Raw genomic sequence first — 57,671 nt, forward strand, 5'->3', positions numbered from 1 at the left:
TGCCCATATTTCGGGAGACTTGAGGCACGACCGGGACAATACCGGCTTGAAGCTGGTGCTGGCCGCGCTGGACGGCCCGACCGCGGCGACGCGCGACAAGGTCAATGGGCACGAGGTGGTGGTCCGTCAACTGCAATGGGGTGACAGCGTGCTGAAGGAGTTGCTGGCGTTTGGGGTGAAGAGGACGGCGAGCCGCCCCTCGTTGACGCTGTACACACCCGGCGCTCCCGACGGCAAGACGTTCAGGGAAGTGGATGCGCCAAGCGCGCGGGCGTTGGAAATAACCTTGGCGCAAACACTCACCGCCACATCGGAGATGATCCGTTGGCTCATTTCGCACCTGCCGCTGCTCGAACAGGCCAAGCAACTTGCCAGCCTGGTGCCGACTTCGGAGGATCTGACGCGCGAGGAAAAAATCAAGAAAGTCACACAGTCTGTCTTCGCGTGGGCCAAGGACCGGGCACAGGATGATTTCGCGAAGACCATCGCTTCGCCCGTGGTCGAGGGGGATTTGTTCAACGCGTTGCACGAGACGCAAATCGCCCATGGGATCAAGGCGGTGGAAATGTTGACGGTAACCCATGCCGAGCGCGACAGCGCCTCCGCGCAGGAGGGACGCCGCAGCGCCGTCATGCTGCTGACGGGTGCGATGTCGATGTTCCCGGTCGGTCGGCTGGGCGGTCTATTGGGGCGTGCGATCCTGCCGACCATGACCGCGGGCGCCGCGGTATCGGCGATAGACATCGAGGGCGGCAGTCTCCATCAGTGGACCCATGATTTTATCGCTGGGTTGGGGGAGGTCCTGGCCGAGGCCGGGCAGGACTTGATCATGGCCCGCGCCGGCCGCCGTCGGAGCCAGGCACGCCCGGCGCTATCGACCCTGCCCCGCATGCCGGACCCGAACCTGGAACCGTTCGCTCTCAAGCGCTTTGACGGCAAGGGGTTGGTGCCCGAGGGGCGCAACCGCTACAGCGACGCCAGCGGACAGGAGTATCTGAAGTTGGGCAAGGATTACTACAAGACGCAGATGCAGGGCGGCGAAAGAATTATCTACGCGCCAAACAACCGCACGCACCAACGAACGGTGACTTGGGAGAACGGTCAATGGAAAGTTGAAGAACCGCTATGGTTGCGCGGTGGCGGCCCTGTACACAGCCTGTTCGGCTGGACCCCGGAAACCCCACGACAGACAACACTCAACGCGTTGATAGAGGGCGTGCTGGTCAAGAATCGCTATCGCTACGCCGATGCGGCCACTACAGCAGAGCGTATTTTCCATTCGATGCCCGATGAACTGGCCGAACGCATCCTTCGCGAAAGTATGGCGGAGATAGACGCGCCCGATATAGAAACTTATCGCTCGCGGATATCCGACCTGAGTCAGGGATACCTGACTTTTTCGACTCAATATGAAACGGCGTATGGCAACCTGCTGGACAAGATGAAAACCTGGAGCATCGTCACCCTCAGTAGCACTTCCATAGAAAGGAAAGTACGCGGCGTGCAAATTACCGTCACTCAAAAAATAAAAATTTATGACACGGTACTGACCCACAAAAACCAGTTCTTCAGCAGCGACCGGATTCAGGTCAATACAACAGTCATCACCGATTACATTACCGGTGCCGTATTCCTGGCCTACACCCCCAGACAAGGAAAAAAAAGCTAGCCATAGAAAAAATAGCGAGAGACACCGTGCAGATGATAAAAGCCGCCGATGCGCAAATGAAAGCCAAAGCAACGAGCTTATTTCCAGGGGATGAGCCGGATGCCGTCGCCGCCAGAAGGGAATACACGACCTCAGTCGAATACTATAACGAGTTGATTGACGTCCTCAGGGAAGAGAAAGTACGCCGGCATAAACCCGGATTGCTGACAGAAATAAGGAATCATCGAATACCCTACCTGATCGCCAACAGAGGCAAGACACAACGAAACATGACGTTGGTCTCTGGGGAGGATATTAAAAAGTTTACGAATACCCTCTCTCACTATGAACCCTTCGATATCGAAATCGTAACCCAGGCACGCACACATAAAGTGACCGGCACCCAACCTGCCACCACCGCTCCTGCCTTACCCGAGCCAACACCCGCGCCGGACAAGTTCAGGGTAGACATCGGCCCACTGGCTGAAGCACAGATGTCATACGCCAACTTTCCCGAGACAGCCCAGGCGAAGATGCTGGAAATCATGGATGACATCCGCGCCGGCAGGGTGACGACCAAGCGAATCAATCGGTATTACTGGTACGACATGGCCCGTCTGGCACCCGGCGGCGGCCGAGGCGCATGGCGCGCCGCGTTTGAACGCCAGGGCGATACCTGGACGCTGCAAGGGTTTTATGACTATCACGTCAACGGGCCTGCGACAGTCTGGGGGGATTGAGATAAAAGACCATTACTCTCTGAAAAACGCCGGGACATCTCAGCCGCATCGATGCTAGCTGAGATTGCAGTGCGAACACTGGAAACCAAAATGTGGGAGCGAGCTTGCTCGCGATGGCAGCCTCTCAGCCGATTAAGTATTGACTGATCCAACGCCATCGCGAGCAAGCTCGCTCCCACAGGACTTTCTTCGTCCCCGGCAATTTCTATTCAGGCTGAAGCCGGCGTTGCGGGTCAGGCAAGTATCCTCCGCGCCGACACTAACCACTGGATAACTCCACCCCATCGGTCAACAACGCCACAAACGCCGCCGCCATCGGCGAACGCTGATCCTTGCGCTGTACCAGCCACACCGCCGACACCGCCGCCGGGTCGAGCAGCGGTCGATAGACCACCCCGTCGATACGCATGCGCTGGTAGGACGCCGGCAGTACCGAGACGCCCAGCCCCGCCGCGACCAAGCCAATGATGGTCATGGCTTCGCCGGCCTCCTGGGCGAAATGCGGGCTGAAGCCGGCGTCACGGGCCAGGCTCAGGAGTTGGGCGTAGAGGCCGCTGCCGTAGCTGCGGGGGAAAAACACGAACGGTTCCTGGGCCAAGGCCGAGAGAAAAAGGCCGTCTTCATTGCCCTGGGCCAGGGGATGCTTGGCGCTGAGCACGGCCACCAGCGGTTCGCGGCTGAGTTCGATTTCCGTCAAGGTGTCGGGCAGCGGCAAGGGTCGCATGATGCCCACCTCGATCACTTCGTCGAGCAGTGCGTCGGCCACTTGGGTGCTGCTCATTTCCCGCAGGTTCAGGTGCACCGCCGGGAAGCGTTGCCGGAATGAAAAAATCGCCTGGGGAATGGTGGAATTGAACGGTGCCGAGGAGGTGAAGCCGATTTTCAGCTCGCCCAGTTCCCCCAGTTGCGCACGGCGGGCCACGTCGGCGGCCTTGTCGACCTGGACCAACACCCGTCGCGCTTCTTCAAGGAACAACCGCCCGGCTTCGCTCAATTCGACCCGACGATTGGTCCGCTCGAACAACCGTGCGCCAATCTCCTGTTCCAGTGCCTGGATCTGCTGGCTCAACGGCGGCTGGGAGATGCCCAGGGCCAGCGCGGCGCGGCCGAAATGCAGTTCTTCGGCAACGGCGATGAAGTAACGCAAGTGACGCAGTTCCATGGGCCATCCAATAGGTCGTTAAACGTCTTAAACAGGTCGAATAATATATTGGATAGAAACATTAGCGGGCTATATGCTTTTTTCATTGCCTGCCTGATCGTGCCCTTGCGAGGTCCACCGTGAAAACTGCCGTCGCTCCCCTGGCCCATGAAATCCCACCTCCTGCCGATAATGTCGGCGCCGAACGGAACGACATCTACATCGAAAAAGGCACCCCGCTGTTCATGCGTACGGTGATGGCGCTGTTCTGCGGTGGCTTTGCGACCTTCGCCCTGTTGTATTGCGTGCAACCGATGATGCCGCTGCTATCCAGGGAGTTTTCCATCAACGCGGCGCAGAGCAGCCTGATCCTGTCGGTGGCGACCGGCCTGCTCGCCATCGGTCTGTTGATCACGGGCCCGATTTCCGACCGCATCGGCCGCAAATCGGTGATGGTCACGGCGCTGTTCGCCGCCTCGATGTGCACGATTGCCAGCGCGATGATGCCGACCTGGGAAGGCGTCCTGCTGCTGCGCGCCTTGGTGGGGCTGTCGTTGAGCGGGTTGGCAGCGGTGGCGATGACGTACCTGAGCGAAGAGATTCACCCCAAGCACATCGGCCTGGCGATGGGGTTGTATATCGCTGGCAACGCCATTGGCGGCATGTGCGGACGCCTGATCACCGGCGTCTTGATCGACTTCGTCAGCTGGCACACCGCGATGCTGGTGATTGGCGGCCTGGCACTGATCGCGGCGGCGGTGTTCTGGCGGATCCTTCCCGAGTCACGCAACTTCCGTCCCCGTTCGCTGCACCCACGCAGCCTGCTGGATGGTTTCACCCTGCACTTTCGCGATGCCGGGTTGCCGCTGCTGTTTCTCGAAGCCTTCGTGCTGATGGGCGCGTTCGTGACGCTGTTCAACTACATCGGCTACCGCCTGCTGGCCGAGCCCTATCACCTGGACCAGGCCTTCGTCGGGTTGCTGTCGGTGGTGTACCTGTCGGGCATCTACAGCTCGGCCAAAGTCGGCGCACTGGCGGACAAACTCGGTCGTCGCAAAATGCTCTGGGCAACCATCGCGCTGATGCTGGCCGGCCTCGTGCTGACCATGGCCACGCCGCTGTGGCTGGTAATCCTGGGCATGCTGGTGTTCACCTTCGGCTTCTTCGGCGCCCACTCGGTCGCCAGCAGTTGGATCGGCCGCCGCGCCCTCAAGGCCAAGGGCCAGGCCTCGTCGCTTTATCTGTTCAGCTACTACGCCGGATCCAGCGTGGCAGGTACGGCGGGCGGCGTGGCGTGGCACCTGGGCGGCTGGAACGGGATCGGCCTGTTCATCGGTGGCTTGTTGGTGATTGCGTTGTGGGTGGCGGTGAAGCTGGCGAAATTGCCGTTGTTGCCGGGGAATGTGCAGGTCTAGTCATCGTGCAAGCCCGGTCCAAACTTGAGCCTGACCACGTACTTTGTGGCGAGGGAGCTTGCTCCCGCTGGGTGGCGCAGCCGCCCCAAAACCAGACACCGCGATGCAACAGGTGAACCCTGCAAACCGATTTACGACTGCTGCGCAGCCGAGCGGGAGCAAGCTCCCTCGCCACAGAGGCCTGTGCACCCCAAGACCCTGTGTGCCCTCTGGGGAAGCATGTCGCTGACACACTCCCACCATCCCACAAAGGCCTCTCATTCCCTGGTCAAAACCGCTGCGTGTCATTGACGCAAAACCGCCCGCGCGCCCAACACACCATTCTCCACTTCCAGCGTCAGCGACCGCAGCACCGCGCCCTCTCGCTCTTGTTGATCCAACCAACGAAGCAACGCACTCGCATCACCACTGACGGCGAGTCGCAACGAGTCGCCGTCGACCTCCATTTCAGCCATGTCCAACCCCGCCGCTGTCGCACTTTCATTGACGCGCACCGACAAGGGCCCTGTGGCGGCAGTCATATCCCGGGTAGGTTCCGCGCGCTGGATCCGGGCACTCAGTTCAACCTGCTGACGATGCTGTCGTTCGGCAACCTCCAACCGCTGCCGGGTTGGTTGCCAAATCACCGTGTAGGCCAGCGCCACCGACAACGCCCCGGCAAGCCCCAGCAACATCCCTTGTTCTCGGCGCGACAGGCTTCCCCAAGTCTGTTTCAAGACCCGCCATCCACTAACGTTCATCAACTGTTCTCCAGTGTGAGGATGGCCTGCACGCGGTTGCTCTGCTTACTGGCGCTGCCCAGGGTGACGGGCAATCCGTTTTGCTGCCCGCGCTCACGCAACTGTTCAAGCTCGACGAAACTGTTCGCCGTCAGCTGGATTTTCCAACCTTCGCCTTCGCGAAAATCGATGCGCTGCACCTCGACATTGCTGGCACCAATGACCTGCTCGGTCAGACGGGTCAGACGCGCGACCTGGGTGTCGTGGCTTTGCCCGCGCCGACTCTGCAATGCCTGGAACTGCGCCGCCAGGTCGACGATCCGCTCCTGCCCGGGATACAGCGACCTGAACCGCTGCTCACTCTGGGCATACAAACGCCGGGTTTCGCTTTCAAGAAAACGCACACGGGCTTCGCTGAAGACCCAGGTGAGCAGCAACATGCCCAGTGCCACCGCCGAAACGCCACGCCATGGCAACGGTCGGCGGCGTCGCCGGAACTCCCCTTGCAACAGGTCGATGGGACGCCCATCCGCGTTCAGCAGCCATTCATCGATACCCAGGCAATCGCGCTCTTCGTCCAGCCAGTGAATGTCCTCGGGCAAACCGGGCTTCAGCGCCGTCAAGGCCCGCGCCGACAACGCCACCCGCGCAGGCAACCCTCCACCCAACAACCAACGCCCGAACCAGCGCACGCCCAATGCCTGGTCCTCAGCAAGCAGGTCGGCATCGACATGCACCGCCCGCGTATCGATGCCATGCTCGGCCAGCAACGCCAACAGTGCCTGGAACCGCGCCCGCTCCGTCACCATCAGCGGATAGCGGTGCTGACGGTCCCGCGGGCCGATGCCGATGTGCAGCGCCTCCAGGTTTTCACTCAGTTGTTCTTCGATGGCGAATGCCAGGGCCTGGGGCCGGGGCTGGCGTCGAGAGGGCCACGGATCGCTGCGCAACCAACTGCACATTTCCATCGGCAACAGCACATCGACGGGCCGTCCGCTCAACTCGCCGGCCGCCTCATGCAACGGCAAGCGACGACGCTCGCCGGTGGGCGACCACACGCAGCATGGCCAGTTGGCGCAAGACGCGGCCAGGCCCTCGGCTGTCAGGTAAAGCCAGGTTTTCATCAAGGAAGCTCACTGGGGCTGAAGGGTAAGAAACGTCGCTGACGAACCGTCCAGCGTCCACTGACAGAATCACGCTCGATATCCGAGGCCAGGCGCAGACGGCTGTCGGCATGAATCACGCTCACGGTGATGCGAAACCAGCGACTGCCCACCCCCAGCCCATGGCTGTTGAGGCCCACGCCGGACAGCAACGGGTCGTTGGTAAACGCCTGCGCGCTGGCATAGGGCGCGTGGCGACGCTGGTTGACCAACGCCTGGGCAGGCCCGGCTTCCATGCCATCGAGGGTCATCAGCACGCGCTGTGGAGCGGTATTGACGTTCAGCCGCGCATCCTTGGGCAGCAACACCACCCAAGGCTCCAGGCGCCGCAACGTCTGGCCGTCGATGCCCGGTAACAGGCGCAGCTGACTCAACTCCTGCACCGGCCCCACCTGGGGCAACACCATCGGCGGCAGATCCAGCAGGGCCAGCAGGCGGGTCCAGCGACCGAGGGTAACCTGGTCGATTTGACCCAGGGCCAGCAGCCCGTTGAGATTCAGGCGCCCGGACAAATCCTCGATACCGATGTGCAGCTCGGCACCATCCACTTCCAACACGGGTTCGAGCCGGGCCCAATCCTGGCTCAGGTCAACGGGCCCGGACGGCGTTATCCCACTGTTTTCCAACACCACCCGCGCCCAGTCTTCCCCAGCCAATCCCAATTGCCGCAACTGGACCTGTTGCAGTTGCTGCGCGCTGCTGTGCAACAACAGGCGATGACTGCGCAACAGGCCACCGACCAGCAGCAAGGCCAGGCTCAGCACCAGCAGCACGCTGATCAACGCCACGCCGCGTTGGCGCTTCATGGCAACGCCTCCGGCAACAGCAGCACTCGACGGATTTGTTCGAAACGCCCCGCCGACACGATCAACTCCAACGCCAGCGGCGCGGTGCCGCTCGCGGTTTCGCGGTGCCAGCCCCGTTGCCGGTCGAACACGCGCCAGCTCAGGGAATGGACGTCGTCGAGCAATTTCTGCCGCTGCACAAGCGTCATGCCTTCGCCGACACTCTCGCGCCATAACACGCCGGCCTTGAGTCGATAGCTCACCGTTTGCCGTTCGCTGCGAGGCTGGTCCAGCGGGTTGCGCCAATGACTGCGCTGCAACTGCAAATGCCCGGGGGCGAGCACGACCGAGTCGACAACCGCCTGCCACACATCTCGTTCGATCACGCCGACAGCACGCTGCAAGGCCCTGATGTCGCGTTCATGCTGACCGGCTCCCTGCTGGGTCCGCACGACCCCATCGAACAACCGCCAACTGGCCAGGCCGAGCAAGGCAAAAATGGCGATGGCGATGACCAGCTCCAACAAAGTGAAACCCGATTGCTTATTCATGGCGGTTGCGGATCCACCCGATGGTGCGGTGCGCGGCGGTCGCGCTGTCGACGCGGCTGACCTGGATCTCGACTTGCAAGAGGCGCCCATCACGGGCCGGGGCGATGCGCTGTTGCAAGACCCAATCGCGGCGATCCAGGTGTCGGCTCAGTCGCTGTTGCCCGGGCGGCGTGAGGGCTTGCAGGCGCAGTTCGCTCAGTTGATTGTCCGCCAGCCAGGCGCCGAACAGACGATCCTCAAGCCCCGCGCTTTGCTTGAGCACGAACTGGCTGGCCGAAAGCACGGCCGCCGCCAGCGTCGCGAAAATCGCCAGGGCAATCATGACTTCCAACAGCGTGAAACCCCGGCAACCAGCGGCCTGCCTGCGCGCGTTACTCATCGATCAGCGGCTCCGCCAGACCATCGCTCGACACCCGGGCAATCGTCTGCCCAGCGACGTTGATGAGCAGCCTGAACGGGCTAGTCTCGTCACTGCTGAGTATCAGCAACTGGGGGGGGCCTTGAACGTGGTCGAGGCGCAGGACATGACCGTCCTGCTCCAAGCCAAGCGTCAACCCCTTGGGCAATCGATGCGACGCCGACACCGCCGTCCAGTCCTGGGCTTCGAGCCGCAACGCCTGATAACCGTCAGGCTGCACGCGCACACCGTATTCCTGCCCGTCCAACACCGCCCGTTCGCGCAACTGCTGCACCACCGCGACGAAGTCCCGGGCCTGCTGTCGCGCCTCACGCGCCGGGCTCGGCCCCGTGGCGAAGCGGACCATGCCCGCCAGGACGCCGATCAAGACGATGACGACCATCAGCTCCAGCAAAGTGAAGCCCCGGCAACGACGCTGCATGTTCACTCGGCCCAATTGCCGATGTCGGCCGCCATCCCTTCACCACCCAACACGCCGTCGGCGCCCAGGGAGTAGAGGTCATAGCTGCCATCGACGGATTTGTGCCCGGGATTGAGATACTGGTAGGGCGTGCCCCAAGGGTCGACTGGCAAGCTTTTCAGATAACCCTGGGGGTTCCAGTTCCTGGCTGCGGGGGTACCGGACGGGCGCTTACTCAACGCCTCCAGGCCTTGTTGGGTCGAGGGGTACTGGAAGTTGTCGAGGCGGTACATTTCCAGGGCCGTGGCGATCGCCTGGAGATCGGTGCGGGCGGCCGTGACCTTGGCCTGGTCGGGTCGGCTCATGAACTGCGGCACCACGATGGCGCCCAGCACGCCAATGATGACCACCACCACCATGATTTCAATCAGAGTAAAGCCGCGTTGTTGATGGCGTGCAGGTCGGTTGCTTTGGAGTTTCATCGGTCAATTCACCAATTGGTTGAGGCTCAAGATCGGTAGGAGGATGGCCATGACGATCAGCAGCACGACGCCGCCCATCAGCACCAACATGGCCGGTTCGAAAAGGCTCACCACCAGCGCGATGCGCGCCGCGAGGCTGGTTTCTTGTTGTTCGGCGGCCCGGGCCAACATGTTTTCGAGTTCGCCGACCCGTTCGCCGCTGGCGATCATGTGCAGCATCAGCGGCGGGATATCACCGCCCTGCTCCAGGCCACGGGTCAGGGTTCCGCCCTCGCGGACCGAACGGGCGACGTCGGCCATGCGGGCGCGGATCGTCAGGTTGCCGATCACCTGCGCGGCGATGTGCAGGGCGTCCACCAGGGGCACCGCGCTTTTGCTCAGGATCGCCAAGGTGCTGGCGAATCGCGCCGCTTCCATCGCCCGCAGCACTTCGCCCAGCAGCGGCAGCCGCAGCAGCAAACGGTGCCAGCGCAGGCGCCAGGCCGGTTGGCGCAGGCTCCAGCGCCACAGCCCGAACAGCCCGGCCAGGGCACCGAGCAGCAGCAGGCCATGGCGGCGCAAGCCATCGCTCACAGCGATCAGCGCCTGGGTCAGCCAGGGCAACGGCTGACCGCTGTCGATGAAAATCTTCACCACGTCCGGCACCACGTAGCCCAGCAGGAAGGCGACAATCGCGACGCAGGCCAGCATCAGGATCAGTGGGTACACCAACGCCAATTGAATGCGCTGGCGCGAGGCCTGGCGCGCCTGGGTGTAGCTCGCCAGCTGTTCCAACACCTGCCCCAGGTGACCGGATTGCTCACCCGCCGCGACCGTGGCGCAGAACAGCTCGGGGAACGCCTGGGGAAAGTCCTTCAGTGCCGTCGCCAGCGCGTGGCCCTCCATCACCCGGCTGCGCACCGCCGCCAGCAGGTGGGCAACACGGCGCTTCTGGCTCTGTTGCGCCACCGCCCCCAGCGATTCCTCAAGGGGCAGGCCGGCCTGGATCAGGGTGGACAGTTGCAACGTCAGCAATGCCAGATCCGCCGGGCTCAAACGCCCCCCAGCCTGGCGCCCACCCAGGGTTCGCGGTTCCCTGGCTTCAGCCAGTTCGCTGGGCAGCAAGCCGCGCTCGCGCAGCAATTGCCGAGCATGGCGGGGGCTATCGGCCTCCACGCGGCCCTTGCAGCGTCGACCCTGGAGGTCTTCGGCCCGATAGTCGAAGGTCGGCATGGCGCTAATCCTCCTGGGTGATGCGCAGCAGTTCATCGACACTGGTCAGGCCTTCCAGCACTCGTTGACGACCGTCCTGGAACAGGCTGCGGGAGGTTTTGCGCGCCTCCGCGGCCAGCGCCTGCTCGGTGGCGCCCTGGTGAATCAGCTGCGACAGGGCAGCGCTGACACTCACCAGCTCATAGATGCCGAAGCGTCCGCGATAGCCTTTCTGGCATTGTTCGCAGCCCTGGGCCTTGAACAACCGGGGGGCGGCCGCGGCGTCGAGGCCCAAGCGCCGGCAGGTGGCGGCGTCGGCCACATACGGCGTCTTGCAGGACGGGCACAAACGGCGCAACAAACGCTGGGCGACGATGCCGGCCAGGGATGACGCCAGCAGATAGGCATCCACGCCCATGTCCACCAGCCGCGTGACCGCGCCGACGGCGGTGTTGGTGTGCAGGGTCGACAGCACCAAGTGCCCGGTCAGCGACGCCTGGACGGCGATTTCGGCGGTTTCGCGGTCGCGTATTTCGCCGACCATCACCACGTCCGGGTCCTGGCGCAAAATGGCCCGCAAACCGCGGGCGAAGGTCATGTCGACTTTCGGGTTGACCGGCATCTGGCCGATGCCCGGCAAGTGATATTCGATGGGGTCTTCGACAGTGAGGATGTTGCGGCTCTGGTCATTGATACTGCTCAACGCCGCGTACAGGCTGGTGGTTTTCCCCGACCCCGTGGGCCCTGTCACCAACACGATGCCGTGGGGCTTGCCGAGCAACTGGCGCAGGCTCGCCAGGGTGTCGTCGGGCAGGCCCAGGCGTTGCAGATCCAGGCGCCCGGCCTGCTTGTCGAGCAGGCGCAACACCACCCGCTCGCCATGGGCCGACGGCAGGGTCGAGACCCGCACATCGACCTCGTGGCCGGCCAGGCGCAACGCCATCCGGCCGTCCTGGGGCACGCGTTTTTCGGCGATGTCCAGGCGCGCCATGACCTTGATCCGCGACACCAGCAGGTTCGCCAATTCCCGGCGCGGACGGAGCATTTCCTGCAACTGACCGTCGATGCGCATGCGCACCGACAGGTATTGCTCGAACGTTTCCAGGTGCACGTCCGAGGCATGTTCGCGGACCGCCTCGCTGAGCAGGGCATTGATCAGACGAATGATCGGCGCATCGCCCTGCTGTTCCAGCAGGTCGGTGGTCTGCGGCATCTGGTCGGCCAGGCTGAGCAGGTCCAACTCCTCGTCCAAGCCTTGGGCCACCTGTTCGGCGGCGCTCTGGCCCTGGCGATAGACACTGGCCAGGCGCGCAGCGAACGGCGCTGGTTCCAACACCTGGATCGGCAAGTCCCGCCCACACAGGCGCCGCACTTCGGCCACGGCCGTCAGCGGCGTATCGCGCCGTATGACCAGACTCAAGGTTGGCCCAACACCTTCCAGAAGCACGCCCAGGCGCCTGGCGAAACCAAACGGCAATGGGGTCTGCGGGTCAGTCACAGGGCACCCGAACGCTGCTGCGGATCGGTCGTCGATGCATCCGTGGATGACTCGAACAACTGGCGGGCATCCCGGGGCAACAGCAGCGAATTGTTTTTCCGCGAGCCGGGTTTGCTCAGCTCCCGGAGCGCGTCGTAGCGCTGGCGGCTGACCTCGGCCAGGTCTTCATTGCTGCGCACGATGGTCGGACGCAGGAACACCATCAGGTTGCTTTTGGTCTGGATATCGCGGTTCCAACGAAACAACGCGCCCAGGTACGGAATGCTGCGCAGCAGCGGCACGCCGCTTTGCTGGGTGCGGACACTGTCGCGGATCAGGCCGCCGATCACGATGATTTCGCCATCGTCTGCCAGGATCGTGCTCTTCAAGGCGCGCTTGTTGGTGATCAGGTCGGAGGAATCCACACCGGAGACCGACGGCGCGATGTCCGAAACCTCTTGCTCGACTTCCAGGCGCAAGGTCGAGCCTTCGTTGATGTAGGGCTTGACCTTGAGGCTGATGCCGACGTCCTTGCGCTCCACGGTGGTGAACGGATTATCCGCGCCGTTGCCGCTGGTGGCGTAGGAACCCGTCTTGAACGGGACGTTCTGGCCCACGATGATTTCCGCTTCCTGGTTATCCAGGGTCAGCAGGCTGGGGGTGGACAGCAGGTTGCTGTGGGTATCGCTCGCCAGCGCGGAGACCAGCGCACTGAAGCGATCGCCGCCCAGCCGCAGGAAGGCGCCTTCGGTCTTTTTATCCAGCTTGTCGAGGTCCAACCCGATGATCGGGAAGTCGGTTCCCGGAAAGTTGACGGCCCCTGTCGCGCTGCCACTCTTGAGCCCCCACTGCACCCCCAGCGCTTCGGAGATGTCCCCGGTGACCTCGACGATGGCCGCATGAATGAGCACCTGGGCCCGGGGCTGGTCCAGTTCGCGGACGATGTTTTCAATGGTGCGGACCTGGGCCGGTTCGGCGATCAAGACCAAGGCGTTCTGACTTTCATCGGCCTTGATCATGAATGGGCTGGCGCTGGCACTTTCCCGCAGGCCAGCCAGGGCCGGCGTGGTTTTCTTGTCCTGCCCGACTGCCTCCAGCACCTCCGCCAGTTGCTTGGCATCGCTATGGCGCAGGCGGATGACCCGGGCGTTGTCCTGGGAGGCGGCGGCCGGGACATCCAGGCTCCGTGCCAGATCGACCAGGCGCTGGCGTACCGCCGGGGCGCCAATGATCACCAGCCGATTGCTGCGGGCATCGGCGATCACCACACCCGCCGTATCCCCCTCGCGCTTACCGCCGGAGGCTTCCATCAGCGGCGCGATGTCCCCGGCCAAGGCGTGCTGCAAGCGCACTACCACATGATTGCGGTTACGCACTGAGTCCAGCTGCTGCACCACCCCGGCGATGCGCTGGACATTGGCGGCGGTGTCGGTAACCACCAAGGCATTGGACGATACCGAAGGGCCGACGTAACCATTGGCCGACACCAGGGGCCGGACCAACCCGGCGACATCGGCCGCGATACTCGATTGCAGGTCGAGCACCCGGGTGACGAACTGCGACGGGGTGGCGCTGTGTTCGTCGGCGATACCGGCGCGCGTCTTCGCATCGCTGACCGGCGTGATCAAGATCCGCTCGCCCTCGTCGATCACGGTGAAGTTATGCGCATCGAGTACCGAATAGAACAACCGCCGCACGCCTTCGCGGTCCAGCGCCTCACGGGACATGACGGTGATGCGCCCCGACACCCGGGGATCGAGCACCACGGTCTTGCCCAGGATCGCGGAGAACTCCTCGACCACGTCGCGCAGTTCCGCGTTGTTCATCGCCAGTTGCCATTGGGTCTCCTCGGCTTGCAGCGAACCGGAGAGCATCAGCGGGCACGACGCGGCGAGGCAGAACAGGACGCGCGAAACACGGCCCCGGATAAAGCTGTTCATGAATTCGATCACTCTGATTGCCCGGCCACCGGGCGTAGGTATTGCGAGGAATGAAGCGCGGCATGGCGCCCGTCTTCGAGGCCCAACCGGCGCAACAACGGCTTGGCTGCGGGTTGCAGGGCCAACCGCTCCTCACGTCCATTGCGCCACAACGTCACATGGCTGGCCTCGACCCGGCGTAGCACGCTGCCACCGGGCAAGCGCTCGCCCACCTGGTAAATGCGCGGGCCGGCGGCGTCCGCCAGCAAGGCCCGCGACAGACCTTGGTCGGCGACAAAACTGGCTTGCAACGTAATGGGTTCGGCGCTCGGTGCCTGGGCTCCTGCGGGCGTCAGACCGAGCACGGTCGCCACCGCTTGGACATTGGGCACGTCGCGAGCCGGCGCCACCGGTGAGTCGGCCACCACCGGCACGTCACGGCCCAATGCCTGGCGAAAACGCCACTCTTGCCCGGCCAGGAATACTCCGTAGAGCAGCGGAACGAGCGCCAAGACCAGCGTCGGCAAACGGCTGCCGACCCGAAACGAGCGGCTCACCTTTGCGCTCTCTGACGCATGCTTGCAGGCTTGGCGAAGGACATCCGCCGCACCACCCGGCGTCCTGAAAACTCATGCCAGAGCACCGCGCACAGATGCAGCGCGACCAGCATCGCAAGCACCACGCAAGACAAGGTGTGGACGGTGTTGGCCAGTTCGATCAACACCGGTTCAGCCAAGGGCTGGGGGAATCGAACGAGGCCGAAGACACTGATGGCGCTTTTCATCATCAGCACGCCGCTCACCAGCACGACGCCGATGACTAGGTAGATCAGCGTATGCACCGCCAAGGCCAGCCTTTTGTTCAATGTAAGCGCCGCCCCACGGGGCTCCAGCTCGCAAACGAACAGCCAGGCCCGCCATACGAAAAACGGAATGAACAGCGTGGTCAGCGACACATTGAGTGAGCCGACCCACTGTTCGGTCGAAGCTGACACCGGGTTGAACGCCACATAAAAACCGGACGCCAACGCCCATAAAATAATGACCGCCGACACCCAGTGCAGCAGCACCCGTCGCCTGGAGTAATGAATAGACATCACTGCGTTCTCGTCTGAAGGCCCCAGGCAAGCCAATGGATCGCCTGGGGCCATGCCTGTCAGGACTTACAGCTTGTTCCAAGCTTCAGTCCAGGAGGCACCGACACCCGGCTCGAAACCGTTCGACGTCGGGCTGTACTGCTTGCAGTAGCCAGACGCAGGGAACGGCTTGCATTCGAAGACTTCGTCAGTCTTGGGCTGCAGCACTTTCGTGCCGGCGGTGTAGTCGCTGACGCCTTCAGGGAACACGAAGTCGTACTCGATGCCGACGCCCTCACCGGTCAGGGTGACCGTCTGGGTCTGCTGGCGCGTGGTGCGGCCGTCTTCGGTGGTGCCTACCAGCGTCAGGGTGTGCGCGCCAGGGGCGGCGCCGCGCACGTCCAGGCTCAGGCCGGTATTGCCTTCACCTACGGTCTGCACGATACCCACCTGCTTGTTCTTCTCATCGAACAACGTGGCTTCGAGGTTCATCCTGCGGTTTGTCTGCGCGGTAAACGCCATGCTGACCCGGCCTTTGTCGAGTACATACTCTGGCTGCAGGGAGGACAGTTCCATGCTGGCGTTGGCGTCTTCGCGCATGTCCAGTTGCACTTCATAGCGGGTCACACCGCTTTCTTTCTGGGCATACAGGCTGTTGGCGCCCTTGACTGGCGTGATGTTGTCATTTTCGTCACGAATACCGGCACGAATGAGCGGATAGGCGCTGTTGAGGGCCTCGGCCAGTTTGAACGACCAGTTTTCAGCCTTGCCTTCCTCAGCGTTGTCGATGCTGATTTCCACGCTGTACTCGGCATTTTCGCCGGTGGCGGAGAATGCCCGGGCCTTGACCTTGTCGCCCACCAGCAATGGGGTCGATGGCGCAATGCTGCCCACCGGGGACCAGCCGCCCGGCAATGCGGATTCGGCGAGGATGTTTACGTCGACTGGGTTGTAAAAGGCGTTATCGGTGTCGGCAACCGTCCAGACCGCGAGGACGACGTGATGGCCCGTCTTGCTGTCGGGAATGACGCAGTTGTGCGGGGCACCTGCTACCGGGACTTGACTACCGCCATCCACCGTGCAGAACGGCGTGCTGTCGAACGAGGCACGCTTGAGCACTTCGTTTGGATTCCAACCATCGCGGGTAATGAAGTATTCGTGTTTTGTCGCTGGGTGCGCCGCGGAGTATTTCCATTGAAAGGTGATGTTGCGGTCATTGATTTCAGTCAGATGCCAGCGCGTGGCCGACTGTGCATCAAGCGCAGAAAAGTTGGCTTTACCGCCGCTGGGGATTTTACCGTCGATAGGACCTTGCAGCGGCGCACCGCCGGCTCCATTCGGAAAGCCCTTGAAGGTTTCGCCGGTACTCTGCGGTTCGTATTGCGCGCCGCCGCAGTTCAGGTTGACACCTTTCTGACACAACAGTGCACGAGAAGGTGGCACTTCGACGAAGCCATGGGCCAGCACACTTTGCGATGCCGCCATGGCCGACAACAGAACTAATGAGGACGCACACCCCGTTAATACATTGCTCTTGTTGAAGTTATTTTTCATATAAGTTCCAGACTAGTCATCAAAAATGAAAGACGGATCACCGCCCTCTTGAAAGGTGCGCCAGACCGCTCAACGCTTGCCCTTTCAAGTGCCAGGAACCTTATAGAAAGTCGAACATTCTCTATGTAGGATAAATCTCTCAACATAGAAGGAATGATCTCTGAATCGATTTCCCCTACATAACTAGAGAAACATCTTACGAACAGAAATAACTAATCAACCAAAGACAAACAAACACATCCGAAAGAAACAATCGGCTGTTTTAGATCGGATCATTAAACGAGCGGACATTAAAAAGCCCGTCCGGCACAGGTCCGGACAGGCTGGGTGGCAAGGGCCGCAATCAGACGTGATATTGCGCCGACAGCTCATGCACCGCCCGCAGGAAGGCGCCGGCGTGTTCCGGGTCGACTTCCGGGGTGATCCCATGGCCGAGGTTGAACACGTGGCCGCTGCCACTGCCGTAGCTGGCCAGGATGCGCCCGACTTCAGCGCGGATGGCTTCGGGCTTGGCGTAAAGCACGGTCGGGTCCATGTTGCCTTGCAGGGCGACCTTCTGGCCGACACGCTGGCGGGCGTTACCAATGTCGCAGGTCCAGTCCAGGCCCAAGGCGTCGGCACCGGCCTCGGCGATGCTTTCCAGCCACAGGCCGCCGTTCTTGGTGAACAGGATCACCGGGACCTTGCGCCCCTCGTGTTCGCGGATCAGGCCGCTGACGATCTTGCGCATGTAGGCCAGGGAAAATTCCTGGTATGCCGCCGCCGACAGGTTGCCGCCCCAGGTATCGAAGATCTGCACCGCTTGCGCACCAGCCAGGATCTGGCCGTTGAGGTAGGACGTGACCGACTGGGCCAACTTGTCCAGCAACAGGTGCATGGCTTGCGGGTTGTCGTAGAGCATCGCCTTGGTCTTGCGGAAGTCCTTCGACGAGCCGCCTTCGACCATGTAGGTCGCGAGCGTCCACGGGCTGCCGGAGAAACCGATCAGTGGCACGCGGCCGTTGAGCTCACGGCGAATGGTACTGACCGCGTCCATGACGTAGCCCAGATCCTTCTGCGGATCGGGAATCGGCAGGGCCTCGATGTCGGCCAGGGTGCTGACGACTTTCTTGAAGCGCGGGCCTTCGCCGGTCTCGAAGTACAAGCCTTGGCCCATGGCGTCGGGGATGGTGAGGATGTCGGAGAACAGGATCGCCGCGTCCAACTGCGGATAACGGTCCAACGGCTGCATCGTGACTTCGCAAGCGAACTGCGGGTTCATGCACAGGCTCATGAAGTCACCGGCCTTGGCGCGGCTGGCGCGGTACTCCGGCAGATAGCGACCGGCCTGGCGCATCATCCATACGGGGGTGACGTCCACGGGTTGCTTGAGCAGGGCGCGAAGGAAACGGTCGTTCTTCAGGGCAGTCATGTCGGCATCCGGAAAAAAAGTGCGGGCATTTTCTCAGAGCGCGACGCAAAAGGCACGGCAAGAGCCGTGCCTTTTATCTATCGGGGCAATTTGTCGCGGTATCAGGCAACACCAAAAACCACTGTGGGAGCAGTTTTGTGGGAGCAAGGCTTGCCCGCGATGAAAACACTGCGGTCTCTTGGGTACCGAAGCGCTGAATCGCGAGCAAGCTTTGCTCCCACAAAGCTCGCTCCCACAGGGGTATTGCATTGCAACTCTGGATCGAGGTCAGACTTGCAGGTAATCCAGAATCCCTTCCGCCGCATTACGGCCTTCGAAGATCGCCGTCACCACCAGGTCGGAACCCCGGACCATGTCGCCACCGGCGAAGATCTTCGGGTTGCTGGTCTGGTGCTTGTACTGGCCCTGCTCCGGGGCCACGACGCGGCCCTGGCTGTCGGTCTGGATGCTGAACTGCTCGAACCACGGGGCCGGGCTCGGGCGGAAGCCGAAGGCGATGACCACGGCGTCGGCCGGGATGATCTCTTCGGAACCCGGGATCGGCTCGGGGCTACGACGGCCGCGGGCGTCCGGTTCGCCGAGACGGGTCTCGACCACCTTCACGCCTTCGACCTTGTCTTCACCGACAATGGCGATCGGCTGGCGGTTGTAGAGGAACTTCACGCCTTCTTCCTTGGCGTTCTTCACCTCTTTGCGCGAGCCGGGCATGTTCGCTTCGTCGCGACGGTAGGCGCAGGTCACCGACTTGGCGCCCTGGCGAATCGACGTGCGGTTGCAGTCCATCGCCGTGTCGCCACCGCCGAGCACCACGACCTTCTTGCCTTTCATGTCGACGAAATCTTCCGGCGACTTTTCAAAGCCCAGGTTGCGGTTGACGTTGGCGATCAGGAAGTCGAGTGCGTCGTACACACCCGGCAGGTCCTCACCGGCAAAGCCGCCCTTCATGTAGGTGTAGGTGCCCATGCCCATGAAGACCGCATCGTATTCTTCGAGCAGTTGCTCCATGGTCACGTCCTTGCCCACCTCGGTGTTCAGGCGGAACTCGATGCCCATGCCGGTGAAGACTTCGCGACGATTGCTCAGCACGGTCTTTTCCAGCTTGAACTCGGGGATGCCGAAGGTCAGCAAGCCGCCGATTTCCGGGTTCTTGTCGAACACCACCGGAGTCACGCCACCCCGCACCAGCACGTCGGCACAGCCCAGGCCCGCCGGGCCGGCACCGATGATCGCCACGCGCTTGCCGGTCGGCTTGACCTTGGACATGTCCGGGCGCCAGCCCATGGCGAACGCAGTGTCGGTGATGTACTTCTCCACCGAACCGATGGTCACCGCGCCAAAACCGTCGTTGAGGGTGCAAGCACCTTCACACAGGCGATCCTGCGGGCACACCCGGCCGCAGACTTCCGGCAGGGTGTTGGTCTGGTGGGACAGCTCGGCGGCCTGGAGGATGTTGCCCTCGGCCACCAGCTTCAGCCAGTTGGGAATGAAGTTGTGCACCGGGCACTTCCATTCGCAGTACGGGTTACCACAACCCAGGCAGCGGTGGGCCTGGTCGGCCGACTGCTGGGGTTTGAACGGCTCGTAGATTTCCACGAACTCTTTCTTGCGTTGACGCAACAGTTTCTTCTTCGGATCCTTGCGCCCGACATCGATGAACTGGAAGTCATTATTCAGACGTTCAGCCATTGTTAAAACCTCATCAAACTCTTCAGGCGCATATCACTGCGGGTTGGCACGAGTGCTGGAAAGCAACGACTTCAGGTTGGCAGCCTTGGGCTTGACCAGCCAGAAACGGCGCAAGTAGTCATCGAGGTTCTCGGCGAGTTCACGACCCCACTCGCTGTCGGTTTCCGCGACGTACTCATTCAGCACGTTTTGCAGGTGGCTGCGATAGGCTTCCATCGCCTCGCCGCTGATCCGCTGGATTTCCACCAGTTCGTGGTTGACCCGGTCAACGAAGGTGTTGTCCTGGTCTAGCACGTAGGCGAAACCGCCGGTCATGCCAGAGCCGAAGTTATAACCGGTCTTGCCCAGCACGCAGACAAAACCACCGGTCATGTACTCGCAGCAGTGATCGCCGGTGCCTTCCACCACAGTGTGGGCCCCGGAGTTACGCACGGCAAAACGCTCGCCCGCAGTGCCGGCGGCGAACAGCTTGCCGCCCGTGGCGCCGTAGAGGCAGGTGTTGCCGATGATGGCACTGTCCTGGGTCTTGTAGACGCTGCCCTTGGGCGGAACGATGACCAGCTTGCCGCCGGTCATGCCCTTGCCCACGTAGTCGTTGGCATCGCCTTCCAGGTACATGTTCAGGCCACCGGCGTTCCAGACGCCGAAGCTCTGGCCCGCGGTGCCCTTGAAGCGGAAGGTCACCGGCGCCTTGGCCATGCCCTGGTTGCCGTGCTTGCGGGCGATTTCGCCGGAGATCCGCGCGCCGATGGAACGGTCGCAGTTGCAGATGTCCAGCTCGAACTCGGCACCGCTCAGGTCGTTGATCGCCGCAGCGGCCATGTCGACCATTTTCTCGGCCAGCTCACCCTTGTCGAAGGGCGGGTTGCGGTCGACCTGGCAGAACTGAGGTTTGTCCGCCGGGATGAGGTCGCTGCCCAGCAACGGGGTCAGGTCCAGGTGCTGCTGCTTGGCGGTCTGGCCCTCGATCACGTCCAGCAGATCGGTACGGCCGATCAGCTCTTCAAGGGAGCGCACGCCCAGCTTCGCCAGCCACTCACGGGTCTCTTCGGCCACGTAGGTGAAGAAATTCACCACCATGTCGACGGTACCGATGTAGTGGTCCTTGCGCAGCTTGTCGTTCTGGGTCGCCACGCCGGTGGCGCAGTTGTTCAGGTGGCAGATGCGCAGGTATTTGCAACCCAGGGCGATCATCGGCGCGGTGCCGAAGCCGAAGCTCTCGGCGCCGAGGATGGCGGCCTTGATCACGTCCAGGCCGGTTTTCAGGCCGCCGTCGGTCTGTACCCGGACCTTGCCGCGCAAGTCGTTGCCGCGCAGGGTCTGGTGGGTTTCGGCCAGGCCCAGCTCCCACGGCGCGCCCGCGTACTTGATCGACGTCAGCGGCGATGCACCGGTGCCGCCGTCGTAGCCGGAAATGGTGATCAGGTCGGCATAGGCTTTGGCCACGCCGGCCGCAATGGTGCCGACGCCAGCTTCCGCCACCAGCTTCACCGAGACCAGCGCCTTGGGGTTCACCTGCTTGAGGTCGAAGATCAGTTGCGACAAGTCTTCGATCGAGTAGATGTCGTGATGCGGCGGCGGCGAGATCAGGGTCACGCCAGGGACCGCGTAACGCAGCTTGGCGATCAGGCCGTTGACCTTGCCACCGGGCAACTGGCCGCCTTCGCCGGGCTTGGCGCCCTGGGCGACCTTGATCTGCAGCACTTCAGCGTTGACCAGGTATTCCGGCGTCACACCGAAGCGGCCGGTGGCCACCTGCTTGATTTTCGAACTCTTGATGGTGCCGTAGCGCGCCGGGTCTTCACCGCCTTCGCCGGAGTTGGAACGCGCACCGAGGCGGTTCATGGCTTCGGCCAGGGCTTCGTGGGCTTCCGGGGACAGTGCGCCCAGGGAAATACCGGCCGAATCGAAGCGCTTGAGCACCGATTCCAGCGGCTCCACTTCACTGATGTCCAGCGGTGTGTCGAGAGTCTTGACCTTGAGCAGGTCGCGGATCATCGACACCGGACGGTTGTCCACCAGCGAGGTGTATTCCTTGAACTTGCTGTAGTCGCCCTGCTGCACGGCCGCTTGCAAGGTGTTGACCACGTCCGGGTTGTAGGCGTGGTATTCACCGCCATGGACGAACTTCAGCAGGCCGCCCTGCTGGATCGGCTTGCGCGGGCTCCAGGCTTCGGCGGCCAGGGCTTTCTGCTCGGCTTCGATGTCGACGAAGCGCGCACCCTTGATGCGGCTCGGCACGCCACGGAAGCTCAGCTCGCAGACTTCTTCGGACAGGCCGATGGCCTCGAACAGTTGCGCGCCACGGTACGAGGCGATGGTCGAGATGCCCATCTTCGACAGGATCTTGAGCAGCCCCTTGGTGATGCCCTTGCGGTAGTTCTTGAACACCTCATAGAGGTCGCCCAGCACTTCACCGGTGCGGATCAGGTCGCCCAGCACTTCATAGGCCAGGAACGGATACACCGCCGAGGCACCGAAACCGATCAGCACCGCGAAGTGGTGCGGATCGCGGGCGGTGGCGGTTTCCACCAGGATGTTGGAGTCGCAGCGCAGGCCTTTTTCGGTCAGGCGATGGTGCACCGCGCCGGTGGCCAGCGAGGCGTGGATCGGCAGCTTGCCCGGAGCGATGTGGCGGTCGCTGAGGACGATCTGGGTACGCCCGGCGCGCGCGGCTTCTTCAGCCTGATCGGCCACGTTGCGGATCGCCGCTTCCAGGCCGACGCTTTCGTCGTAGTTCAGGTCGATGACCTGACGCGCGAAGCCCGGACGGTCGAGGTTGGTCAACGAACGCCACTTGGCCGGGGAAATGACCGGCGAGCTGAGGATCACCCGCGAGGCGTGTTCCGGCGACTCCTGGAAAATGTTGCGCTCGGCACCGAGGCAGATTTCCAGGGACATCACGATCGCTTCGCGCAACGGATCGATCGGCGGGTTGGTCACCTGAGCGAACTGCTGGCGGAAATAGTCGTACGGCGTGCGCACACGCTGCGACAGCACGGCCATCGGCGTGTCGTCACCCATGGAACCGACCGCTTCATAGCCCTGCTCGCCCAGCGGACGCAGCACCTGGTCACGCTCTTCGAACGTCACCTGGTACATCTTCATGTATTGCTTGAGCTGGTCGACGTCATAGAAAGCCGAGCCGTGGTCGTTGTCTTCCATGGTCGCCTGGATGCGCAGGGCATTCTTGCGCAGCCATTGCTTGTACGGATGACGGGACTTGAGGCGGTTGTCGATCGCGTCGGTGTCGAGGATCTGGCCGGTCTCGGTGTCCACGGCAAAGATCTGGCCCGGACCTACACGGCCCTTGGCGATGACGTCTTCGGGCTGGTAGTTCCAGACGCCGATTTCCGACGCCAAGGTGATGAAACCGTTGGTGGTGGTGACCCAGCGCGCCGGACGCAGACCGTTACGGTCCAGCAGGCACACAGCATAGCGACCGTCGGTCATGACGATACCGGCCGGGCCATCCCACGGTTCCATGTGCATGGAGTTGTATTCGTAGAAGGCCCGCAGGTCCGGGTCCATGGTCTCGACGTTCTGCCACGCCGGCGGCACCAGCATGCGCACGCCACGGAACAGATCGATGCCACCGGTCACCATCAGCTCCAGCATGTTGTCCATGCTCGAGGAGTCCGAGCCCACGCGGTTGACCAGCGGGCCGAGCTCTTCGAGGTCCGGCATCAGGTCGTTGGCGAACTTGGTGCGACGGGCCACGGCCCAGTTGCGGTTGCCGGTGATGGTGTTGATCTCGCCGTTGTGGGCGAGGAAGCGGAATGGCTGGGCCAGCGGCCATTTCGGCAGGGTGTTGGTGGAGAAGCGCTGGTGGAACACGCAGATCGCGGTTTTCAGGCGCTCGTCGCTCAGGTCCGGATAGAAGGCGGTGAGGTCCGCCGGCATCATCAGGCCTTTGTAGATGATGGTCTTGTGGGAAAAGCTGCAGATGTAGTGGTCGGTGTCGGCGGCATTGGCCACGGACGAACGACGACGGGAGCTGAACAGCTTGATCGACATGACCTGGTCGCTCAGGCCTTCGCCGGCGATGAACACCTGTTCGATCTGCGGCAGGCGCTCGAGCGCCAGGCGGCCGAGGACGCTGGTGTCGATCGGCACTTTGCGCCAACCAACCAGTTGCAGGCCGGCGGCCAGGATCTCGCGATTCATGTTTTCGCGAGCCGCCTGGGCCTTCACCGGGTCCTGGTTGAAGAACACCATGCCCACGGCGTACTGCTTGGGCAGGGTCACGCCAAACGTTTCCTGGGCTACGGCACGCAGGAACTCGTCGGGTTTTTGAATCAGCAAGCCACAACCGTCACCGGTCTTGCCGTCGGCGTTGATCCCACCGCGGTGGGTCATGCAGGTCAGGGCCTCAATGGCCGTTTGCAAAAGGGTATGACTGGGCTCGCCCTGCATATGGGCTATCAGGCCGAAACCGCAGTTATCCTTGAATTCATCTGGTTGGTACAGACCTGCTTTCATAGACACTTTCTCACCAGGCTGCCTCTAATCGAGGCAAATTTCTTTTCAATTCAACCAGTTGCATGCCGCGCCGAACGTACGCCAGCTTTGCGGGGGCAAAAGGGAGGTCATTGTACACACCGACACAGGGGCTCACAAATTTGACGACGAACTGTCGCAAATCCATGTCGCATTTGTGAAAGGTTTAAAGCTATATGCTGTGCTAGTCAAAACTTTTTTGGGTTTGACCGCTACGACTCAAACGCTACTGTGACGCAGACACCACAAGGCGCGCGGCCTGAAAGGTCGCCCGCCCTTGCGGAAATTTTGAGGTTGCCGGGAGAGGCGGCCTGGGTAAGGCCGCCGAATCTTCAGCGAGTTGCTGCCAGTTCCTGTTGGACGCTGGCGACAGTGCGAGGCCAAGGTTTACCAGCCTGAACCTTCGCTGGCAAGGCCTTGATGGCGGAAACGGCCGCATCACGGTTGGCAAAGCTGCCGTAGGTGATGACATACAGCGGCTTGCCGTTGAGCACTTTCTTGAAATAACGGTACTCGCCGCCCTGCTCCTTGACGAAGTTCTGCGCCGCGGTTTCGGAACTGGTGCCGAGGATCTGCACCACGTAGTTGCCCGGTGCCTGGCCGGCGTACCAGCTACCGCCCGCGGCCTTGGCCGGGGCAGCAGGCTTAGCCGCAGGTGCTGGCGCCGCTGGCTTGGCCGCTGGCGCTGGAGTCGGTGCAGGCTTGGCGGTGGCCACCTGGGTCGGCGCCGGGGTCGGCTTGGCAGTCGGAGCAGGCGTTGGCGTTGGCGTTGGTGCAGGACCCGCCGGCACGCCCGCAGGCGGTGCGGTAGTGGTCACGGTCGGCGGCACGTCACTGCTGTCGTCGATCGGTGGCGCTGCGCCGTCGTCGCCTTCGGTGATGCCTCCGGCCGCTTCGGCCAGCGGGCCACGCATGACCGGCTGCGACTGGCCGACCAGCGGCAGCGGCATCGGCTGGGTGTTACCGGCGAATTCCACGGCCGGCGCGCCACCGTTGGGTTGCGGCGTACCTTGGCCGAGGGGCAGTTGCGCCTGTTCGTTGGCTGGGGCACCCGTGGTGGGTGCCTTGGTGCGACCCGGCATCAGCCAGGCGGCGGCAACCGCGACCACGACCACGGCGGAAATTGCCAATACGTGTTTCTTCGGCATGTTGAACCCCATACTTGGACGCTTCACCGCTGAGCGGCTGGCAATCATGACTTCGATCAGAGCATCGCGGGCAACCTGGTTGATGTTGCCAGGCCAGCCATCGGAGCTTTCGTGAATCTCAGAGATCTGATCGGCAGTGAAAAGTTCGATACCCCGGCCCGCGCCTTCAAGGCGCTGGGCCAAATATTCACGCGTCTCTTCCTCGGTGTAGGGCGCCAGTTCGATGACATGGAAGCGCTCTTCCTCGAGGTTCAACTGGTCCAGGTCGGCGATCAGCGAGGACTCGCCAAACAGGAACACATGAGGGCGTCCTTCCGGCGCACCGGCCGCCAAGGCCAGCAGGGCTTCGAGGGCCGACTCGTCGAGTTGCTCGGCATCGTCCACGAGCAGATAGACTTCCTGCCCGGTCAGCGCCAGTTGCACGATCTGCTCGAGAATTGCACCAACTTCGGCCTGGGCGACGTTCAGCGCCTGGGCCACCTGGCGCAACACACCGGCGGCATCGCCGGCGCCACGGGCCGACACCACCACGCTTTGCACGGACTGTTTGTTGGTGCTGGCCACCAGGGCCTGGCGCAGCAAGGTCTTGCCGCTGCCCTGGGGACCGGTGACTACCAGAAGCAACTGGCTGTAGCGCGCCAGGTGATGCAACTGACCCAGCACCGGCTTGCGCTGGGCGGGGAAGAACTTGAAGCCCGGGACCCGTGGGGCAAAAGGGTCATGACTCAATTGGAAATGGCCGAGGAAAGCCTCGTCGGCATGCAAACTAGTCATCGGAGTCTTATTAACCTTTAAGCTGAGCCAGGGCGCGGTAGTCCGCTCCCAGCGTGGCCTGTAGAACTTCTTTCGGATAATCGTCGGTCACCACCGCTTCGCCCATGTGGCGCAGCAGCACCAGGCGCAGACGACCGTCGATCACTTTTTTGTCGATTGCCATGTGTTCAAGAAAATCCGCCTCGCTCATTTCCTCGGGCGGAACCACCGGCAGCCCGGCGCGCTGGAACAGACGAATACCGCGATCGCGCTCCTGTTCGCTGATCCAGCCCAGGCGCGCGGACATCTCCAGGGCCATGACCGTACCGGCCGCAACCGCTTCACCGTGCAGCCAGACACCATAGCCCATGTGGGTTTCGATGGCATGGCCGAAGGTGTGTCCCAGATTAAGGGTGGCGCGCACCCCGGATTCACGCTCATCGGCACCGACCACGGCAGCCTTGGCGGCGCAGGAGCGCTCGATGGCGTAGGTCAGGGCCGCTTGATCCAGCGCACGCAGGCGGACGACGTTCTCTTCGAGCCAACCCAGGAACGGTTCGTCGCAGATCAGCCCGTACTTGATGACTTCCGCCAGCCCCGCAGACAGCTCGCGGGCCGGCAAAGTATTGAGGGTGGCGGTGTCGATCAGCACCACGTTGGGCTGATAGAACGCGCCGACCATGTTCTTGCCCAGCGGATGGTTGATCCCGGTCTTGCCGCCCACCGACGAGTCGACCTGCGACAGCAGCGTAGTAGGGATCTGGATGAAATCAACGCCGCGCTGATAACAAGCGGCGGCAAAACCAGCCATGTCGCCGATCACGCCACCGCCCAGGGCAATCACCGTGGTGCGGCGATCGTGCCGTGCGGTCAGCAGGCCGTCGAAAATAAGTTGCAGGGTTTCCCAGTTCTTGAAGGCTTCGCCGTCGGGCAATACCACCGAAATGACCGAAAAGGCCGACAGGCTGCGGGTCAGACGTTCCAGATACAGAGGCGCGACGGTTTCATTGGAAATGATCGCCACTTGCCGCCCGGCGATATGCGGCGCCAGCAGTTCGGGCTGGTCCAGCAAGCCTTCGCCAATATGAATCGGGTAGCTGCGCTCGCCCAGGTCGACCTTAAGTGTCTGCATGTGTCCCCACAGAGAAGATGGAATCAGGCGTCCTGCCTGCAATTAACGAAAGTCCACGGTGCTTGTTCCCACGCCAGTTAATGGCCATCCGCCACGCCCCAGCCGGGCCATGACGGGACGTCGAGGATAGCGCATTTCGCCAGGCGCATTAACGGGGCGGTAGTTGTTGAAGGCGCTCGAGGATGTCCAGCACCACCATCCGCGGCGGCCGCTCGTCGGTTTCCACCACCAGGTCGGCGATCTCCCGATACAGCGGGTCGCGCAGCGCCAGCAGGTCGCGCAGGGTCTTGGCCGGGTCGGCGGTGCGCAACAGCGGCCGGTTGCGATCCCGGGCGGTGCGGCCGACCTGCTGCTCGACAGAGGCGTGCAGATAGACCACTCGTCCGCCGGCATGCAGCGCCCGACGATTGGCTTCGCGCATCACTGCGCCGCCGCCGGTGGCCAACACCACGCCCTCGAACGCGCACAATTCGGCGATCATCGCCTGCTCACGGTCACGAAAGCCCGGCTCGCCTTCCTTATCGAAGATCCATGGGATATTGGCACCCGTGCGCAATTCAATTTCCTTGTCGGAATCTTTGAACGGCAGGCGCAGCTCTTTGGCCAGCAAACGGCCGATGGTGCTTTTTCCAGCGCCCATCGGCCCAACAAGAATCAAATTTCGCACAGAATCAACGACTCACAGCAATCGCCTGGTTATTCATGATACGCGGAGTGAGGAACACCAGCAGCTCGGATTTTTTCTCCGAAACCACATCACGCCGGAAAAGGCGGCCAAGATACGGCACATCGCCAAGAAATGGCACCTTATCTACGACCTTGCTCTGAGTATTTGAGAAAACCCCGCCAATCACAATGGTCTCGCCATCATTGACCAGGACCTTGGCGTTGACTTCGTTTTTCTTGATCGGTGGCACTTCCTGCACCTTGTTCAGGTAATCAGGCTCATCCTTGGTGACCTTGACCTCCATGATGATGCGGTTGTCCGGGGTGATTTGCGGGGTCACCTCCAGCGATAGCGAGGCCTCCTTGAACGACACCGAGGTGGCGCCGCTGGAACTGGCTTCCTGATAAGGGATCTCCGTGCCCTTGAGGATCTTTGCCGTCTCCTTGTCAGATGTCACCACCTTGGGCTGGGAGACAATTTCGCCGTTGCCGGTTTTTTCCATGGCAGTCAGCTCAAGGTCCAGCAACACGTTGTCGGTGATGAACGCAATGCCGATCCCCGAGGTATTACCCGAGGCACCCAGGTCGACGAACGGCTGGTTGGTGCCGGTACTGCCCGGCGTGCCGATGGTCGTGGAGGTGCCAGTGGTCACCCCCGAGGAGTTCCAGTTGCCCTTGTTCTGTATCGACCCGCCCCAGCGCACGCCCAGGCTTTTGTCGTAGTCGACATTGGCCTCGACAATCCGCGCCTCGATCATCACCTGGCGCACCGGAATATCCAGCTGTGCCACGATCCGGCGCAGTTCGTCGAGCCGGTCCTGGGTCTGGTAGGCAATGATGTTGTTGGTTCGCTCATCGACCGTGATCGTGCCGCGCTCGTCGGCTTTCGCCTCGGCACTGGTCACCGACTGGAACAACTTGGCGATGTCCGCCGCCTTCGCATAGTTGACCTGCAACAGCTCACGCCGCAGCGGCGCCAGGTCGGCAATCTGCTTCTGCGACTCCAGTTCCTGGCGCTCGCGCGCCGCGATTTCATCGGCCGGGGCCACCAGCAGCACGTTGCCGACCTTGCGCTTGTCCAGGCCCTTGGTCTTGAGCACCAGGTCCAGCGCCTGGTCCCAAGGCACGTTCTGCAACCGCAGGGTGATGCCACCCTGCACTGTGTCGCTGGCCACCAGGTTCAGGTTGGTGAAATCGGCAATCAGTTGCAGGACCGAACGCACTTCGATGTCCTGGAAGTTGAGCGAGAGCTTCTCGCCGCTGTAGGCGGCGCGGTCGGCATTGCGTTTTTGCAAGTCGTCCACGGTCATGGGCCGGACGCTGACGGTGAGCTTGTTGTCGGTCTGGTAGGTCGAGTAGTCGAAGGTGCCGCTGGGCTCGATGCTGATGGTCGCCCGGTCGCTGCCAGCGCTGGCATTGACGAATTGCACCGGGGTGGCGAAGTCCTTGACGTCCAGGCGCACCCGCAGTGGCTCGGGCAATTGGGTCCTGGCGAAATTGAGGATGATCTTGCCTTCGCGCTCCTGGATGTCCGGGGCGATGGATGGATCGGACAAATCGATCACCACGTTGCCTTCGCCCTGGGTCCCGCGCTGGAAATCCACCCCACGAATCGCCTTGCCCGCCGGCGCACTGGCCCGCGCGGGCGCAGCGCTGGCAACCGCCGGGCGCGGGGCCTGGGCAGAGGGCTTCGAAGCAGTATTCTTCGGGGTCTGGCCCTTGCCAACCACCACGAACAGGTTATTGCCTTCGACCCGGGTGTCATACGGCGCCAGTTGGGTCAGGCCGATGATCAACCGGGTGCGATCCCCCGCCTCGACCACGGTGGCGCTGCGCGCATTGCCCCCGCCCAGGTCGTGACGCCTGTTGGTCAGTTGATTGGTCACGCCTGGCAGGTCCAGGGCAATCCGGGCCGGCTGTTCGGTGGTGTAGCCCCGGGGTGTTGGCGGCGGCCCGTCGAAGGTGAGCTTCAACTCGACACGGCCCCCCGGCAACGCCGCCACATCCAGCGTCTTCAGACTGGCCCCAAGAACCATCGGCGACAACAGCGCTATCCATAGCGAAATACCGAGGGCTGAAAAAATCCTGTTCATTGTTCGAGTTCCACTATGAATGCTCTTTCAAAGGAATGGTCCGTGGTCGCTCCAGCCAGGCACCCTCGCCATCGGGAACGATTTCGACCACATCGACCTGGGTGGCGCTGATGGCGACGATCCGCCCGTCATTGCGCCCCAGATAGTCACCGACCTTGAGCCGATGCACCCCGCCCGCGCCCCGCAGGAGCGCGAAGGAGCCACCGGCGTTGGAGATCGTACCGACCATTTCAAACTGCTCGATGTTGAAGCCTTCCAGGTATTGCTTGACCCGGTTGGGGTCGGGCCGGACGTTGCGCGAGCCGCGCTGCCGGTCGGCCTGGTCGACGCGGACCTGCCGGGAAAACGGGCTGCGCAGGTTCGCGGCGCTGTAGGTAAAGGTCTCGTAGGGCCTGAACGTCGGCGTCGGCTCGATCTTGCCGGGCGGACGCAGACGCACTTCGTTCATGTAGGCGTCCAGGTCGCTGAACCCGTTGTCATTGTTGCAGCCCGCCAGCGCGACCAGGCCTGCCAGCAGGCAGAGGCGACACACCAGCGGCCTCATGGCTGAGCCTCCTGCTCGTTGTAGCGGTAGGTCTTGGCCTGGATGCTCATGCGCAGCTTCGTGCCTGCCTCGGGCTCCATCGGCGCAATTTCGAAATCGTGCAGCGTGACAATCCGGGGCAGCCCGGCCACCCCACTGACGAATGTCGCCAGGTCGTGATAGCCGCCGGTCACGGTGATCTGGATCGGCAGCTCGATGTAGAACGGTTGGGTGACTTCCGGCAGCAGCTTGATTTCCTCGAACTCCAGGCCGCTGCCCAGGCCGGTGCGAGTAATGTCTTCCAGCAGGCCCGGCACTTCGGTATCGCTGGGCAATTGCCGCAACAGCACACCAAAAGACGCTTCCATCTGCTTCATCTGCTCGGTGTAGCGTTCCAGGTTTGCGGCCATGTGCGCCTTGCCCGCGAATTGCGCCTTGAGGGTGTTTTCTTCCTCGCGCACCTGCTGCAGCTGGTTTTCCAGATCACTCAAGGCAAAGTTATAGCCCAGCCCCAGCACCAGGACCACCAGCAGGACGCCGGCCAGCCATTTGATCGGTGCCGGCCAGGAACCGATGTTGTTGGTGTCCAGGTCACTGATGTCGATCTTGCGCAGCGCGTCGAACCACTCCCCAGGCTTCATTGAGCGTCCTCCACTTCGACCGGGCGGGTCTGACGAACCGTCAACTGGAAAACGTTGGCCTGGTCGAGCTGACCGGCGGTGGTGGCCTTGACCTCCGTCAAACTGGGCGCATCGAACAGGTCCGACGAGTCCAGGTTGCGCATCAGGTCCGAGACCCGGTTGTTCGATTCTGCGGCCCCCTTGATGAAGAGCGTCCGATCTTCCATCTTCACTTCGGTGAAATACACCCCGTCCGGCAAGGTTCTCACCAACTGGTCGAAGATGCGCCCGCTGACCGGTCGGTTCCCTTGCAAGTCCTGGATGATGCGCATGCGCTCCAGCAATTGCTGACGGCGGGCTTTCAACTCGCTGATCTGCTTGATGCGCTCGTCCAGCACGGCGATCTGCTCGGAGAGGTGACTATTGCGGGCGACCTGGTGGTCGATGGCGCTGTCGAAGTAGCGCACGGCGACCAGGACCACGCCGACCGCCCCGACCAGCGCCCCGACCAAGGCCAGCAGAAAGCGCTTGCGCCGCTCTTCGCGCAGCTCTTCACGCCAGGGAAGCAGGTTGATCCGCGCCATCAGTCGAAACTCCTGAGGGCCAGCCCACAGGCAATCATCAGCGCCGGCGCATCACTGGCCAGGGCACCGGCATTGACCTTGCTGCTCAGGGCCATGTTGGTAAACGGGTTGGCCACCTGGGTCGGCGTGCCCAGGCGCTGCTCGATCAGCCGATCCAGGCCGGCGACCGACGCCGTGCCCCCGGCCAGCAGAATGTGGTCCACCGCGCTGTACTGGCCCGAGGCGAAGAAAAATTGCAGGGACCGCGAGACCTGCTGCACCAGGGCCTCGCGAAAAGGTTGCAGCACTTCGCTGAGATAATCGTCCGGCAACCCACCCTGCTTCTTTGCCAGGCCGGCCTGTTCGGGTGTCAGGCCGTAGCGGCGCTGAATTTCATCGGTCAACTGGCGCCCGCCGAACAATTGTTCGCGGGTATAGATGATGCGCCCGTTGTGCAGCACGCTGAGGGTGGTCATGGTGGCGCCGATGTCGATGACCGCCACCGTCAGCCGCTCCTGGGACGCGGCCAGTTGCGTGGCGAGCAGGCCAAAGGCTCGCTCCAGCGCATAAGCCTCCACATCGACCACCCGGGCCGTCAGCCCGGCGAGCGCCAACGCGGCCTCGCGAACCTCGACGTTTTCCTTGCGACAGGCCGCCAGCAGCACTTCGACGCGCTCGGCGCTGCGCGGCGAAACGCCCACCACTTCGAAATCGATGGCCACCTCATCCAGCGGATAGGGAATGTATTGATCGGCCTCGATCTTGAGCTGGTTCTCCATGTCGTCGTCGGAGAGGCCCGCGTCCATCTCGATGATCTTGGTGATCACCGCCGAGCCCGCCACGGCCACCGCCACGCTACGCAAGGGCGTCTTGGCCTTGGCCAGCAGCCGCGACAACGCCTGGCCCACCCCTTCGAGTTCGGCGATGTTCTTCTCGATCACTGCATTGGCCGGCAACGGTTCGACCGCGTAGGACTCGACGCGGTATCGCTCGCCCTGGCGACTCAACTCGAGCAGCTTCACCGACGTCGAACTGATGTCGATCCCCAGAAGTGCATGGGCTTTTTTATTGAAGAGTCGTAGCACTACCAATTCCCTATGACTATCCGTGAGTTACGGACTCTCTAATATGCATTGCGTTCAATCACCGCCGTCCGACGGACGTCCGGATGGCGTTCCCGACGAAAAAAAATGCTTATAATGCCCAGCGTTTTTTTTCGCTTTGTTGCAAGCACGGGTCCATCCCTGCACCTGGCGCCTTTTTCATTCTTTGCCTGGATATCCAAAAGCCTTGATTCGTCTGCTGAAATTTTTCGGATGGTCCATCGTCGCCGTTTTCTGCGGACTGCTCTTGGGCCTGAGCGGTGCTTTTCTTTACCTTAGTCCGGGATTGCCGTCCGTGGAGGCGCTGAGAAGTATTCAGTTGCAGATTCCTTTGCGGGTGTACAGCAGCGACAACAAGTTGATCGCCGAATTTGGCGAAATGCGCCGTACACCGATCCGTTTCGCCGACATTCCCCCCAATTTCATCAATGCGTTACTAAGTGCTGAAGACGATAACTTCGCCAACCACTATGGCGTCGATCCCGGCAGCCTGATGCGCGCTGCCAGCCAGTTGATCAAGAGCGGGCACATCCAGTCCGGCGGCAGCACCATCACCATGCAGGTGGCCAAGAACTTCTTCCTGACCAGCGAGCGCAGCTTCTCGCGCAAGACCACCGAAATTCTCCTGGCCCTGCAGATCGAGCGACAGCTGACCAAGGATGAAATCCTCGAGCTGTACGTGAACAAGATTTACCTGGGCAACCGCGCCTACGGCATCGAGGCGGCGGCACAGGTGTATTACGGCAAATCGATCCGCGATGTGAGCCTGGCGCAGATGGCGATGATCGCCGGCCTGCCCAAGGCACCGTCGCGCTTCAACCCGCTGGCCAACCCGGCGCGTAGCAAGGAACGTCGCGACTGGATCCTTGGGCGCATGTACAAGCTCGGCAAGATCAGCGAGGCCGACTACACCGCCGCGATCAATGAGCCGCTGAACGCCAGCTATCACGTGCCGACTCCGGAAGTGAACGCCCCGTACATCGCCGAGATGGCCCGTGCCGAGATGGTCGGGCGCTATGGCAGCGACGCCTACACCGAAGGTTTCCGCGTGACCACCACGGTGCCAAGCAACTTGCAGGAAATGGCCAACACTGCATTGCACGAGGGCCTGATGACCTACGACCAGCGCCACGGCTACCGTGGCCCTGAATCGCGCCTGCCGGGCAAGACCAAGGAGGCCTGGGCCCTGGAGCTGACCAAGCAGCGCACCATCAGCAGCCTGGAGCCGGCGATCGTCACCTCGGTGGACAAGGACGGCATCAAGGTGCTGACCCGCAACGGCGAGCTGGAAGAACACGTGGCCTGGGACACCATGAAATGGGCCCGTCCGTTCCTCAATACCAACAGCATGGGCGCCAACCCACGGCAGCCGTCGGACGTTGCCCAGGTCGGCGACCTGATCCGCGTCCAGCGCCAGGCGGACAACACGCTCAAGTTCAGCCAGATCCCGGCCGCCCAGGGCGCGCTGGTGTCCCTCGACCCGCAGAACGGCGCCATTCTTTCGCTGGTGGGTGGCTTCGCCTTCGAGCAAAGCAATTACAACCGGGCGCTGCAGGCCAAGCGCCAGCCGGGCTCGAGCTTCAAGCCATTCGTCTACAGCGCCGCGCTGGATAACGGCTACACCGCCGCCAGCCTGGTGAACGATGCGCCGATCGTGTTCGTCGATGAGTACCTGGACAAGGTCTGGCGCCCGAAGAACGACACCAATACGTTCCTCGGCCCGATTCGCCTGCGCGAGGCGCTGTACAAATCCCGCAACCTGGTATCGATCCGTCTGCTGCAGGCGCTGGGTGTGGACCGCACCATCGACTACATCAGCAAGTTCGGCTTCAACAAGCAGGACCTGCCGCGCAACCTGTCCCTGGCCTTGGGCACCGCGACCTTGACGCCGATGGAAATCGCCACGGGCTGGAGCACGTTCGCCAACGGCGGCTACAAGATCACCCCGTACATCATCGACAAGATCGAAAGCCGCAACGGCGAGACGTTGTTCGTCGCCAACCCGCCACGGGTTCCCACGGGCGAGCAGGTCAGCGATGGTGTCGCCGCACCGTCCACCGACACGTTCACGGTCAATGCGACGCCAGGCGAAGCCACCACGCCCCCGGGCCTGCCGCAAGCGCCCGCCGTGGCGGAACGCATTGTCGATGGCCGCACCACCTTCATTCTCAATAGCATGCTGCAGGACGTGATCAAGCTCGGCACCGGCCGTCGCGCGCTGGCCCTGGGCCGCACCGACCTGGCGGGCAAGACCGGTACCACCAACGAATCCAAGGACGCCTGGTTCTCCGGCTACAACGCCGATTACGTGACCACGGTCTGGACCGGTTTCGACCAGCCCGAAAGCCTGGGTCGCCGTGAGTTCGGCGGTACCGTGGCGCTGCCGATCTGGATGACCTACATGGGCGCCGCCCTCAAGGACAAGCCGCCGCACACCCAGCCGGAACCGGAAGGCATCCTCAGCCTGCGGGTCGACCCAGTCAGCGGCCGCGCGGCCACGCCGGGCACCCCAGGGGCGTACTTTGAACTGTTCAAGAGCGAAGACACGCCGCCGTCGGTCAACGAGCTGGGCAACGGCGTCGCACCGGGTAGCCCGCTGCCGGCGGACGAAGCGGCACCGATCGATCTGTTCTGACCGCCCCCAACCCAAAAGCCCTGCCTTCGCGAGAAGTGCGGGGCTTTTTTTGGCCGCACCATTCCTGATGTGGGAGCAAGCCACAGGGGCTGGATTGACGTTCAAGCGTTGGGCTGAAAGGCCTGGGGTGAATTGAAGAATGTCATCGCGAGCAAGCTCGCTCCCACAGGGGACTTTTGGCGGTCGCACAATCAATGTCTATCGCCGGACCAATGTGGGAGCGAGCTTGCTCGCGATGGCGGCAGCCCAGGCAACCCAAACCCCGTGGCGAGGGAGCTTGCTACCGCTGACCTGCGCAGCAGGCCCCTGCATGCCTATAGACAGACCGAATTGCCCGGTTTGCGGCCGCTGCGCAGCCGAGCGGGGGCAAGCTCCCTCGCCACAGGGATTGGATTGAGGCTCAAGCGTTGGGCTGAAAGGCCTGGGGTGAATTGAAGAATGTCATCGCAAGCAAGCTCGCTCCCACAGGGGACTTTTGGCGGCCATAAAAAGTGGCGGCCAATAAAAAGCCCCGGCTCACAGGAGCCGGGGCTTTTTATTGAAGCGCTACAACGGCTTAGCCGTTGAACACGTCATCCACGCTCTTGAGCGGGTAGTTCTTCGGATACGGCAGGGTGGCCACGCCCGTCTCGATGGCGGCCTTGGCCACGGCGTCGGAGATCAGGGTGATCAGGCGGGCGTCCATGGGTTTCGGAATGATGTACTCACGACCGAATTCCAGCTTGATGCCGCCGTAGGCGTCGCACACTTCCTGAGGCACCGGCAGCTTGGCCAGTTCACGCAGGGCGTTGGCGGCCGCGACTTTCATCTCTTCGTTGATGCGCTTGGCGCGAACGTCCAGGGCACCACGGAAGATGAACGGGAAGCCCAGCACGTTGTTGACCTGGTTCGGGTAATCCGAACGGCCAGTGGCCATGATCACGTCGTTGCGAGTCGCGTGAGCCAGCTCCGGGGAGATTTCCGGGTCCGGGTTCGAGCAAGCGAACACGATCGGGTTCGGCGCCATGCGCAGCAGGTTTTCCGGGCTCAGCAGGTTCGGACCCGACAGGCCAACGAACACGTCGGCACCGTCCAGCGCGTCCGCCAGGGAGCGCTTGTCGGTCGCGTGGGCGAAGACGGCCTTGTACTGGTTCAGGTCGTCACGGCCGGAGTGGATCACGCCGGTACGGTCAACCATGAAAATGTTTTCGATCTTGGCGCCCATGCTCACCAGCAACTTCATGCAGGAGATGGCCGCAGCGCCGGCGCCCAGGCAGACGATCTTGGCTTCCGGCAGAGTCTTGCCGGCGATTTCCAGGGCGTTGATCATGCCAGCTGCGGTGACGATGGCGGTGCCATGCTGGTCATCGTGGAATACTGGAATGTCGCACTGTTCGATCAGGGCGCGCTCGATCTCGAAGCACTCAGGTGCCTTGATGTCTTCCAGGTTGATGCCACCGAAGGTGATGGAGATACGCTTGACGGTGTCGATGAAGGCTTGCGGGCTCTCGGAGTCGACTTCGATGTCGAATACGTCGATACCGGCGAAGCGCTTGAACAGCACGCCCTTGCCTTCCATGACTGGCTTGGAAGCCAATGGGCCGAGGTTACCCAGGCCGAGAATCGCGGTGCCATCGGAAATGACTGCAACCAGGTTGCCTTTACCGGTGTATTTGTAGGCCAGTTCAGGGTCGCGAGCAATTTCGCGGACTGGTTCGGCTACGCCGGGGCTGTAGGCCAGCGACAAGTCGCGAGCAGTAGCGGTGGCCTTGGTGAGCTCGACACTCAGCTTTCCTGGACGAGGATGCGCGTGATATTCGAGAGCGGCAGTTTTCAGATCAGACATGTGGGCATTCCGCTTTTTACTGTGTTGGACAGACGGACCGCCGAGGATACGCGCCTCGCAAAGTCCCTACAAGACTGACCAGTCACTGCTGTCAAGCGCCCTGCCCTACGACTTTGGGCCAAGAGCCGCGAAACACAAGGGCTAGATGCATACAATTCGAAAGAATAATGTCTACAATTTTTTCTTACAGAACCGCTTCCAGCATGGCCGGATCGGTCAGCGGCAACATCCATCGCGCCTGTCCGGCCTTGTTGCCGCCACGCCGGGCGCGGTCGACGACCCAGCCACGGGCCTCGATTTTGCGGCCCTTGAGCCGCTCCAGGGCCGAGGCGTCGAAGCGCCTCTGCATACCGGGCGCAACGTGCAGGACAACCGGCCCCTGCAATTCAATCCAGATACCACCGCGATTGCGTCGCACGCCTTCTACACGCCCACTCGTCAGCACGAAACCGGGCGCATTGATCTGCTCCGCTCGCACGACGGGGGATTTTTTCCAGAGACCGGATCCGGTTTGCCGCGCATGACGTTCGGCCATTTGCTGGCAACTGACCAGGTCGACGTTCGGCGCGACCGCCACCAGAAACCCCAGCCCCTCGGCAATCAAGCGCTCTTCGAGGTTCTCGCCCTGGGCGTTGTAGACATGGGCCAGCGTACGGCCGTAGTCATCGCGGTCGTCCTTGCCAGGCAATACGCCCACCCGGCCATGGTTGGCGGCCACCAGGGCTTCGAGTCGCTGGCGTGCCGCCACGGCGAACGGCTCGTCGGCGCGGCCGCGCTTGCCCAACTCAGGGCTGTTCAGGCCGATCATCCGAATGCGTCGGCCATCCTCCAGGTACAAGGTGTCGCCATCCACCACGCGCTGCACCGCCACCTGGGGCAGGTTGCCCGGCGAAGGACAGGCCGCCTGGGCACCACAGAACCAAATCGCAGACACAAAAAAGGCGCCCGCAAGGGACGCCTTTTTCATCACTCTGGAGAAGCCGGAACGACTTTCCAAAATGATCAGCCTCAGGCTTTTGGAGCAACTTTGCCGAAAGCACCGAAACGATCGGCGAACTTCTGAACGCGGCCGCCGGTATCCAGAGTCTTTTGCTTACCGGTGTAGAACGGGTGGCATTCGTTGCAAACGTCGATCGCCAGGGCTTTGCCGTAGGTCGAACGCGTTTCGAACTTGTTGCCGCAGCTGCAGGTTACGGCAATTTCTGGGTATTCCGGATGGATATCGGTTTTCATGCTGTTTTCCTCAGGCTAGCGTGCCGCCACCCAACACTATTGTTGAATACCGCACGTAATTAGGCCGCGGATTCTACCAGACATCGTCGTTCGCGCAAGCTATGCCTTGTACCAACCGTCTGCTAGGCTCCCGCCCTCAGCACAATCCCTGTGGGAGCGAGCTTGCTCGCGATAGCGGCGATTCAGTCAGCATCAATGTGACAGAACTGACGCCATCGCGAGCAAGCTCGCTCCCACATTGAATCGCGCTAAGCCTTGCGAATTTGTCCGCCTACCGAGATCCCCCGCGTGCCCGACGCCATTCTGCGCCTCGCCCTGCCTTCGCCCCTGCGCCGCCTGTTCGACTACCGCGCCCCGGCCGGGGTCCTGCGCGCCCAGTTGCAGCCGGGCATGCGCCTGCGGGTACCGTTCGGCCGGCGGGAAATGATCGGCATCCTGGTGGAGGTCACCGATCACAGCGAGGTCCCGGCCGACAAGCTCAAGCCAGCCCTGGCCCTGCTCGATGCCACGCCGCCGCTACCTGCATCGCTGTTCAAGTTGTGCCTGTGGACGTCCCAGTATTACCAGCACAGCCTCGGCGACACCCTGAGCTGGGCGCTGCCGGTGTTGCTGCGCCAGGGTGAGCTGGCCGAGGCGCGCCAGGAGCGATTCTGGTCGGTGGCGCCCGGGGCCTCGCTGGACGATCCACGCATCGCCCGCGCCACGCGCCAGCGCGAAGCCTTGGCGACCCTGGCCCAACATCCCCATGGCGTGGCTCATCAACTGCTGAGCAAACTGATGCTCAGCAAGGACAGCCTCGATCTGTTGCTGGCCAAGAACCTGGTCCAGGTGGAGGTCCGCCGGCACGCCCCCGGCGCCCGCCATGAACATTGGCTGGCCCAGCCGGAACTGCCGCTCAACGCCGAACAGCGGGCCGCTTGCGAAGCGATTCGTGCAGGTTTCGACAGTTATCACGCCTTTCTGCTGGCGGGCGTCACCGGCAGCGGCAAGACCGAGGTCTACCTGCAACTGATCCGCCAGACCCTGGAGGCCGGCAAGCAGGCCTTGGTGCTGATTCCGGAAATCAACCTCGGCCCGCAGACCCTGGCGCGTTTCGAGCAACGCTTCAATGCGCGGATCGCCCTGGTGCACTCGGCGGTCAACGACCGCGAACGCCTGGAAGCCTGGCTGGCCGCCCGCGACGGTGAGGCCGACATCATCATCGGCACCCGCTCGGCGCTGTTCACGCCGATGAAAAACCCCGGCCTGATCATCATCGACGAAGAGCACGACGGCTCCTATAAACAGCAGGAAGGCCTGCGCTATCACGCCCGCGACCTGGCGCTGGTGCGCGCCCGCCAGGAAAACATCCCGATCGTCCTCGGCTCGGCGACGCCCTCGCTGGAAAGCTTGCACAACGCCTACACCGGTCGCTACGGCCTGCTACGCCTCAACGAACGGGCCGGCGGCGCCAAGCAACCGCGCTTCCTGCGCCTGGACGTGAAAAGTCGACCACTGGACAGCGGTATTTCCGGGCCGATGCAGCAAGCCATCGGCCAGACCCTGGCCGCCGGGCAACAGGTCCTGGTGTTCCTCAATCGCCGGGGGTTTGCCCCGACCCTGCTGTGTCACGACTGTGGCTGGATGTCTGGGTGTGAGCGCTGCGATGCGCGGATGACCGTGCATCAACGCCATGGCGAGCTGCGTTGCCACCATTGCGGCCACGCCGAACGCGTGCCAAGGCATTGCCCGCAGTGCGGCAAAGTGGACTTGCGCCCGGTCGGTGCCGGCACCGAGCGCGCTGAGGAACGGCTGGGTATCCTGTTCCCCGATTACCCGGTACTGCGGGTGGATCGCGACAGCACCTCGCGCAAGGACGCGATGAATCAGCTGTTCGCGACGATCCAGAAGGGCCAGCCGTGCATATTGGTGGGCACGCAGATGCTCGCCAAGGGGCATCACTTCCCGCGAGTCACGCTGGTGTCGATCCTCGACGCCGATGGTGGGTTGTTCTCCGGCGACTTCCGCGCCAGCGAGCGCATGGCGCAGTTGATTGTCCAGGTCGCAGGCCGGGCCGGGCGGGCCGAGGAGCCGGGCAAAGTGATTATCCAGACGCACTTGGCCGATCACCCGCTGTTGATCCAATTGACCGAGCAGGGTTATTTCGCCTTCGCCGAACAAGCCTTGAGCGAACGCCGCAGCGCCGGCCTGCCGCCCTTTGCTCACCTGGCGCTGTTGCGGGCCGAAGCCCACAAGCCGGGGCAAGCCGAAGGTTTCCTCGATGAGGCCTGCAGCGAGGCCGAGCGTTTGCTGGCAGAGCAGAGCCTTACCGGCATCGAACTATTGGGCCCGGTGCCAGCTCCGATGGAGCGGCGGGCCGGGCGCTACCGGGCGCAGCTTCTATTGCAGGCCAACGCCCGGGCGCCGCTGCATCGACTGCTGAGTGCCTGGCTGCTGGTGCTGGAACAGATGCCCAGCGGGCGGGCGGTGCGCTGGTCGCTGGATGTGGATCCGGTGGATTTGTATTGAATGGACCACATGCCCGCCCCCTGTGGGAGCGAGCTTGCTCGCGATAGCGACGGCACAGCCGACATCACCGTGACTGACCCACCGCTAATCGCGAGCAAGCCCGCTCCCACAGGGGATCGCGCACATCCAGGCCACCAAGAATAATCACCACACATCCCCAACCGACCCGCTACAGTTGGCAAGCTCGCCCGCGCCACGGATAATGCCCAGTTTTTCCACCAGCGCATCGAAGCGCCGCCGCGCCTGCGGTTGAAAGAGAAGACCATGAAAGACACCATTCGCCAGCTCATCCAGCAAGCCATCACCCAACTCGTCACTGAAGGTGTGCTGCCAGAAGGCCTGTCGCCGGCGATTCAGGTCGAGAACACCCGCGACAAGACCCACGGCGACTTCGCCAGCAACATCGCGATGATGCTCGCCAAGCCGGCCGGCATGAAACCTCGCGACCTGGCGGAGAAAATCATCGCCGCGCTGCCGGCCGACGAGAATGTCAGCAAAGCCGACATTGCCGGCCCCGGGTTCATCAATTTCTTCCAGAACACCCAGGCCCTGGCTTCGCGCCTGGACGCAGCCCTGGCCGACGAGCGCATTGGCGTGCGCAAGGCCGGCCCGTTGCAGCGCACCGTGGTCGACCTATCGGCCCCCAACCTCGCCAAGGAAATGCACGTCGGCCACCTGCGCTCGACCATCATCGGCGACGGCGTGGCCCGGGTCCTGGAGTTTCTTGGCGACACCGTTATCCGCCAGAACCACGTTGGCGACTGGGGCACCCAGTTCGGCATGTTGATGGCCTATCTGCAGGAAAACCCGATTACCAGCGATGAGCTGTCGGACCTGGAGAATTTCTACCGCGCCGCCAAGCAACGCTTCGACGAGTCCCCCGAGTTCGCCGACCGCGCCCGTGGCCTGGTGGTCAAGCTGCAGGCCGGCGATGCCGAGTGCCTGGCGCTGTGGAGCAAGTTCAAGGACATCTCCCTGTCCCACTGCCAGAAAATCTACGAGCTGCTGAATGTCAAATTGACCATGGCCGACGTGATGGGCGAAAGCGCCTACAACGATGACCTGGCCAACGTGGTCAACGACCTCAGGGCCAAGGGCATGCTGGTGGAAAGCAACGGCGCCCAGTGCGTGTTCCTCGACCAGTTCAAGACCGCCGATGGCGAGCCGCTGCCGGTGATCATCGTCAAAGCCGACGGCGGCTACCTCTACGCCACCACCGACCTGGCGGCCGTGCGCTACCGCAACAGCGTGCTCAAGGCCGATCGAGTGCTGTACTTCGTCGACCAGCGCCAGGCCCTGCACTTCCAGCAAGTGTTCGAAGTGGCGCGCCTGGCCGGCTTCGTGACCCGCCCGATGGAAATGGAGCACATGGGCTTCGGCACCATGAACGGCGCCGACGGCCGCCCGTTCAAGACCCGCGACGGCGGCACGGTGAAGCTGATCGACCTGCTGACCGAAGCCCAGGATCGCGCCTACACCCTGGTCAAGGGCAAGAACCCGGACCTGGCCGAGGACGAACTGCGCAAGATCGCCAAGGTCGTGGGCATCGACGCGGTGAAATACGCCGACCTGTCCAAGCACCGCACCAGCGACTACAGCTTCAACTTCGACCTGATGCTCAACTTCGAAGGCAACACCGCGCCGTACCTGCTGTACGCCTACACCCGCGTGGCCGGAGTATTCCGCAAGCTCGGCAAGAGCTTCAGCGAAGTGGACGGCCAGATCGTCCTTGAAGCAGCTCAGGAACAGGAGCTGGCGGCGAAACTGGCGCAGTTCGGCGAGGTCCTGAACAACGTCGCCGACAAGGGCACGCCACACACCTTGTGCGCTTACCTGTACGATGTGGCCGGCCTGTTCTCCAGCTTCTACGAGAACTGTCCGATCCTCAGCGCACCGACCCCAGAGCAAATGCAGAGCCGCCTGCGCCTCGCCGCGCTGACCGGGCGCACGCTCAAGCAAGGCCTGGAACTGCTGGGCCTGGAAACCCTGGAGCGCATGTAAGTTGGCCGCCAAGAAAAAACCTGCACCCAAGCGCGGCGCCAGTCGTTACCAGCCTCCAGCCAAAAAACCGATTCCAGGTTGGTTGTGGATGGCCATCGGCCTGACCGTCGGCGCGTTCATTGTGTTCTTGATGAAGCTGGAGCCGGGCCAGGGCGATGACGTCAAGCGCGTCCGGCAAGAGCAGCAGAAAGCCACGCGTATCGCCGAGGCCAACAAGACCCCGCCGAGCCCGACGCAACCGGTGAAGCCGAAGTACGACTTCTACACGTTGCTGCCGGAATCGGAAGTCATCGTGCCGCCCGATGCCGTGCCGGAGAAAACCCTGCCGACGCCGCAAGTGCCACAGGTGCCCACCACGCCGGTGACCCCGGCCGAAGCGGCGAAGATCGACACCGCTCGCGCCCAGGCGGCCCTGGCCGGCATCACGCCGCCACCGGCCCCACCGGTGCAGAAAGCCGCACCGGTGACGAAGTTCTTCCTGCAGGCCGGCTCGTTCCGCAAGGAAGCCGACGCCGACAAGGTCCGCGCACAGATCATTCTGCTGGGCCAGTCCGTGTCCGTGGAGTCCGGGACGGTGAAGGACGAAACCTGGTACCGGGTACTGGTCGGCCCGTTCAGCAACCGCGAGGAACTGACCAAGGCCCAGAAACAATTGGCGGGCAGTGGTTTCAGCAACCTGTTGTTACAACAACGCCAGAGCCGCTGATCCAGGCGACACGTCCCCCCCTTGTGGCGAGGGGATTTATCCCCGCTGGGGCGCGAAGCGGCCCTAAAAACCTGCCGCCTCGGTGTGTCAGGGCCGAATACATCAAGCTTTTGGGGCTGCTGCGCAGCCCAGCGGGGATAAATCCCCTCACCACAGTAAGCTCCCCTCGCCACAAAAGCCTCTGCCAAAAAAGGCGGCGGACCGCTCATCCCCTCTGCGCCCCCGCAGTTGAAAAACCCCACGCCACCCCCATATGAGTTCCATCCGGGCATTTTCGCCCCGCTGCGTGGAGACTCTCCCTTGACCACCATCGTTTCAGTCCGCCGTCATGGCAAAGTCGTCATGGGCGGCGACGGCCAGGTTTCACTGGGCAACACCGTGATGAAAGGCAACGCGAAAAAAGTCCGTCGCCTATATCACGGCGAGGTCATCGCCGGTTTCGCCGGGGCCACCGCCGACGCCTTCACGCTGTTCGAACGTTTCGAAGGCCAGCTTGAAAAACATCAGGGCCACCTGGTCCGTGCCGCCGTGGAGCTGGCCAAGGAATGGCGCACCGACCGTTCCCTGAGCCGCCTCGAAGCCATGCTCGCGGTCGCTAACAAGGACGCCTCGCTGATCATCACCGGCAACGGCGACGTCGTTGAGCCCGAAGATGGCTTGATCGCCATGGGTTCCGGCGGCGCCTACGCCCAGGCCGCGGCCAGCGCCCTGCTGAAAAAAACCGACCTGTCGGCCCGTGAGATCGTCGAGACTGCCTTGGGCATCGCCGGCGACATCTGCGTCTTCACCAACCACACCCAGACCATTGAGGAGCAGGACCTCGCCGAATAAGCCTGCCACCCGCGCACCGGCTCATTCTTGCTTGAGGACCGCCAATTATTATGTCCATGACTCCCCGCGAAATCGTCCACGAACTCAACCGCCATATCATCGGCCAGGACGATGCCAAGCGCGCCGTCGCCATCGCCCTGCGTAACCGCTGGCGCCGGATGCAGCTGCCCGAAGAGCTGCGCGTCGAAGTGACCCCCAAGAACATCCTGATGATCGGCCCGACCGGTGTCGGCAAGACCGAAATCGCCCGGCGCCTGGCCAAGCTCGCCAATGCGCCGTTCATCAAGGTCGAAGCCACCAAATTCACCGAAGTCGGCTATGTCGGTCGCGACGTCGAGTCGATCATCCGTGACCTGGCCGACGCCGCGATCAAGTTGCTGCGCGAACAGGAAATCACCAAGGTCCGCCACCGTGCCGAAGACGCCGCCGAAGAGCGCATCCTCGACGCCTTGCTGCCACCGGCGCGCATGGGCTTCAACGCCGACGCCGCCGCGACCCAGGATTCCAACACCCGCCAGCTGTTCCGCAAGCGCCTGCGCGAAGGCCAGCTGGACGACAAGGAAATCGAGATCGAAGTGGCCGAAATGGCCGGCGTCGACATTTCCGCGCCGCCGGGCATGGAAGAAATGACCAACCAGTTGCAGAGCCTGTTCGCCAACATGGGCAAGGGCAAAAAGAAAAGCCGCAAGCTCAAGGTCAAGGAAGCGCTGAAGCTGGTGCGCGATGAAGAAGCCGGCCGCCTGGTCAACGAAGAAGAATTGAAAGCCAAGGCGCTGGAAGCGGTCGAGCAGCATGGCATCGTGTTCATCGACGAAATCGACAAGGTCGCCAAGCGCGGCAATGTCGGCGGTGCCGATGTGTCCCGCGAAGGTGTACAACGCGACCTGCTGCCGCTGATCGAAGGCTGCACGGTCAACACCAAGCTGGGCATGGTCAAGACCGACCACATTCTGTTCATTGCTTCCGGTGCCTTCCACCTGAGCAAACCGAGCGACCTGGTGCCGGAGCTGCAGGGTCGCCTGCCGATCCGCGTCGAACTCAAGGCGCTGACGCCAGAAGACTTCGAACGCATCCTGAGCGAGCCCCATGCGTCCCTGACCGAACAGTATTGCGCGCTGCTCAAGACCGAAGGCCTGAGCATCGAGTTCACGCCAGAAGGCATCAAGCGCCTGGCCCAGATCGCCTGGCAGGTCAACGAGAAGACCGAGAACATCGGCGCCCGTCGCCTGCACACGTTGCTCGAACGCTTGCTCGAGGAAGTGTCGTTCAGCGCCGGCGACCTGGCCAGCGCCCACAACGAAGCGCCGATCCTCATCGACGCCGAGTACGTCAACAGCCACCTGGGTGAATTGGCGCAGAACGAAGACCTGTCGCGGTATATCCTGTAAGTAGCAATTACAGGCGAACGCAGACCTGTGGGGGCGGGCTGTGTGGGAGCAAGGCTTGCTCGCGATCCAGGCGCTGCGATCCTCAAGAGACCGCGGCGTTTTCATCGCGGGCAAGCCTTGCTCCCACACAGCCCGCTCCCACATTTGACTGTGTCGCTCTATAGATCAAGGCTCCCTTCAGAGACGGATCACAGGCCATGACCAAACTCCCCACCGCCATCAACCTGCACAAAGCCTCCAAGACCCTGACGCTCAAATACGCGCCGGACGAGGAGTACCACCTGCCCGCCGAATTCCTGCGGGTGCATTCGCCTTCCGCCGAGGTCCAGGGCCATGGCAAACCTATCCTGCAATACGGCAAGCTCAACGTCGGCCTGACCAAGGTCGAGCCGGCCGGCCAGTACGCACTGAAACTGACCTTCGACGACGGCCACGACAGCGGATTGTTCACCTGGGACTATCTCTACCAGTTAGCGGTGCGCCAACAAGACCTGTGGAACGATTATCTCGGCGAGCTCAAGGCCGCCGGAAAAACCCGCGATCCGGACGCGTCCGTCGTCAAGCTGATGCTCTAACTCAAGGGCTGGCGCTTTAGGGCGATTTTTCTAGACTCATCTGCTTGAATGCCCGCGCAGCAACGTCAATGACTGGCCTGCTTGCGAAAAAAATTAAACTCGGGTAACCAATGGAGCTGGCAAGTTCCCTGCAAAGGAACCGGCGAGTTCCTGGCATACGTTTCCTCATTGGCCCTCGATGCGGAATTAATGGTCACCCGAGCAGCGTACCTGGTATCGGCTGTGTGGCTTCATGGCACCCACCGGGTACTCGTCTGAAGGACAATGGAGCGTCGTAGATGAGCAACAAGAACAACGATGACCTGAAGTACCAGGCCTCGGAAAATACCCTGGGGTTGAATCCCGTCGTCGGCTTGCGCAGGAAAGACCTGTTGGCCTCTGCCCGCATGGTGCTGACCCAGGCCATCAAGCAACCGCTGCACAGCGTCAAGCATGTCGCCCATTTCGGCGTCGAACTCAAGAATGTCCTGTTCGGCAAATCCGAGCTGCAACCGGCCGGCGACGACCGTCGCTTCGTCGACCCGGCCTGGAGCCAGAACCCGCTCTACAAACGCTACCTGCAAACCTACCTGGCGTGGCGCAAGGAGCTGCACGCCTGGATCGACGACAGCAGCCTCTCGCCCGCAGACATCAGCCGCGGGCATTTCGTGATCAACCTGATGACCGAAGCCATGGCCCCGACCAACTCGGCGGCCAACCCGGCGGCGGTCAAGCGCTTCTTCGAAACCGGCGGCAAGAGCCTGCTGGACGGTCTGTCCCACCTGGCCAAGGACCTGGTGCACAACGGCGGGATGCCGAGCCAGGTGAACATGGGCGCGTTCGAGGTCGGCAAGAGCCTGGGCGTGACCGAAGGCGCCGTGGTGTTTCGCAACGACGTACTGGAGCTGATCCAGTACCGGCCCATCACCGAGCAGGTCCACGAGCGACCGCTGCTGGTGGTGCCGCCACAGATCAACAAGTTCTACGTATTCGACCTGAGCCCGGACAAGAGCCTGGCGCGCTTCTGCCTGCGCAGCAACGTGCAGACCTTCATCGTCAGTTGGCGCAACCCCACCAAGGAACAGCGCGAGTGGGGCCTTTCGACCTACATCGAGGCGCTCAAGGAAGCGGTGGATGTGGTCACGGCCATCACCGGCAGCAAGGACGTGAACATGCTGGGCGCCTGCTCGGGCGGCATCACCTGCACCGCGCTGCTGGGCCATTACGCCGCCCTCGGCGAGAAAAAGGTCAATGCCCTGACCTTGCTGGTGAGCGTACTCGACACCACCCTGGACACCGACGTGGCGCTGTTCGTCGACGAGCAGACCCTGGAAGCGGCCAAGCGTCACTCCTACCAGGCCGGCGTACTCGAAGGCCGCGACATGGCCAAGGTCTTCGCCTGGATGCGCCCCAACGACCTGATCTGGAACTACTGGGTCAACAATTACCTGCTGGGCAACGAGCCGCCCGTGTTCGACATCCTGTTCTGGAACAACGACACCACGCGGCTGCCGGCGGCGTTCCACGGCGATCTCATCGAGATGTTCAAAAACAACCCGTTGATCCGCCCCAATGCACTGGAAGTGTGCGGCACGCCCATCGACCTCAAGCAAGTCACCGCCGACATCTTTTCCCTGGCGGGCACCAACGACCACATCACACCTTGGAAGTCCTGCTACAAGTCGGCACAGCTGTTCGGTGGAAAAGTGGAATTCGTGCTGTCGAGCAGCGGTCATATCCAAAGCATCCTCAACCCGCCTGGCAACCCCAAGTCGCGCTACATGACCGGCGAGGACATGCCGGCCAAGGCCGAGGACTGGCAGGAAAACTCCACCAAGCACACCGACTCCTGGTGGCTACACTGGCAAGCCTGGCAGGCCGAGCGCTCGGGCAAACTGAAAAAAGCCCCTACTGTGCTGGGCAACAAGGCCTACCCGGCCGGTGAAGCGGCGCCCGGCACCTATGTGCATGAGCGGTAAGGGATGCAACTCGTCTGCTGCGGGAGTGGGCTTGCTCACGAATACATCCCGCCAGCCGACACTGAATGCAAGGCCCACAGCGCTGGCGAACATAAAACTCATGTTCACGGCAGATCCCCTGTGGGAGCGAGCTTGCTCGCGATGACGGTGTGTCAGCCAACATTGATATTGGATGTATCGCCGTCATCGCGAGCGAGCTCGCTCCCACAAGGGATCGGGGAAAAATGAAAGACAGCGACCCAACCCACAGGGCTTGAAGCATGCCGCAACCGTACATCTTCCGTACCGTCGACCTGGATGGCCAGACCTTGCGCACCGCGGTACGTCCCGGCAAGCCTCACTTGACGCCCCTGCTGATTTTCAACGGCATCGGCGCCAACCTCGAGCTGGTATTCCCGTTCATCCAGGCCTTGGACCCGGACCTGGAAGTCATCGCCTTTGACGTGCCCGGCGTCGGCGGTTCATCGACGCCCAACCGACCGTATCGCTTTCCGGGCCTGGCCAAACTCACCGCGCGGATGCTCGACTACCTCGACTACGGTCAGGTCAACGTGATCGGCGTGTCTTGGGGCGGCGCCCTGGCCCAGCAATTCGCCTACGATTACCCGGAGCGCTGCAAGAAGTTGGTACTGGCGGCCACGGCGGCCGGGGCAGTGATGGTACCGGGCAAACCGAAGGTGCTGTGGATGATGGCCAGCCCCCGGCGCTACGTTCAGCCTTCCCATGTGATGCGTATCGCACCGCTGATCTACGGCGGCTCGTTCCGCCGCGACCCGAGCCTGGCGGCCAGCCACGCGGCCAAGGTGCGTTCGGCGGGCAAGCTCGGTTATTACTGGCAACTGTTCGCCGGCCTCGGCTGGACCAGCATCCACTGGCTGCACAAGATCCACCAACCGACCCTGGTGCTGGCCGGCGATGACGACCCGCTGATTCCACTGATCAACATGCGCATGCTGGCTTGGCGCATTCCCAACGCCCAATTGCACATTATCGATGACGGCCACCTGTTCCTGATCACCAGGGCCGAGGCGGTGGCGCCGATCATCATGAAGTTTCTGGAGGAAGAACGTCAGCGTGCCGTGATGCATCCGCATCCCTCGCCGTTGGGCGGCGGCTGAAACCGCCCATTCGCGCCTGGCAGGACGCCGGATTGCGCAGCGACCCGAAACAGCGACTATGTTGTCTGGTTCGGTGTGTTTGTTTTTAGCCTGATGACGAAGGAGTTGACTCATGCGCGACAAACCGGCGAAGGGTTCCATGCCCGCCCCTGCCAGCTTCATCAACGCACAAAGTGCGGTCACTGGCCTACGTGGCAGGGACCTGCTGTCCACCTTGCGCAGTGTGGCCGCACACGGCTTGCGCAACCCGGTGCACAGTGCCCGGCATGCATTGAAACTGGGCGGTCAATTGGGCCGTGTGCTGCTGGGCGAGACCCTGCACCCCACCAACCCCAACGACTCGCGTTTCGCCGACCCCACCTGGCAGCTCAATCCGTTCTACCGCCGCAGCCTGCAGGCCTATCTGAGCTGGCAAAAACAGGTCAAGAGCTGGATTGACGAAAGCGACATGGGTCAGGATGACCGCGCCCGCGCCCACTTCGCCTTCGCCCTGCTCAACGACGCCGTAGCGCCGTCCAATACCTTGCTCAACCCGCTGGCGGTCAAGGAGCTGTTCAACTCCGGCGGCTCCAGCCTGGTTCGAGGCATCAGCCACCTGGTGGACGACCTGCTGCACAACGACGGCTTGCCGCGCCAAACCACGCCCCATGCCTTTGAAGTTGGCAAGACCCTGGCGACCACGCCCGGCGCGGTGGTGTTTCGCAACGAATTGCTCGAACTGATCCAGTACCGGCCCATGAGCGAAAAGCAGTACGCCAAGCCATTGCTGATCGTGCCGCCACAGATCAACAAGTTCTATATTTTCGACCTCAGCCCCTCCAACAGCTTTGTCCAGTACGCCCTGAAAAACGGTTTGCAGGTGTTCATCATCAGTTGGCGCAACCCTGACGTACGCCACCGCGAGTGGGGCCTGTCCAGCTATGTCGAGGCTACGGAAGAGGCCATGAACGTCTGCCGGGCGATCACCGGCGCACGGGAGGTCAACCTGATGGGCGCCTGCGCCGGTGGCATGACCATCGCCGCCCTGCAAGGCCACCTGCAAGCCAAGCGTCAACTGCGCCGGGTCGCCAGTGCCACGTACCTGGTAAGCCTGCTGGACAGCCAGATCGACAGCCAGGCCACGTTGTTCATCGACGAGCAGACCCTGGAAGCCGCCAAGCGCCGCTCCTACCAGAAGGGCATCCTCGATGGTCGCGACATGGCCCGAGTGTTCGCCTGGATGCGTCCCAACGACCTGATCTGGACCTATTTCATCAACAACTACCTGCTGGGCAAGGAACCGCCGGCCTTCGACATCCTCTACTGGAACAACGACTGCACCCGGCTGCCGGCGGCTTACCACGGCGATCTGCTGGACTTCTTCAAGCACAACCCACTGACCCACCCCGGCGGCCTGGAAGTGTGCGGCACACCCATCGACCTGCAGAAAGTGACGGTGGACAGCTTCAGCGTGGCCGGCATCAACGACCACATCACGCCCTGGGACGCGGTCTATCGCTCGACGCTGTTGCTCGGTGGCGACAAACGCTTCGTACTTTCCAACAGCGGCCATGTCCAGAGCATTCTCAACCCGCCGGGCAACCCCAAGGCCAACTACATCGAAAGCGCAAAAATGAGCAGCGACCCCCGGGCCTGGTACCACGATGCCACGCACGTCGAAGGGAGTTGGTGGACGCAATGGCTGGGCTGGATCCAGGAACGCTCCGGCGCCCAGCACGAAACCCAGATGACCTTGGGCAACGCCAACTACCCGCCTCTGGACGCCGCCCCCGGCACCTATGTTCGCGTGCGCTGAAGGCCCTATTCCACGGCCAGGCGCTTGGCCGTGACACGACTTGACCATTAAGAAGACCGGATGAAAACCCGCGACCGCATCCTTGAATGTGCCCTGCAATTATTCAACGAAAAGGGCGAACCGAACGTCTCCACCATGGAAGTTGCCAATGAAATGGGCATCAGCCCGGGCAACCTCTACTACCACTTTCATGGCAAGGAACCGCTGATCCTCGGGTTGTTCGAGCGCTTCCAGAACGAACTGGCACCGCTGCTCGACCCACCGGCGGACGCGCAGTTGGCGCCGGAAGACTACTGGCTGTTCCTGCATTTGATCGTCGAGCGCCTGGCCCAGTACCGGTTTCTGTTCCAGGACCTGTCGAACCTGGCCGGACGCCTGCCGAAGCTGGCCAAGGGCATCCGTCAATTGCTCAATGCCCTGAAGCGAACCCTCGCCTCACTGCTGGCGCAGCTCAAGGCCCAGGATTTGCTGGTCAGCGATACCCAGGCCCTGGGGCAACTGGTGGAGCAGATCACCATGACCTTGCTGTTCTCCCTGGACTACCAGCGCATCCTCGACCGCGAGGGTGAGGTTCGACTGGTGGTCTACCAGATCATGATGCTGGTGGCCCCGCACCTGCCACCCGCGACCAAGGTGGCGACCGAACGATTGGCGCTGCGATACCTGGAAGAACACGACTAACCGCCGACAGTGGCAGATCCATTGTGGGAGCGAGCTTTAGTGGGAGCAAGGCTTGCTCGCGATCCAGGCGCTACGGTCCTCAAGCGACCGCGGCGTTTTCATCGCGGGCAAGCCTTGCTCCCACAAAGCTCGCTCCCACAGGTTGACCTGCGTACAAACAAAAACGCCCGACCTTCACAGGCCGGGCGTTTTTGCATGTCCCGCAGAATCAGGACTGGGTGGTAGGCGTCGATGGAGCCTGCGCCGGTGCTGGAGTGGCGACCGCCGTTGGAGCGGCGGCGGAGTTCGCCGTGCTCGCCGGGGTTGCCGGTTTGGCGGCCGCGGTGGGTGCGGTGGACGCCTTCGGTGCGGCAGCTTTTGGCGCGGCCGGTTTTTTCACGGCAGGCTTTTTCGCCGCAGCGGGTTTGGCCGCCGCTTTTGCCGCAGGCTTGGCTGCAGGCTTAGCGGCTGGTTTGGCCGCAGGTTTAGCCGCAGCGGGTTTAGCTGCAGCCGTCTTGGCCGCTGGCTTGGCAGCCGGTTTGGCGGCGGGCTTGGCTGCTGCTTTCGCCGCTACCGGTTTAGCCGCCGCCTTGGCAGCAGGTTTGGCCGCTGCGGTTTTAGCCGCCGGCTTGGCCGCTGCTTTCGCCGCAGGTTTGGCGGCGGGTTTTGCCGCAGCCTTGACCAGTGGCTTGGCTGCCGTTTTAGCGGCCGGCTTGGCCGCCGCCGTCTTGGTCGCCACGGGTGCGACTTTGGCGCCGGTGAGTTTTTCGATCTGCTTGGTCAGGGTGTCGACCTTGCTGTGCAGCGCCTTGACTTCATTGCGGCTCGGCACGCCCAGGCGCGAGATCGCGCTGTTCAGGCGCTTGTCGAAAGCCCCTTCCAGCTCGTCCCATTTACCCAGGGCACGATCCTTCACGCCGCCGATGCGCGACTTGGCGGAATCGACGGTTTCCTTGGTGGCATCGACTTGTTTGCCGACTGCCGTCTTGGTGAGTTTTTCGGCCTTTTCGCCGTCCTTAACCAGGGACTCGAAGAGCTTGCTGCCGTCAGTGTCGATCTTCGAGTACACGCCTAAACCAGCAAGCCAGATTTTGCGGGAATATTTTTCAATCTTCCCGGCCCACGAGCTGCCCTCTTTTTCTGTGATTTTTTTGCCAGCCATCCCGTTCTCCTTAATGTTTACGCGCGACACGTTCGAGCAATGCTGTCAGCTCATCGAGCTTAGCAGAGAGTGTCTCAACGTCATGTTTAGACGGAATGCCGATACGATTCAAGGCACTTGCAACACGGGCATCGAATACCTTCTCGACTTTATCGAGTTGTACTTCAACCCGGGCCTTGAAAGTATTGACGTCGGTCTTGGCTTCAATCAATTCGCTGTTGGCCGCTTCAAGTTTCCCGGCAATTTTCTTTTTGCCTTTGGTTTCAATAACTTCGCCCGCTTTTACCAACTCCTGGAAGTATCCGCTGCCTTCCTGGCCGACCTTCGTGTAGGCGCCCAGGCCCGCCAGCCAGATCTTGCGCGCGTACGTTTTCACGTCGCTGAGCGTGGAAGATTCAACGTCGGTTTTTTTCTTCAGAATAACTTTGGCCATGGTGCACCTCACTCGAAAAAAGGTTTGAGGAACTGCCCGCACATGGACGGGCTCAGGCACAAAGTAGTGACAATAATTAGAAACGGCACCCTAACAACTGACACAAAACCTGAAGGCGATGACTTCCCTTGTGGGAGCGAGCTTGCTCGCGATGGCGGAGTGTCAGCCAACCTTGATGCGACTGAAACAATGCAATCGCGAGCAAGCTCGCTCCCACAGTTGGATAGGTGGTGAACTTGAGTCATGTAATCCCACCCACCCTTCCGGTCGATCAGGCCAGCGCCTTATCCAGCGCCTTTTCGATTTCCGTCTTTATCGTGCCGCTCATGGCCGACATCAACATGCCCAGTTCCACGTCGACGCGGATCGAATCCTCGCCCACATGCACTTCGCCCTTGACCCCGGAACGCTTGAGCTTCAGGGTATCGCCCACCCACTGCGGCTCCAGGCCATAGCTGTCGGACAGCTTCTGCGCCAGCTTGTCGGCTTTCTCTCGCGCCACTTCCTTGCCCAGGCCATGGGCACGCTCAACAGTTATACGGGCCATCGGGTGACTCCTGTTTTATCGGGACTTGCCTGAACGTTTCAGACCCTGGCTGCGTCAAAACGTCCCGGCGGTAGCCCATCTTACCTTCAGCCTTGCCAAGACAAAGCCCTCCACCGGGATTAGAATGTCCCGCATTCTTTTTTGGTGACCGCGATATGACTGATCAGCGCAAAGGCAGCGATGCCGAACCCACCACTCACTTCGGCTTCAAGAACGTGCCGGAAAGCCAGAAAGCGGAAAAAGTCGCTGAGGTTTTCCACTCCGTAGCCGCCAAGTACGACTTGATGAACGACCTGCTCTCGGGCGGCATGCACCGGCTGTGGAAGCGTTTCGCGATCGAGCTGTCGGGCGTGCGCAGCGGCAATCGCGTGCTGGACATCGCCGGCGGCACGGGCGACCTGACGAAGAAGTTTTCCCACATCGTCGGGCCGACCGGCCAGGTGGTGCTGGCCGACATCAACGAATCCATGCTCAAGGTCGGCCGCGACCGCCTGCTGGACCTGGGTGTGGCCGGCAATGTCGAGTTCGTCCAGGCCGACGCTGAAAAACTGCCGTTCCCCGACAACCATTTCGACTGCGTGACCATCGCCTTCGGTCTGCGCAACGTCACCCACAAGGAAGACGCCCTGCGTTCGATGCTGCGGGTGCTCAAGCCCGGCGGCCGCCTGCTGGTGCTGGAGTTCTCCAAGCCGACCAACGCGCTGATGTCCAAGGCCTATGACGCCTACTCGTTCGCCTTCATGCCGCTGATGGGCAAGCTGATCACCAACGACTCGGAAAGCTATCGCTACCTGGCCGAATCGATCCGCATGCACCCGAACCAGGAAACCCTGAAGTCGATGATGGTCGAGGCCGGTTTCGACCGCGTGACCTACCACAACATGACCGCCGGTATCGTCGCCCTGCATCGCGGTATCAAACCCTGATGTTGCTCACCGGCCTGCTCGCCAGCGTCGAACTCGGCCTCAACCGGGTATTGCGCCTGGACAGCACGGCGCTCGCGCGCCTGGCGCACTTGAGCGGCAAGGTGATCGCCGTCGACTGCCGCAGCCCGGCGTTGCAGTTGTTCATTCTGCCCAGCGACGAAGGCCTGATGCTCGCCGCCCACTGGGAAGCCGAAGCGGATTGCACGCTGCGCGCTCCGGCGTCGAGCCTGGTGAACCTGGCCCTGGGCAAGGACAAGAGCGCGGTACTGCACAGCCCCGACGTGGAGCTCGATGGCGACAGCGGCGTGCTGCTGGAGCTGGCGGCGATTCTCCAGAACCTGGAACTGGACTGGGAATACGAAGTGTCCCGCTGGATCGGTCCGGTGGCGACCCAGTTGCTCAGCGGCCATTTGCGCAGCCGCCGCCACTGGTATCGCCAGGGCTTCGTCAGCCTGGGACAGAATCTGAATGAATACCTGGCCGAAGAATCGCGTACCCTCGTAGGCCAACGCGAGGCCCAGGCCCGTTTTGATGAACTGGACCAGGTCAAACTTGACCTGGAACGTCTCGAGGCGCGTTTCGAGCGCCTTTCCCGATCCCTTGAAACCAAGCGATAACGCATGAAGCTGCTTGCCGTCCGCCGTTTGTTGCGCATCCAGCGCGTCGTGATCCGCTACCGCCTCGATGACCTGCTGTTCGCCCTGCCGCTGCCGTGGTTTCTCCTGGCGCTGCGCTTCGTGCTGCCGTGGCGTTGGTTCCCTCGACGAACCCTGGACCTGCCGCGTGGCGCGCGCCTGCGCCTGGCCTTGCAGGACCTGGGGCCGATCTTCATCAAGTTCGGGCAGATACTCTCGACCCGTCGCGACCTGTTGCCCGAAGACATTGCCGATGAACTGATGCTGTTGCAAGACCGCGTGCCACCGTTCGATTCCAAGCTGTCGGTGGCGCTGATCGAGGAACAACTGGGCAAAAAGATCAGCGAAGTCTTCAGCCGCTTCGACGTCGAGCCCCTGGCCTCGGCCTCCGTGGCCCAGGTTCACGCCGCGCAACTCAAGAGCGGCGAAGAGGTGGTGGTCAAGGTCATTCGCCCGGGCCTCAAGCCCATCATCGCCCAGGACCTGGCGTGGCTGTTCATCCTCGCCCGCGCCGCCGAACGGTTGTCGGCCGATGCCCGTCTGCTGCACCCGGTAGACGTGGTCCAGGACTACGAAAAAACCATCTACGACGAACTCGACCTGCTGCGCGAGGCCGCCAACGCCAGCCAGCTGCGTCGCAACTTCGAAGGCTCGCCGCTGCTCTATGTGCCGCAAGTCTATTGGGACTGGTGCCGGCCGAAAGTGTTGGTGATGGAGCGCATCTACGGCATCCAGGTCACCGACCTGGCGACCCTGGCCGACCAGCGCACCGACATGAAACTGCTGGCCGAGCGCGGCGTGGAAATCTTTTTCACCCAGGTGTTTCGCGACAGCTTCTTCCACGCCGACATGCACCCGGGGAATATCTTTGTCAGCACCGTGCAGCCTTGGAGTCCGCAATACATCGCCATCGATTGCGGTATCGTCGGCAGCCTGACCCCCGAAGACCAGGACTACCTGGCCCGCAACCTGTTCGCCTTCTTCAAGCGTGACTACCGCCGTGTCGCCCAACTGCACATCGATTCGGGCTGGGTGCCGGCCGAGACCAAGCTCAACGAATTCGAAGCGGCGATCCGTACCGTGTGCGAACCGATCTTCGAAAAACCGTTAAAAGATATTTCCTTCGGCCAGGTGCTGATGCGCCTGTTCCAGACCGCGCGACGCTTCAACATGGAGGTTCAGCCCCAGTTGGTGCTGTTGCAGAAAACCCTGTTGAACATCGAAGGCCTCGGCCGTCAGTTGTACCCGGACCTGGACCTGTGGAACACCGCCCAACCGTTCCTCGAACGCTGGATGCGCGAGCGCGTCAGCCCCAAAACCTTGCTGGGCAACGTGCAGAGCCAATTCGAGCAGATCCCGCACCTGGCCAACATGACCCGCGACCTGCTCGAACGCATGTCCCAACCCCACGCCCATGACCCGGCACCGCCGTGGCACCGACGCAAGGATGACTGGTTCCTGCGCTTGCTCGGCGCCGCTCACCTGGGAGGCGGCGCCATGCTGGCGGCTGGTGGACCGTTGAGCGATTTGGGCCATTGGCCCGCCGCAATCATGGTGATCGTTGGTTTGTATCTGGTCGTTCGCCGATAGCCAGCACCGGCTCGCGCTGGCACACTGTTTCAACGCTGGGCCCGCCGACGTCAGGTGCGCGGTCCATGGTCGGAGTCGAAGATGAAAAACTGGCAGGACGAGATCAAGTGGGACGCTGACGGCCTGGTGCCGGCCATCGCCCAGGATCACAAGACCGGGCGCGTGCTGATGATGGCCTGGATGAACCGCGAAGCGCTGGCCCTGACCGCCGCCGAGAACCGCGCCATCTATTGGTCACGTTCCCGTGGCAAGCTGTGGCGCAAAGGTGA

At 62.3% G+C, this 57,671-nt stretch carries 48 protein-coding genes and 1 pseudogene (2 of these 49 only partly in view); 18 read left to right on the forward strand and 31 right to left on the reverse strand.

The window, feature by feature from the left end:
- Both AB4N80_RS02890 and AB4N80_RS02895 read left to right on the forward strand, forming a co-directional pair.
- Window positions 1-1,669: the 3' end of a dermonecrotic toxin domain-containing protein gene (locus AB4N80_RS02890; RefSeq protein ID WP_460080605.1), read on the forward strand. The gene continues 1,703 nt to the left of window position 1, outside the view; the window shows 1,669 of its 3,372 coding nt (coding positions 1,704-3,372); its start codon lies beyond the left edge, outside the window; its stop codon occupies window positions 1,667-1,669.
- A gap of 26 nt (window positions 1,670-1,695) precedes the next feature.
- Entirely contained in the window at window positions 1,696-2,388 is a 693-nt protein-coding gene (locus AB4N80_RS02895) for a hypothetical protein (protein WP_460080607.1), read from the forward strand.
- Between the two features lie 259 nt (window positions 2,389-2,647).
- Here AB4N80_RS02895 and AB4N80_RS02900 read toward each other — a convergent pair whose 3' ends face one another.
- Complete coding sequence (locus tag AB4N80_RS02900) at window positions 2,648-3,550, reverse strand: LysR family transcriptional regulator (protein WP_460080609.1); 903 nt, start codon at window positions 3,548-3,550, stop codon at window positions 2,648-2,650.
- 140 nt (window positions 3,551-3,690) lie between these two features.
- Between AB4N80_RS02900 and AB4N80_RS02905 the strand changes: the two genes are divergently transcribed.
- Window positions 3,691-4,944: an MFS transporter gene (locus AB4N80_RS02905; protein WP_305471136.1), complete on the forward strand. Its 1,254-nt coding sequence runs from the start codon at window positions 3,691-3,693 to the stop codon at window positions 4,942-4,944.
- Between the two features lie 284 nt (window positions 4,945-5,228).
- Here AB4N80_RS02905 and gspM read toward each other — a convergent pair whose 3' ends face one another.
- The 24 genes from gspM to AB4N80_RS03025 all read right to left on the reverse strand — a co-directional run bounded on the left by gspM (window position 5,229) and on the right by AB4N80_RS03025 (window position 32,858).
- Window positions 5,229-5,684 (reverse strand): type II secretion system protein GspM, encoded by a 456-nt coding sequence (gene gspM, locus AB4N80_RS02910; protein WP_122565322.1) that lies wholly within the window; start codon window positions 5,682-5,684, stop codon window positions 5,229-5,231.
- The gene (gene gspL / locus AB4N80_RS02915; protein WP_122565321.1) at window positions 5,684-6,787 is read right to left on the reverse strand and encodes a type II secretion system protein GspL; all 1,104 of its coding nucleotides are present in this window, start codon (window positions 6,785-6,787) and stop codon (window positions 5,684-5,686) included. Before gspL ends, gspM begins: the two co-directional genes overlap by 1 nt.
- Window positions 6,787-7,632: a type II secretion system protein GspK gene (locus AB4N80_RS02920; RefSeq protein ID WP_122565320.1), complete on the reverse strand. Its 846-nt coding sequence runs from the start codon at window positions 7,630-7,632 to the stop codon at window positions 6,787-6,789. The genes gspL and AB4N80_RS02920 overlap by 1 nt, the downstream gene beginning before the upstream one ends.
- Entirely contained in the window at window positions 7,629-8,162 is a 534-nt protein-coding gene (locus AB4N80_RS02925; protein ID WP_122565319.1) for a type II secretion system protein GspJ, read from the reverse strand. Before AB4N80_RS02925 ends, AB4N80_RS02920 begins: the two co-directional genes overlap by 4 nt.
- Entirely contained in the window at window positions 8,155-8,541 is a 387-nt protein-coding gene (gene gspI / locus AB4N80_RS02930; RefSeq protein WP_122565318.1) for a type II secretion system minor pseudopilin GspI, read from the reverse strand. The genes AB4N80_RS02925 and gspI overlap by 8 nt, the downstream gene beginning before the upstream one ends.
- On the reverse strand, window positions 8,534-9,001 hold the full coding sequence (gspH, locus tag AB4N80_RS02935) for a type II secretion system minor pseudopilin GspH (RefSeq protein ID WP_122565317.1): 468 nt from the start codon (window positions 8,999-9,001) through the stop codon (window positions 8,534-8,536). The genes gspI and gspH overlap by 8 nt, the downstream gene beginning before the upstream one ends.
- A 2-nt stretch (window positions 9,002-9,003) precedes the next feature.
- Window positions 9,004-9,462 carry a type II secretion system major pseudopilin GspG gene (gene gspG, locus AB4N80_RS02940; RefSeq protein ID WP_122565316.1) on the reverse strand — a complete coding sequence of 153 codons (459 nt, stop codon included), beginning with the start codon at window positions 9,460-9,462 and terminating at the stop codon, window positions 9,004-9,006.
- 3 nt (window positions 9,463-9,465) lie between these two features.
- On the reverse strand, window positions 9,466-10,674 hold the full coding sequence (gspF, locus tag AB4N80_RS02945; RefSeq protein WP_354338189.1) for a type II secretion system inner membrane protein GspF: 1,209 nt from the start codon (window positions 10,672-10,674) through the stop codon (window positions 9,466-9,468).
- Window positions 10,675-10,678: 4 nt separating this feature from the next.
- On the reverse strand, window positions 10,679-12,151 hold the full coding sequence (gene gspE, locus AB4N80_RS02950) for a type II secretion system ATPase GspE (protein WP_122565314.1): 1,473 nt from the start codon (window positions 12,149-12,151) through the stop codon (window positions 10,679-10,681).
- On the reverse strand, window positions 12,148-14,070 hold the full coding sequence (gene gspD / locus AB4N80_RS02955; RefSeq protein ID WP_205929585.1) for a type II secretion system secretin GspD: 1,923 nt from the start codon (window positions 14,068-14,070) through the stop codon (window positions 12,148-12,150). The genes gspE and gspD overlap by 4 nt, the downstream gene beginning before the upstream one ends.
- Window positions 14,071-14,078: 8 nt before the next feature.
- Window positions 14,079-14,606 (reverse strand): type II secretion system protein N, encoded by a 528-nt coding sequence (locus AB4N80_RS02960; RefSeq protein ID WP_122565312.1) that lies wholly within the window; start codon window positions 14,604-14,606, stop codon window positions 14,079-14,081.
- Window positions 14,603-15,145 (reverse strand): cytochrome b, encoded by a 543-nt coding sequence (locus AB4N80_RS02965; protein WP_122565311.1) that lies wholly within the window; start codon window positions 15,143-15,145, stop codon window positions 14,603-14,605. Before AB4N80_RS02965 ends, AB4N80_RS02960 begins: the two co-directional genes overlap by 4 nt.
- Before the next feature lie 66 nt (window positions 15,146-15,211).
- A complete protein-coding gene (gbpA, locus tag AB4N80_RS02970; RefSeq protein WP_122565310.1) occupies window positions 15,212-16,678 on the reverse strand; it encodes an N-acetylglucosamine-binding protein GbpA in 1,467 nt (488 codons plus the stop codon).
- A gap of 343 nt (window positions 16,679-17,021) precedes the next feature.
- Complete coding sequence (gene hemE, locus AB4N80_RS02975) at window positions 17,022-18,089, reverse strand: uroporphyrinogen decarboxylase (protein WP_305482429.1); 1,068 nt, start codon at window positions 18,087-18,089, stop codon at window positions 17,022-17,024.
- A 267-nt stretch (window positions 18,090-18,356) separates the two neighbouring features.
- Window positions 18,357-19,775, reverse strand: a complete 1,419-nt coding sequence (locus tag AB4N80_RS02980) for an FAD-dependent oxidoreductase (RefSeq protein WP_003196992.1) — start codon at window positions 19,773-19,775, stop codon at window positions 18,357-18,359.
- Window positions 19,776-19,808: 33 nt separating this feature from the next.
- The gene (gltB, locus tag AB4N80_RS02985) at window positions 19,809-24,257 is read right to left on the reverse strand and encodes a glutamate synthase large subunit (protein WP_122565308.1); all 4,449 of its coding nucleotides are present in this window, start codon (window positions 24,255-24,257) and stop codon (window positions 19,809-19,811) included.
- A gap of 350 nt (window positions 24,258-24,607) precedes the next feature.
- Window positions 24,608-26,197, reverse strand: coding sequence for an AAA family ATPase (locus AB4N80_RS02990; RefSeq protein WP_122565307.1), 1,590 nt, complete (start codon window positions 26,195-26,197; stop codon window positions 24,608-24,610).
- 10 nt (window positions 26,198-26,207) lie between these two features.
- Window positions 26,208-27,308 (reverse strand): 3-dehydroquinate synthase, encoded by a 1,101-nt coding sequence (gene aroB / locus AB4N80_RS02995; RefSeq protein ID WP_122565306.1) that lies wholly within the window; start codon window positions 27,306-27,308, stop codon window positions 26,208-26,210.
- 148 nt (window positions 27,309-27,456) lie between these two features.
- Window positions 27,457-27,975, reverse strand: coding sequence for a shikimate kinase AroK (gene aroK, locus AB4N80_RS03000; protein ID WP_122565305.1), 519 nt, complete (start codon window positions 27,973-27,975; stop codon window positions 27,457-27,459).
- 4 nt (window positions 27,976-27,979) lie between these two features.
- Window positions 27,980-30,067: a type IV pilus secretin PilQ gene (gene pilQ, locus AB4N80_RS03005; RefSeq protein WP_460080624.1), complete on the reverse strand. Its 2,088-nt coding sequence runs from the start codon at window positions 30,065-30,067 to the stop codon at window positions 27,980-27,982.
- Window positions 30,068-30,080: 13 nt separating this feature from the next.
- Window positions 30,081-30,611 carry a pilus assembly protein PilP gene (locus AB4N80_RS03010; protein WP_305469354.1) on the reverse strand — a complete coding sequence of 177 codons (531 nt, stop codon included), beginning with the start codon at window positions 30,609-30,611 and terminating at the stop codon, window positions 30,081-30,083.
- Entirely contained in the window at window positions 30,608-31,231 is a 624-nt protein-coding gene (gene pilO, locus AB4N80_RS03015) for a type 4a pilus biogenesis protein PilO (RefSeq protein WP_122565302.1), read from the reverse strand. Before pilO ends, AB4N80_RS03010 begins: the two co-directional genes overlap by 4 nt.
- Window positions 31,228-31,794, reverse strand: coding sequence for a PilN domain-containing protein (locus tag AB4N80_RS03020; RefSeq protein WP_122565301.1), 567 nt, complete (start codon window positions 31,792-31,794; stop codon window positions 31,228-31,230). Before AB4N80_RS03020 ends, pilO begins: the two co-directional genes overlap by 4 nt.
- Window positions 31,794-32,858 carry a pilus assembly protein PilM gene (locus AB4N80_RS03025; RefSeq protein ID WP_122565300.1) on the reverse strand — a complete coding sequence of 355 codons (1,065 nt, stop codon included), beginning with the start codon at window positions 32,856-32,858 and terminating at the stop codon, window positions 31,794-31,796. The genes AB4N80_RS03020 and AB4N80_RS03025 overlap by 1 nt, the downstream gene beginning before the upstream one ends.
- A gap of 208 nt (window positions 32,859-33,066) precedes the next feature.
- On the opposite strand from AB4N80_RS03025, the gene AB4N80_RS03030 reads away from it, so the two are divergent.
- Window positions 33,067-35,511, forward strand: coding sequence for a penicillin-binding protein 1A (locus tag AB4N80_RS03030; protein ID WP_439653599.1), 2,445 nt, complete (start codon window positions 33,067-33,069; stop codon window positions 35,509-35,511).
- 556 nt (window positions 35,512-36,067) lie between these two features.
- Here AB4N80_RS03030 and AB4N80_RS03035 read toward each other — a convergent pair.
- The 3 genes from AB4N80_RS03035 to rpmE form a co-directional block, all read right to left on the reverse strand.
- The gene (locus AB4N80_RS03035; protein ID WP_053117649.1) at window positions 36,068-37,336 is read right to left on the reverse strand and encodes a malic enzyme-like NAD(P)-binding protein; all 1,269 of its coding nucleotides are present in this window, start codon (window positions 37,334-37,336) and stop codon (window positions 36,068-36,070) included.
- Window positions 37,337-37,520: 184 nt separating this feature from the next.
- Window positions 37,521-38,303 (reverse strand): thermonuclease family protein, encoded by a 783-nt coding sequence (locus AB4N80_RS03040; protein ID WP_460080630.1) that lies wholly within the window; start codon window positions 38,301-38,303, stop codon window positions 37,521-37,523.
- A 41-nt stretch (window positions 38,304-38,344) separates the two neighbouring features.
- The gene (rpmE, locus tag AB4N80_RS03045; RefSeq protein WP_122565297.1) at window positions 38,345-38,569 is read right to left on the reverse strand and encodes a 50S ribosomal protein L31; all 225 of its coding nucleotides are present in this window, start codon (window positions 38,567-38,569) and stop codon (window positions 38,345-38,347) included.
- Between the two features lie 288 nt (window positions 38,570-38,857).
- On the opposite strand from rpmE, the gene AB4N80_RS03050 reads away from it, so the two are divergent.
- From AB4N80_RS03050 to AB4N80_RS03095, 10 genes are all read left to right on the forward strand, one after another.
- A complete protein-coding gene (locus AB4N80_RS03050) occupies window positions 38,858-41,077 on the forward strand; it encodes a primosomal protein N' (protein ID WP_122565296.1) in 2,220 nt (739 codons plus the stop codon).
- A gap of 264 nt (window positions 41,078-41,341) precedes the next feature.
- On the forward strand, window positions 41,342-43,078 hold the full coding sequence (argS, locus tag AB4N80_RS03055; protein WP_122565295.1) for an arginine--tRNA ligase: 1,737 nt from the start codon (window positions 41,342-41,344) through the stop codon (window positions 43,076-43,078).
- Window position 43,079: 1 nt separating this feature from the next.
- A complete protein-coding gene (locus AB4N80_RS03060) occupies window positions 43,080-43,784 on the forward strand; it encodes an SPOR domain-containing protein (RefSeq protein WP_030140998.1) in 705 nt (234 codons plus the stop codon).
- A 300-nt stretch (window positions 43,785-44,084) separates the two neighbouring features.
- Window positions 44,085-44,615, forward strand: coding sequence for an ATP-dependent protease subunit HslV (gene hslV, locus AB4N80_RS03065; RefSeq protein WP_003196958.1), 531 nt, complete (start codon window positions 44,085-44,087; stop codon window positions 44,613-44,615).
- 50 nt (window positions 44,616-44,665) lie between these two features.
- Window positions 44,666-46,003, forward strand: coding sequence for an ATP-dependent protease ATPase subunit HslU (gene hslU / locus AB4N80_RS03070; RefSeq protein ID WP_053117636.1), 1,338 nt, complete (start codon window positions 44,666-44,668; stop codon window positions 46,001-46,003).
- A 197-nt stretch (window positions 46,004-46,200) separates the two neighbouring features.
- Window positions 46,201-46,578: a gamma-butyrobetaine hydroxylase family protein gene (locus AB4N80_RS03075; protein WP_122565294.1), complete on the forward strand. Its 378-nt coding sequence runs from the start codon at window positions 46,201-46,203 to the stop codon at window positions 46,576-46,578.
- Between the two features lie 278 nt (window positions 46,579-46,856).
- A complete protein-coding gene (phaC, locus tag AB4N80_RS03080; RefSeq protein WP_122565293.1) occupies window positions 46,857-48,536 on the forward strand; it encodes a class II poly(R)-hydroxyalkanoic acid synthase in 1,680 nt (559 codons plus the stop codon).
- Between the two features lie 260 nt (window positions 48,537-48,796).
- The gene (gene phaZ, locus AB4N80_RS03085; protein WP_003186648.1) at window positions 48,797-49,654 is read left to right on the forward strand and encodes a poly(3-hydroxyalkanoate) depolymerase; all 858 of its coding nucleotides are present in this window, start codon (window positions 48,797-48,799) and stop codon (window positions 49,652-49,654) included.
- Window positions 49,655-49,766: 112 nt separating this feature from the next.
- Window positions 49,767-51,449: a class II poly(R)-hydroxyalkanoic acid synthase gene (gene phaC / locus AB4N80_RS03090; RefSeq protein WP_122565291.1), complete on the forward strand. Its 1,683-nt coding sequence runs from the start codon at window positions 49,767-49,769 to the stop codon at window positions 51,447-51,449.
- Window positions 51,450-51,509: 60 nt separating this feature from the next.
- Window positions 51,510-52,130 (forward strand): TetR/AcrR family transcriptional regulator, encoded by a 621-nt coding sequence (locus AB4N80_RS03095; RefSeq protein WP_122565290.1) that lies wholly within the window; start codon window positions 51,510-51,512, stop codon window positions 52,128-52,130.
- A gap of 208 nt (window positions 52,131-52,338) precedes the next feature.
- Here the strand turns inward: AB4N80_RS03095 and AB4N80_RS03100 are convergent, their stop codons facing one another.
- The 3 genes from AB4N80_RS03100 to AB4N80_RS03110 all read right to left on the reverse strand — a co-directional run bounded on the left by AB4N80_RS03100 (window position 52,339) and on the right by AB4N80_RS03110 (window position 54,251).
- Window positions 52,339-53,271, reverse strand: a complete 933-nt coding sequence (locus AB4N80_RS03100; protein WP_122565289.1) for a phasin family protein — start codon at window positions 53,269-53,271, stop codon at window positions 52,339-52,341.
- A gap of 10 nt (window positions 53,272-53,281) precedes the next feature.
- Window positions 53,282-53,704, reverse strand: coding sequence for a phasin family protein (locus AB4N80_RS03105; protein WP_122565288.1), 423 nt, complete (start codon window positions 53,702-53,704; stop codon window positions 53,282-53,284).
- 271 nt (window positions 53,705-53,975) lie between these two features.
- Window positions 53,976-54,251 (reverse strand): polyhydroxyalkanoic acid system family protein, encoded by a 276-nt coding sequence (locus AB4N80_RS03110; RefSeq protein WP_092175253.1) that lies wholly within the window; start codon window positions 54,249-54,251, stop codon window positions 53,976-53,978.
- Window positions 54,252-54,406: 155 nt separating this feature from the next.
- Between AB4N80_RS03110 and ubiE the strand changes: the two genes are divergently transcribed.
- The 4 genes and pseudogenes from ubiE to hisI all read left to right on the forward strand — a co-directional run.
- A complete protein-coding gene (gene ubiE / locus AB4N80_RS03115) occupies window positions 54,407-55,177 on the forward strand; it encodes a bifunctional demethylmenaquinone methyltransferase/2-methoxy-6-polyprenyl-1,4-benzoquinol methylase UbiE (RefSeq protein ID WP_003196937.1) in 771 nt (256 codons plus the stop codon).
- Window positions 55,177-55,801, forward strand: a pseudogene (locus AB4N80_RS03120) (ubiquinone biosynthesis accessory factor UbiJ). The gene ubiE and the pseudogene AB4N80_RS03120 overlap by 1 nt, the downstream one beginning before the upstream one ends.
- The gene (gene ubiB, locus AB4N80_RS03125) at window positions 55,798-57,402 is read left to right on the forward strand and encodes a ubiquinone biosynthesis regulatory protein kinase UbiB (RefSeq protein WP_122565285.1); all 1,605 of its coding nucleotides are present in this window, start codon (window positions 55,798-55,800) and stop codon (window positions 57,400-57,402) included. The pseudogene AB4N80_RS03120 and the gene ubiB overlap by 4 nt, the downstream one beginning before the upstream one ends.
- Window positions 57,403-57,483: 81 nt before the next feature.
- Window positions 57,484-57,671 carry the 5' end (the start) of a phosphoribosyl-AMP cyclohydrolase gene (hisI, locus tag AB4N80_RS03130; protein ID WP_003196931.1) on the forward strand. The gene runs 211 nt beyond the window's last position, so only the first 188 of its 399 coding nucleotides appear in the window; its start codon is at window positions 57,484-57,486; the stop codon falls past the right edge of the window.

It is taken from the genome of Pseudomonas sp. H3_A02, from assembly GCF_054671965.1.

Coding starts and splice junctions, on each gene's coding strand:
- phaC (WP_122565293.1), top strand. CDS start 46,857: ATGAGCAACAAGAACAACGATGACCTGAAGTACCAGGCCTCGGAAAAT.
- AB4N80_RS02980 (WP_003196992.1), bottom strand. CDS start 19,775: ATGGCTGAACGTCTGAATAATGACTTCCAGTTCATCGATGTCGGGCGC.
- ubiB (WP_122565285.1), top strand. CDS start 55,798: ATGAAGCTGCTTGCCGTCCGCCGTTTGTTGCGCATCCAGCGCGTCGTG.
- gspH (WP_122565317.1), bottom strand. CDS start 9,001: ATGCAGCGTCGTTGCCGGGGCTTCACTTTGCTGGAGCTGATGGTCGTC.
- AB4N80_RS03100 (WP_122565289.1), bottom strand. CDS start 53,271: ATGGCTGGCAAAAAAATCACAGAAAAAGAGGGCAGCTCGTGGGCCGGG.
- AB4N80_RS03075 (WP_122565294.1), top strand. CDS start 46,201: ATGACCAAACTCCCCACCGCCATCAACCTGCACAAAGCCTCCAAGACC.
- aroB (WP_122565306.1), bottom strand. CDS start 27,308: ATGCAGACACTTAAGGTCGACCTGGGCGAGCGCAGCTACCCGATTCAT.
- phaZ (WP_003186648.1), top strand. CDS start 48,797: ATGCCGCAACCGTACATCTTCCGTACCGTCGACCTGGATGGCCAGACC.
- gspG (WP_122565316.1), bottom strand. CDS start 9,462: ATGAAACTCCAAAGCAACCGACCTGCACGCCATCAACAACGCGGCTTT.
- AB4N80_RS03040 (WP_460080630.1), bottom strand. CDS start 38,303: ATGAAAAAGGCGTCCCTTGCGGGCGCCTTTTTTGTGTCTGCGATTTGG.
- AB4N80_RS02920 (WP_122565320.1), bottom strand. CDS start 7,632: ATGAAGCGCCAACGCGGCGTGGCGTTGATCAGCGTGCTGCTGGTGCTG.
- gspM (WP_122565322.1), bottom strand. CDS start 5,684: ATGAACGTTAGTGGATGGCGGGTCTTGAAACAGACTTGGGGAAGCCTG.
- pilO (WP_122565302.1), bottom strand. CDS start 31,231: ATGAAGCCTGGGGAGTGGTTCGACGCGCTGCGCAAGATCGACATCAGT.
- AB4N80_RS02965 (WP_122565311.1), bottom strand. CDS start 15,145: ATGTCTATTCATTACTCCAGGCGACGGGTGCTGCTGCACTGGGTGTCG.
- AB4N80_RS02925 (WP_122565319.1), bottom strand. CDS start 8,162: ATGAATAAGCAATCGGGTTTCACTTTGTTGGAGCTGGTCATCGCCATC.
- gspF (WP_354338189.1), bottom strand. CDS start 10,674: ATGCCGACCTTCGACTATCGGGCCGAAGACCTCCAGGGTCGACGCTGC.
- gbpA (WP_122565310.1), bottom strand. CDS start 16,678: ATGAAAAATAACTTCAACAAGAGCAATGTATTAACGGGGTGTGCGTCC.
- AB4N80_RS03110 (WP_092175253.1), bottom strand. CDS start 54,251: ATGGCCCGTATAACTGTTGAGCGTGCCCATGGCCTGGGCAAGGAAGTG.
- AB4N80_RS02990 (WP_122565307.1), bottom strand. CDS start 26,197: ATGACTAGTTTGCATGCCGACGAGGCTTTCCTCGGCCATTTCCAATTG.
- hemE (WP_305482429.1), bottom strand. CDS start 18,089: ATGACTGCCCTGAAGAACGACCGTTTCCTTCGCGCCCTGCTCAAGCAA.
- gspI (WP_122565318.1), bottom strand. CDS start 8,541: ATGAGTAACGCGCGCAGGCAGGCCGCTGGTTGCCGGGGTTTCACGCTG.
- phaC (WP_122565291.1), top strand. CDS start 49,767: ATGCGCGACAAACCGGCGAAGGGTTCCATGCCCGCCCCTGCCAGCTTC.
- ubiE (WP_003196937.1), top strand. CDS start 54,407: ATGACTGATCAGCGCAAAGGCAGCGATGCCGAACCCACCACTCACTTC.
- AB4N80_RS03035 (WP_053117649.1), bottom strand. CDS start 37,336: ATGTCTGATCTGAAAACTGCCGCTCTCGAATATCACGCGCATCCTCGT.
- gspD (WP_205929585.1), bottom strand. CDS start 14,070: ATGAACAGCTTTATCCGGGGCCGTGTTTCGCGCGTCCTGTTCTGCCTC.
- AB4N80_RS03020 (WP_122565301.1), bottom strand. CDS start 31,794: ATGGCGCGGATCAACCTGCTTCCCTGGCGTGAAGAGCTGCGCGAAGAG.
- AB4N80_RS03010 (WP_305469354.1), bottom strand. CDS start 30,611: ATGAGGCCGCTGGTGTGTCGCCTCTGCCTGCTGGCAGGCCTGGTCGCG.
- hslU (WP_053117636.1), top strand. CDS start 44,666: ATGTCCATGACTCCCCGCGAAATCGTCCACGAACTCAACCGCCATATC.
- rpmE (WP_122565297.1), bottom strand. CDS start 38,569: ATGAAAACCGATATCCATCCGGAATACCCAGAAATTGCCGTAACCTGC.
- argS (WP_122565295.1), top strand. CDS start 41,342: ATGAAAGACACCATTCGCCAGCTCATCCAGCAAGCCATCACCCAACTC.
- pilQ (WP_460080624.1), bottom strand. CDS start 30,067: ATGAACAGGATTTTTTCAGCCCTCGGTATTTCGCTATGGATAGCGCTG.
- gltB (WP_122565308.1), bottom strand. CDS start 24,257: ATGAAAGCAGGTCTGTACCAACCAGATGAATTCAAGGATAACTGCGGT.
- AB4N80_RS02900 (WP_460080609.1), bottom strand. CDS start 3,550: ATGGAACTGCGTCACTTGCGTTACTTCATCGCCGTTGCCGAAGAACTG.
- AB4N80_RS03095 (WP_122565290.1), top strand. CDS start 51,510: ATGAAAACCCGCGACCGCATCCTTGAATGTGCCCTGCAATTATTCAAC.
- gspL (WP_122565321.1), bottom strand. CDS start 6,787: ATGAAAACCTGGCTTTACCTGACAGCCGAGGGCCTGGCCGCGTCTTGC.
- AB4N80_RS03105 (WP_122565288.1), bottom strand. CDS start 53,704: ATGGCCAAAGTTATTCTGAAGAAAAAAACCGACGTTGAATCTTCCACG.